The organism is Endozoicomonas sp. SCSIO W0465 (assembly GCF_023716865.1).
GTDB lineage: Bacteria > Pseudomonadota > Gammaproteobacteria > Pseudomonadales > Endozoicomonadaceae > Endozoicomonas.
This window is the reverse complement of the sequence record NZ_CP092417.1, coordinates 7,063,762-7,121,151: the sequence shown is the minus strand read 5'-3', so window position 1 is coordinate 7,121,151 and position 57,390 is coordinate 7,063,762. Positions and strand designations below refer to the sequence as shown.

53 protein-coding genes and 7 pseudogenes (2 of these 60 cut by a window edge) are annotated in these 57,390 nt (G+C 48.0%); 35 read left to right on the top strand and 25 right to left on the bottom strand.

What is annotated here, in order from left to right; genetic code table 11:
* On the top strand, positions 1–405 hold the 3' end of the coding sequence (locus MJO57_RS32195) for a transposase (RefSeq protein ID WP_252021755.1). The gene continues 1,254 nt to the left of window position 1, outside the view; 405 of the gene's 1,659 nt are visible here — the last part of the coding sequence; its start codon lies off the left edge, out of view; the stop codon is at positions 403–405.
* Positions 406–584: 179 nt separating this feature from the next.
* On the opposite strand, the gene MJO57_RS32190 is transcribed toward MJO57_RS32195, so the two are convergent.
* From MJO57_RS32190 to MJO57_RS32175, 4 genes are all read right to left on the bottom strand, one after another.
* On the bottom strand, positions 585–1,946 hold the full coding sequence (locus tag MJO57_RS32190) for an ISNCY family transposase (protein WP_252017318.1): 1,362 nt from the start codon (positions 1,944–1,946) through the stop codon (positions 585–587).
* Between the two features lie 80 nt (positions 1,947–2,026).
* A complete protein-coding gene (locus tag MJO57_RS32185) occupies positions 2,027–2,257 on the bottom strand; it encodes a restriction endonuclease subunit S (RefSeq protein WP_252021754.1) in 231 nt (76 codons plus the stop codon).
* Positions 2,258–2,405: 148 nt separating this feature from the next.
* Positions 2,406–3,743, bottom strand: coding sequence for a transposase (locus MJO57_RS32180; RefSeq protein WP_252017304.1), 1,338 nt, complete (start codon positions 3,741–3,743; stop codon positions 2,406–2,408).
* A gap of 47 nt (positions 3,744–3,790) precedes the next feature.
* The gene (locus tag MJO57_RS32175) at positions 3,791–5,533 is read right to left on the bottom strand and encodes a class I SAM-dependent DNA methyltransferase (protein ID WP_252021753.1); all 1,743 of its coding nucleotides are present in this window, start codon (positions 5,531–5,533) and stop codon (positions 3,791–3,793) included.
* Between the two features lie 468 nt (positions 5,534–6,001).
* Between MJO57_RS32175 and MJO57_RS32170 the strand changes: the two genes are divergently transcribed.
* Positions 6,002–6,790 (top strand): YafY family protein, encoded by a 789-nt coding sequence (locus MJO57_RS32170; RefSeq protein ID WP_252021751.1) that lies wholly within the window; start codon positions 6,002–6,004, stop codon positions 6,788–6,790.
* 298 nt (positions 6,791–7,088) lie between these two features.
* Here MJO57_RS32170 and MJO57_RS32165 read toward each other — a convergent pair.
* Positions 7,089–7,682 (bottom strand): annotated as a pseudogene (locus MJO57_RS32165) (ISNCY family transposase); the annotation flags it as partial.
* A 234-nt stretch (positions 7,683–7,916) separates the two neighbouring features.
* Here MJO57_RS32165 and MJO57_RS32160 point away from each other — a divergent pair.
* Complete coding sequence (locus tag MJO57_RS32160; protein WP_252021749.1) at positions 7,917–8,285, top strand: hypothetical protein; 369 nt, start codon at positions 7,917–7,919, stop codon at positions 8,283–8,285.
* Here MJO57_RS32160 and MJO57_RS32155 read toward each other — a convergent pair whose 3' ends face one another.
* Complete coding sequence (locus MJO57_RS32155; RefSeq protein ID WP_252021748.1) at positions 8,286–8,993, bottom strand: IS4 family transposase; 708 nt, start codon at positions 8,991–8,993, stop codon at positions 8,286–8,288.
* Between the two features lie 79 nt (positions 8,994–9,072).
* On the opposite strand from MJO57_RS32155, the gene MJO57_RS32150 reads away from it, so the two are divergent.
* Positions 9,073–10,113, top strand: coding sequence for an IS1595 family transposase (locus MJO57_RS32150; RefSeq protein WP_252017335.1), 1,041 nt, complete (start codon positions 9,073–9,075; stop codon positions 10,111–10,113).
* Here the strand turns inward: MJO57_RS32150 and MJO57_RS32145 are convergent.
* Positions 10,073–10,831, bottom strand: coding sequence for an IS4 family transposase (locus MJO57_RS32145; protein ID WP_252021746.1), 759 nt, complete (start codon positions 10,829–10,831; stop codon positions 10,073–10,075). The two genes, MJO57_RS32150 and MJO57_RS32145, sit on opposite strands and share 41 nt — an antisense overlap.
* 91 nt (positions 10,832–10,922) lie before the next feature.
* On the opposite strand from MJO57_RS32145, the gene MJO57_RS32140 reads away from it, so the two are divergent.
* From MJO57_RS32140 to MJO57_RS32130, 3 genes are read left to right on the top strand one after another with little or no spacing between them, the layout of a single operon-like run.
* A complete protein-coding gene (locus MJO57_RS32140; RefSeq protein WP_252021744.1) occupies positions 10,923–11,495 on the top strand; it encodes a hypothetical protein in 573 nt (190 codons plus the stop codon).
* Positions 11,492–11,707, top strand: coding sequence for a hypothetical protein (locus MJO57_RS32135; RefSeq protein ID WP_252021742.1), 216 nt, complete (start codon positions 11,492–11,494; stop codon positions 11,705–11,707). Before MJO57_RS32140 ends, MJO57_RS32135 begins: the two co-directional genes overlap by 4 nt.
* Positions 11,704–11,901 (top strand): transposase, encoded by a 198-nt coding sequence (locus MJO57_RS32130; protein WP_252021740.1) that lies wholly within the window; start codon positions 11,704–11,706, stop codon positions 11,899–11,901. Before MJO57_RS32135 ends, MJO57_RS32130 begins: the two co-directional genes overlap by 4 nt.
* A gap of 455 nt (positions 11,902–12,356) precedes the next feature.
* On the opposite strand, the gene MJO57_RS32125 is transcribed toward MJO57_RS32130, so the two are convergent.
* Positions 12,357–12,881, bottom strand: a complete 525-nt coding sequence (locus tag MJO57_RS32125) for a hypothetical protein (protein WP_252021729.1) — start codon at positions 12,879–12,881, stop codon at positions 12,357–12,359.
* A gap of 188 nt (positions 12,882–13,069) precedes the next feature.
* On the opposite strand from MJO57_RS32125, the gene MJO57_RS32120 reads away from it, so the two are divergent.
* The 4 genes from MJO57_RS32120 (at position 13,070) to MJO57_RS32105 (ending at position 15,047) form a co-directional block, all read left to right on the top strand.
* Positions 13,070–13,378, top strand: a complete 309-nt coding sequence (locus tag MJO57_RS32120) for a hypothetical protein (RefSeq protein ID WP_252021727.1) — start codon at positions 13,070–13,072, stop codon at positions 13,376–13,378.
* Positions 13,375–14,046, top strand: a complete 672-nt coding sequence (locus MJO57_RS32115; RefSeq protein ID WP_252021725.1) for a hypothetical protein — start codon at positions 13,375–13,377, stop codon at positions 14,044–14,046. Before MJO57_RS32120 ends, MJO57_RS32115 begins: the two co-directional genes overlap by 4 nt.
* A gap of 178 nt (positions 14,047–14,224) precedes the next feature.
* Positions 14,225–14,410, top strand: coding sequence for a hypothetical protein (locus tag MJO57_RS32110; RefSeq protein ID WP_252021723.1), 186 nt, complete (start codon positions 14,225–14,227; stop codon positions 14,408–14,410).
* Positions 14,411–14,504: 94 nt separating this feature from the next.
* On the top strand, positions 14,505–15,047 hold the full coding sequence (locus tag MJO57_RS32105) for a hypothetical protein (protein ID WP_252021721.1): 543 nt from the start codon (positions 14,505–14,507) through the stop codon (positions 15,045–15,047).
* A gap of 62 nt (positions 15,048–15,109) precedes the next feature.
* Here the strand turns inward: MJO57_RS32105 and MJO57_RS32100 are convergent, their stop codons facing one another.
* Together MJO57_RS32100 and MJO57_RS32095 are read right to left on the bottom strand one after the other, a co-directional pair.
* On the bottom strand, positions 15,110–15,433 hold the full coding sequence (locus MJO57_RS32100; RefSeq protein ID WP_252021719.1) for a hypothetical protein: 324 nt from the start codon (positions 15,431–15,433) through the stop codon (positions 15,110–15,112).
* Between the two features lie 541 nt (positions 15,434–15,974).
* Positions 15,975–17,492: an IS1182 family transposase gene (locus MJO57_RS32095; protein WP_252017502.1), complete on the bottom strand. Its 1,518-nt coding sequence runs from the start codon at positions 17,490–17,492 to the stop codon at positions 15,975–15,977.
* Positions 17,493–18,231: 739 nt separating this feature from the next.
* Here MJO57_RS32095 and MJO57_RS32090 point away from each other — a divergent pair.
* Positions 18,232–20,574, top strand: coding sequence for a Tex family protein (locus MJO57_RS32090; protein WP_252021717.1), 2,343 nt, complete (start codon positions 18,232–18,234; stop codon positions 20,572–20,574).
* A gap of 364 nt (positions 20,575–20,938) precedes the next feature.
* Positions 20,939–22,516 carry a glutamate--cysteine ligase gene (gshA, locus tag MJO57_RS32085; RefSeq protein WP_252021715.1) on the top strand — a complete coding sequence of 526 codons (1,578 nt, stop codon included), beginning with the start codon at positions 20,939–20,941 and terminating at the stop codon, positions 22,514–22,516.
* A 102-nt stretch (positions 22,517–22,618) separates the two neighbouring features.
* On the opposite strand, the pseudogene MJO57_RS32080 reads toward gshA, so the two are convergent.
* From MJO57_RS32080 to MJO57_RS32070, 3 genes and pseudogenes are all read right to left on the bottom strand, one after another.
* Positions 22,619–23,494 (bottom strand): annotated as a pseudogene (locus MJO57_RS32080) (IS66 family transposase); the annotation flags it as partial.
* 134 nt (positions 23,495–23,628) lie between these two features.
* On the bottom strand, positions 23,629–24,966 hold the full coding sequence (locus tag MJO57_RS32075) for a transposase (protein WP_252017304.1): 1,338 nt from the start codon (positions 24,964–24,966) through the stop codon (positions 23,629–23,631).
* A 36-nt stretch (positions 24,967–25,002) separates the two neighbouring features.
* Positions 25,003–25,668, bottom strand: a complete 666-nt coding sequence (locus MJO57_RS32070) for a DUF6444 domain-containing protein (protein WP_252021713.1) — start codon at positions 25,666–25,668, stop codon at positions 25,003–25,005.
* Positions 25,669–26,129: 461 nt separating this feature from the next.
* On the opposite strand from MJO57_RS32070, the gene rsd reads away from it, so the two are divergent.
* Entirely contained in the window at positions 26,130–26,600 is a 471-nt protein-coding gene (gene rsd, locus MJO57_RS32065; RefSeq protein ID WP_252021711.1) for a sigma D regulator, read from the top strand.
* A 72-nt stretch (positions 26,601–26,672) separates the two neighbouring features.
* On the opposite strand, the gene MJO57_RS32060 is transcribed toward rsd, so the two are convergent.
* A complete protein-coding gene (locus tag MJO57_RS32060; protein WP_252021709.1) occupies positions 26,673–27,356 on the bottom strand; it encodes an FKBP-type peptidyl-prolyl cis-trans isomerase in 684 nt (227 codons plus the stop codon).
* Positions 27,357–27,728: 372 nt separating this feature from the next.
* On the opposite strand from MJO57_RS32060, the gene MJO57_RS32055 reads away from it, so the two are divergent.
* Complete coding sequence (locus MJO57_RS32055) at positions 27,729–28,253, top strand: hypothetical protein (protein ID WP_252021707.1); 525 nt, start codon at positions 27,729–27,731, stop codon at positions 28,251–28,253.
* Between the two features lie 1,230 nt (positions 28,254–29,483).
* Here MJO57_RS32055 and MJO57_RS32050 read toward each other — a convergent pair.
* Positions 29,484–29,621 (bottom strand): hypothetical protein, encoded by a 138-nt coding sequence (locus MJO57_RS32050; protein WP_252021705.1) that lies wholly within the window; start codon positions 29,619–29,621, stop codon positions 29,484–29,486.
* Positions 29,622–29,760: 139 nt separating this feature from the next.
* Positions 29,761–30,794: pseudogene (locus tag MJO57_RS32045) on the bottom strand (transposase).
* A 77-nt stretch (positions 30,795–30,871) separates the two neighbouring features.
* Here MJO57_RS32045 and MJO57_RS32040 point away from each other — a divergent pair.
* Together MJO57_RS32040 and MJO57_RS32035 are read left to right on the top strand one after the other, a co-directional pair.
* Complete coding sequence (locus tag MJO57_RS32040) at positions 30,872–32,053, top strand: dynamin family protein (protein ID WP_252021703.1); 1,182 nt, start codon at positions 30,872–30,874, stop codon at positions 32,051–32,053.
* A 69-nt stretch (positions 32,054–32,122) separates the two neighbouring features.
* Positions 32,123–32,734: a hypothetical protein gene (locus MJO57_RS32035; protein ID WP_252021701.1), complete on the top strand. Its 612-nt coding sequence runs from the start codon at positions 32,123–32,125 to the stop codon at positions 32,732–32,734.
* Here MJO57_RS32035 and MJO57_RS32030 read toward each other — a convergent pair.
* On the bottom strand, positions 32,701–34,359 hold the full coding sequence (locus tag MJO57_RS32030) for a transposase (RefSeq protein ID WP_252017470.1): 1,659 nt from the start codon (positions 34,357–34,359) through the stop codon (positions 32,701–32,703). The genes MJO57_RS32035 and MJO57_RS32030 overlap by 34 nt on opposite strands.
* A 68-nt stretch (positions 34,360–34,427) precedes the next feature.
* Between MJO57_RS32030 and MJO57_RS32025 the strand changes: the two genes are divergently transcribed.
* From MJO57_RS32025 to MJO57_RS31990, 8 genes and pseudogenes are all read left to right on the top strand, one after another.
* On the top strand, positions 34,428–34,679 hold the full coding sequence (locus MJO57_RS32025) for a hypothetical protein (protein WP_252021699.1): 252 nt from the start codon (positions 34,428–34,430) through the stop codon (positions 34,677–34,679).
* 47 nt (positions 34,680–34,726) lie between these two features.
* Positions 34,727–36,064 (top strand): transposase, encoded by a 1,338-nt coding sequence (locus tag MJO57_RS32020; RefSeq protein ID WP_252017304.1) that lies wholly within the window; start codon positions 34,727–34,729, stop codon positions 36,062–36,064.
* 39 nt (positions 36,065–36,103) lie between these two features.
* A complete protein-coding gene (locus MJO57_RS32015; RefSeq protein ID WP_252021697.1) occupies positions 36,104–36,376 on the top strand; it encodes a hypothetical protein in 273 nt (90 codons plus the stop codon).
* 150 nt (positions 36,377–36,526) lie between these two features.
* Positions 36,527–37,204 (top strand): hypothetical protein, encoded by a 678-nt coding sequence (locus MJO57_RS32010; RefSeq protein WP_252021694.1) that lies wholly within the window; start codon positions 36,527–36,529, stop codon positions 37,202–37,204.
* A 153-nt stretch (positions 37,205–37,357) separates the two neighbouring features.
* On the top strand, positions 37,358–39,142 hold the full coding sequence (locus MJO57_RS32005) for an ankyrin repeat domain-containing protein (RefSeq protein ID WP_252021692.1): 1,785 nt from the start codon (positions 37,358–37,360) through the stop codon (positions 39,140–39,142).
* Between the two features lie 463 nt (positions 39,143–39,605).
* Positions 39,606–39,830 (top strand): hypothetical protein, encoded by a 225-nt coding sequence (locus tag MJO57_RS32000; protein WP_252021690.1) that lies wholly within the window; start codon positions 39,606–39,608, stop codon positions 39,828–39,830.
* Between the two features lie 14 nt (positions 39,831–39,844).
* Positions 39,845–40,762, top strand: a pseudogene (locus MJO57_RS33555) (ankyrin repeat domain-containing protein); the annotation flags it as partial.
* Positions 40,763–40,858: 96 nt separating this feature from the next.
* A complete protein-coding gene (locus tag MJO57_RS31990) occupies positions 40,859–42,322 on the top strand; it encodes an ankyrin repeat domain-containing protein (RefSeq protein ID WP_252021685.1) in 1,464 nt (487 codons plus the stop codon).
* 50 nt (positions 42,323–42,372) lie between these two features.
* On the opposite strand, the gene MJO57_RS31985 is transcribed toward MJO57_RS31990, so the two are convergent.
* Positions 42,373–42,606: a hypothetical protein gene (locus MJO57_RS31985; protein WP_252021683.1), complete on the bottom strand. Its 234-nt coding sequence runs from the start codon at positions 42,604–42,606 to the stop codon at positions 42,373–42,375.
* Here MJO57_RS31985 and MJO57_RS31980 point away from each other — a divergent pair.
* On the top strand, positions 42,580–43,074 hold the full coding sequence (locus MJO57_RS31980; protein ID WP_252021681.1) for a hypothetical protein: 495 nt from the start codon (positions 42,580–42,582) through the stop codon (positions 43,072–43,074). The two genes, MJO57_RS31985 and MJO57_RS31980, sit on opposite strands and share 27 nt — an antisense overlap.
* A gap of 99 nt (positions 43,075–43,173) precedes the next feature.
* Here MJO57_RS31980 and MJO57_RS31975 read toward each other — a convergent pair whose 3' ends face one another.
* A complete protein-coding gene (locus MJO57_RS31975) occupies positions 43,174–43,419 on the bottom strand; it encodes a hypothetical protein (protein WP_252021679.1) in 246 nt (81 codons plus the stop codon).
* Between the two features lie 54 nt (positions 43,420–43,473).
* Between MJO57_RS31975 and MJO57_RS31970 the strand changes: the two genes are divergently transcribed.
* Positions 43,474–45,453 carry an ATP-binding cassette domain-containing protein gene (locus MJO57_RS31970; protein WP_252021677.1) on the top strand — a complete coding sequence of 660 codons (1,980 nt, stop codon included), beginning with the start codon at positions 43,474–43,476 and terminating at the stop codon, positions 45,451–45,453.
* A gap of 80 nt (positions 45,454–45,533) precedes the next feature.
* On the opposite strand, the gene MJO57_RS31965 is transcribed toward MJO57_RS31970, so the two are convergent.
* Positions 45,534–45,767: a cell division protein ZapB gene (locus MJO57_RS31965; RefSeq protein WP_252021675.1), complete on the bottom strand. Its 234-nt coding sequence runs from the start codon at positions 45,765–45,767 to the stop codon at positions 45,534–45,536.
* A 307-nt stretch (positions 45,768–46,074) separates the two neighbouring features.
* On the opposite strand from MJO57_RS31965, the gene MJO57_RS31960 reads away from it, so the two are divergent.
* Positions 46,075–46,299 carry a hypothetical protein gene (locus MJO57_RS31960; protein WP_066015520.1) on the top strand — a complete coding sequence of 75 codons (225 nt, stop codon included), beginning with the start codon at positions 46,075–46,077 and terminating at the stop codon, positions 46,297–46,299.
* 259 nt (positions 46,300–46,558) lie between these two features.
* Positions 46,559–47,224, top strand: a pseudogene (locus MJO57_RS31955) (homoserine O-acetyltransferase); the annotation flags it as partial.
* 12 nt (positions 47,225–47,236) lie between these two features.
* Here MJO57_RS31955 and MJO57_RS31945 read toward each other — a convergent pair.
* Positions 47,237–48,664: pseudogene (locus tag MJO57_RS31945) on the bottom strand (IS4 family transposase).
* A 61-nt stretch (positions 48,665–48,725) separates the two neighbouring features.
* Between MJO57_RS31945 and metX the strand changes: the two are divergent.
* The 5 genes and pseudogenes from metX to hemW all read left to right on the top strand — a co-directional run.
* Positions 48,726–49,211: pseudogene (metX, locus tag MJO57_RS31940) on the top strand (homoserine O-acetyltransferase); the annotation flags it as partial.
* On the top strand, positions 49,208–49,819 hold the full coding sequence (metW, locus tag MJO57_RS31935) for a methionine biosynthesis protein MetW (protein WP_252021670.1): 612 nt from the start codon (positions 49,208–49,210) through the stop codon (positions 49,817–49,819). The pseudogene metX and the gene metW, both read left to right, overlap by 4 nt.
* A 41-nt stretch (positions 49,820–49,860) precedes the next feature.
* Positions 49,861–50,328, top strand: coding sequence for a DUF4426 domain-containing protein (locus MJO57_RS31930; RefSeq protein WP_252021668.1), 468 nt, complete (start codon positions 49,861–49,863; stop codon positions 50,326–50,328).
* A gap of 87 nt (positions 50,329–50,415) precedes the next feature.
* Positions 50,416–51,039: an RdgB/HAM1 family non-canonical purine NTP pyrophosphatase gene (rdgB, locus tag MJO57_RS31925; protein ID WP_252021666.1), complete on the top strand. Its 624-nt coding sequence runs from the start codon at positions 50,416–50,418 to the stop codon at positions 51,037–51,039.
* Positions 51,040–51,069: 30 nt separating this feature from the next.
* Positions 51,070–52,227: a radical SAM family heme chaperone HemW gene (hemW, locus tag MJO57_RS31920; RefSeq protein ID WP_252021664.1), complete on the top strand. Its 1,158-nt coding sequence runs from the start codon at positions 51,070–51,072 to the stop codon at positions 52,225–52,227.
* A 5-nt stretch (positions 52,228–52,232) separates the two neighbouring features.
* Here the strand turns inward: hemW and trmB are convergent, their stop codons facing one another.
* Positions 52,233–52,964 carry a tRNA (guanosine(46)-N7)-methyltransferase TrmB gene (gene trmB, locus MJO57_RS31915; protein WP_252021661.1) on the bottom strand — a complete coding sequence of 244 codons (732 nt, stop codon included), beginning with the start codon at positions 52,962–52,964 and terminating at the stop codon, positions 52,233–52,235.
* Between the two features lie 306 nt (positions 52,965–53,270).
* On the opposite strand from trmB, the gene MJO57_RS31910 reads away from it, so the two are divergent.
* Positions 53,271–54,521, top strand: coding sequence for an OmpP1/FadL family transporter (locus tag MJO57_RS31910; protein ID WP_252021659.1), 1,251 nt, complete (start codon positions 53,271–53,273; stop codon positions 54,519–54,521).
* 62 nt (positions 54,522–54,583) lie between these two features.
* Here MJO57_RS31910 and MJO57_RS31905 read toward each other — a convergent pair whose 3' ends face one another.
* The 3 genes in view from MJO57_RS31905 to MJO57_RS31895 are tightly spaced (each overlapping or abutting the next) and all read right to left on the bottom strand, a layout consistent with a single transcriptional unit that may run on beyond the window.
* Positions 54,584–54,958 carry a DUF423 domain-containing protein gene (locus MJO57_RS31905; protein ID WP_252021656.1) on the bottom strand — a complete coding sequence of 125 codons (375 nt, stop codon included), beginning with the start codon at positions 54,956–54,958 and terminating at the stop codon, positions 54,584–54,586.
* The gene (locus MJO57_RS31900; RefSeq protein WP_252021654.1) at positions 54,955–56,193 is read right to left on the bottom strand and encodes a heme biosynthesis protein HemY; all 1,239 of its coding nucleotides are present in this window, start codon (positions 56,191–56,193) and stop codon (positions 54,955–54,957) included. The genes MJO57_RS31905 and MJO57_RS31900 overlap by 4 nt, the downstream gene beginning before the upstream one ends.
* Positions 56,190–57,390, bottom strand: the 3' portion of a protein-coding gene (locus MJO57_RS31895) for a uroporphyrinogen-III C-methyltransferase (protein WP_252021652.1). It continues 185 nt past the right edge of the window; the window shows 1,201 of its 1,386 coding nt (coding positions 186–1,386); its start codon lies beyond the right edge, outside the window — the gene reads right to left on this strand; its stop codon occupies positions 56,190–56,192. The genes MJO57_RS31900 and MJO57_RS31895 overlap by 4 nt, the downstream gene beginning before the upstream one ends.

The window sequence follows — 57,390 nt, the reverse complement described above, 5'->3', positions numbered from 1 at the left end:
ACTGAAAAAAAGGCAATAAAAGTACGACAGGGGTTCCAGGCGCTGATCCAAACCCAAACGTGCAGTGGGCTTCTTCAGGATGCTCTGTCAGGGTTGGCTGTAATCAAGGAAGAGCTATTACTGGTTCTGGATGACCCGAGCTTACCGCTGCACAACAACCTGAGCGAGAGTCAGATACGAGAATATGTTAAACGACGAAAGATCAGTAGTGGGACGCGAAGCGATTTGGGGCGGCAATGTCGCGACACCTTTGCCAGCCTGAAAAAAACGTGTCGCCTGTATGGTCTCTCTTTTTGGGATTATCTGAAAAGCCGACTAATGGGCGATGGGTTATTTCCGAGATTGAGTAACCTGATTGAGGAGGCTTCACGTCATCTTCCGTGTGGTGCTGCCAGCAGTTTTTGAGAAATTACAATTAGATTGTACGTGCGTTTTGATATTTCCTGAAATTCCAGAGAGCCGCAAAAACTCTTCCCTTTTTTTCTCTAATCTGGGACGGATATTGGAGAAAAACGCGAAAAGCAGGCAGAAAACATCCTCCCACCATGCTGGAAAGGTACTTTCATGTAGCGTGGAGGTGGCTATCAGGATGGTGCCGGGTGTCTGGCCAGAATCACCAGGTTGTAACAGACCACCGATAACCAGCAATGAGAATCAAAACGCTCAGAACCCTTGCAGTGGCAACGTGATAGCCCAAAACATCTCTTTAGCCACGAAATTCCCGCTTCAATACCTGCCCGGAAGCGAAAGAGCGTTTTATACACATACTGACTTTTAGTCATCTCTTCGACTTCAAGTCCGCGCTTCTTATTAAAAGCTACATCGCTGATTCCCATGGCCTTGGCTTTTTCCAAATTAGCGCGACACGCGTATCCGCCGTCACCGCTTGTCTGGCGAGGTACACGACCATAAATTTCTTTTTGTCTTTCCATCATCGGAATGAATTGGTCCGAATCCGCTGGGTTACCTTCCTCAATAACCAGGTCCAGGATCAATCGACTTTTTCCCTGAACCAGGTTCAGTTTATGGCCATACTGTACTTGCCGCCTGTCTTTTACGATGATATCCGTATGGGGTTCATACAGGCTAACCACTTTTTCCTGGGCTGGCACCTTTTCACCCTTAAAGACCCTGCGCTCTGTCTGGGAGACTATTGCATCCACCAGGGGTAACAGGTGATCCACATCGGCCTGCCACTTGTCGGCATCATCAGCCAGGAGACACTGCCCCTGCTGACGGGCGTTTGCTAGCGTGACAGTAGCTTCGATAAGTACCTTCCGGGATTTTCGGGTCAACTGCAGCAGTTTTTTATAATGCTGATGCCGCTCTTCTTTGCCAGCGTAGATGCATTTTCTGGCCGCATCTTTTACGGCTCGGTTGTGATGGGTATATTCATAAAGCGGTGTCGCTGTCAGTGTTTGTCCCCGTTCCAGCAGCCGACAAATTTCTTTAACGGAACTGGCTAAAAGATCACTGTCGCAAGGAGGTTTGATATCCGATTCGGTGACTGTGCTGTCAATAGCCACAGTGCGCCCTTTTTCAATACCCTGATCTTTAGCGGTCATTAGCTGACAGTTATTAATCCGTTCCCATGTAGATGCAGTAAGAAGGCTGATGAGCCCATGCAAACTGGAGCGACTGGGGCGCTGGTTTGGTTCGAGGCGACAAAAGTCTCGAAAGAGCATGGAGTCCATCAAAACAAACGACAAGTAGTCATAATCACAATTCAAATACTGTTTCAGGAGTGCCGCACGAAGAACGGATTCTGCTGATAGTCCGTTCCGCCCAGTGTTCTGTTTATCACCAGAACTTAAGTCCTCATAAATCCAGTCATTGAACTGTGGATGGGCGTCAAGCCATTGCGAGATACCGGAAAGCTGGGAGCAGATTTCATGAGGTACGTAATGGAGTTCCATACTACACTGCGGGTTGCGTTTTTTGCGCATTTGGAGTCCTCTGTTTTTGGCAATCCCTTATGTTTCTTGCTCTTGGGAAGTTTAGTCGCCAGATAGCAGTAGGGCTCCACTTAATTTTTCAGGATAAAATCTACAGTTTTCAATTGGTTGTGTTTTTGGACGAGAACTAGATAAGTGCCATCAAAAATATAGTCATCAATGTGGTCAACAATCCCGGAAGCACCATAATATGGATACTCACCCTGTCTTTTAGCTCGATCAAGGCTTTTTAATGGAATTCTTTTCGAATTGAGAAACTCAGCCACATCAGAAAGCTTTTTTACAGGCCAATCAGCACACATAACCTAACCCCTGCAAGTTCTTTTTCTCGACTTTAGAGTCTGTATAAAACGATAATTCGGTCAGCTTTTTATAGTGAAGCAAGCCGAAATCAGTGAACTGTTTTTCCAAGTTCGTTATTACTTCCGTTTTTTGCCTAAAAGCCTTTAGTTATGCTGCTTCTGAATTATCCGGTATTAACTGGTCGATCAGATCGCGAAAATTGAACTCATATTTTTGCTTATATCTGTTCCAGCCCTTGCGAATAGAGAACCTCGGAATAATTCCTGAAAGAGCAATTTTCATCATGCCTGCAGTGGTTGTATCCGGGCTTCTCCAGGGTATCCGAGAAATATTCAGACATGCCTGATTTTTACAAACGGTTAATAACTGCAATAATGCATAGCCTGCCATTTTCAAATGCATCCATCGAAGCAGTGTTCGCAATTTCTGCTGCCATAAATGGCAACAGCCAAAAGCATGTTTGAGTTGGTGAAACATTGGCTCTACCGGCCATCTCCGGGAATAGGCACGAAGCACCTCCAGTCCCTCAAGTTCCGGATTGGTCGAGATGAATATTCTGCTTTCGGTCAGACCTTTGTCATTTTCAAAGCGACTCCAGACGACGCGTACTTCACGACCTTTAAGGAATCTGGCGCGACAGATCAGGGTACGATAACGTATTTTGCGAAATTTGCCGTACATCCATACTGTTGCTTTTTCTTCCGGCAGTTTCTTAACCTGTTCTGTCGTCATCTTGATGCCGTACTTTTTTGGGCGCCCTCGCTTCTTTACGGTGGGTGCTGGCGGCAAAGCATAGAGGGCCCGATTTGAAGGTATCTGACCAACAACTTCTATGTTCATTTCCAGAGCTGGCTTTATCAGTGTCCAGTTCATATACCAGCAATCGGTTAGCAGGCGTAGCACTCGATCCTTCACTTCATTGCGTACCACCCTGAGCATGGCCACGGCAATTTTCAGTTTGCTGGTGTTACCTGAAGCTGGTGTCGGAAATGAGATCACCGGTATGGCGGTAAATACTTCATCTGCAGCCCGCTCAAATATGATGGCCAGGGAAACCCAACACTGCCCCCAGATGTACGTCGGCCGATTGCGTTTCTTGCTGTGTTGATGATGTGTACGACAAGCAGGGGCTTTGTCGGAAAACCGTTCGATTACCCAGTCATCAAGCCCCAGGACCACAGGTTGATTCTCAGGAGCTTTGGAGCAGACCAGACGGATCAAGTGGCGTGCCAAGTTCTTCCATTGCCACTTGCCCTGAGATAGCCAGTGGTGGTAGCTGCTCCACACACAATGAAAATCAATTGTTAACAACGCCTGTGTAACAAAGCCGTCGGCTGAAAGCATGCAACCGAACAGCAGTTCGCAGAACGTTGGTACTGCAGTTGATGATAGCGCTCCAGCAAGAAAGGTTGTATATGAAGCGAGCTCCCTGAGGATTACTTGATGATCTGAAGTGAGCATGGCAACCATCTCGAATTTCGTCATTGGGGATGGTTGCTTTTAGCAGATTATGCGCCGGAACTATTGTGCTCTTAAAACTCTAAAGTCGAGTTCTTTTTAATCTCCTCTTCTAATCGATCACTTTCTGAAAACTGCTCTTGAAGCAATCCAGTTAAACGAATCATCTTTTCAGCTAAGGGTTCACCGTCATCATCCTGCTCAGCAGCGCCGACATAACGCCCCGGCGTCAGAACAAAGTCGTGCTTCTGAATATCTTCAAGAGATGCGGCAAAACAAAAACCAGGCTTATCTTCGTAATCCTTACCTTCTTGCCAAGCGTGGAACATGTCAGCAATCGAGGCAATATCTTCCCGGGTGAAATCCCGCAATACCCGATCTTTCATAAAGCCCATATTACGGGCATCAATAAACAGCGTTTCGCCCCGACGATCCACTTGGCCGGAAATTGCTCCTGCATTTTCGGCACTTCCGCCATCCTTGGCGGTCGCATTTTTACCCTGCTTGTTCTTGGTCAGAAACCAGATGCAGGCAGGAATCTGCGTATTGGTAAACAACTGTCCCGGCAGTGCCACCATGCATTCCACCAGATCGGCCTCAATCAGCTTACGGCGAATCACCCCTTCATTATTGGTATTGGAACTCATGGAACCATTGGCCAGCAGCAGCGCCATCGAACCGTTGTCGTTCAAATGGTGGAGCATATGCTGCATCCAGCCAAAGTTGGCGTTGCCTTTGGGCGGTGTGCCGTATTGCCAGCGCACATCCTCTTCCAGCCGGGCATGCCACCAATCCTTGATATTGAACGGCGGGTTGGCCATCACAAAATCGGCGCGCAGGTCCGGATGCTGGTCATCCAGAAACGTGTCGGCGTTCTTTTTGCCAAAGTTAAAGTCGATGCCCCGAATCGCCATATTCATGGCCGCCAGCTTCCAGGTGGTGGGGTTGCTCTCCTGACCGTACACGGAGATATGCTTTTTCTGTTCGCTGGCATCGTAATGCCGCTCTTTGGCGTGCTCCTCAATAAACTTCTCACTGGAGACAAAGAAACCACCGGAGCCCATGGCCGGGTCATACACCCGCCCCTGAAAGGGTTGCAGCATTTCCACAATCAGGGTGACGATGCTTTTCGGCGTGTAGTACTGGCCACCCTGTTTGCCTTCCGCCAGGGCGAACTGGCCGAGGAAGTATTCATAAACGTGGCCAAGGATATCCTTGCTGTGCAGTTCCAGCTTTTCGCCCTGGTATTCCGGGTTGCGAAAGCTGGTGTCTGAAAAGCTGTTAATCAGGCCGATCAGCTTTTCGTTATCCAGCTGATAGTTGCTGATGCGGTTGAGAATGCCTTTCAGTTTGCTGTTGGCTTTTTCGATTTCATCCAGGGCATTGTCGATCAGCCAGGAGATGGAGCGCAGCTTAACGTCTTCCCCCTGTTCGTTCTGCCAGATCACCGAACCGATGGCCAGGGTGGCGGTGTCTTTCAGTGTGCTCCAGCGGGCATGCTTCGGCACCCAGAAGATGTTTTTCTCCTGGTAGTAGTCGAGAATTTCCAGCTCATCGGCAATGGCTTGCTGGTAATCTTCGTCGGAATCGAAATCGTCCCGGGGCAGGTAGTAGATATTGTCATCGTCGTTTTTCTGAAAGAGAGCTTTCAGTTCTTCCTGACGCTCTTCAAAAGCGTCCGACACATATTTCAGAAAGATCAAACCCAACACAATGTGCTTGTAGTTGGCGGCATCAAGATTACTGCGCAGTTTGTCCGCAGCTTTCCATAGCTTATCGTCCAGTGCCTTAAGGAACTGCTGTTCAGTGGTGTTCATAGATTGGCCGTAGGTAGGTTCAGAAAGGAAGCAGGTGAAAGATCAGAAGATGCTGAACGCCAAGATGACTGCTGAGGCTTGGCTCAATTTTTCAGAATTTATCGCTGAAATTTCATATTTTTTTAGCAATAAATTACACCTAAACAATAAATAAAGGCGATTTACTGCCTCCCCCACGCTACCGCCCGTGGATTTACCGTTACCTGAAATTGAGGCCGGGGAGCATGGGACCAGATAGCTCGAAGGGGAGTTTTTGGGAAGGTCGTCATTGTACGCCTGTAAGGTGATAGGTGGTAGTCGTGTATTTGCGAAGTACTGTTTAGAAAAAAAATTCAATTTTTGGTTTGCATGCGACACAACTCGTCGCAGGGGTGTTTTATGATGGGTTTCTGAGCTGAGAAAGCGATGCGGAAGAGCATTGAGGTGTGCTTTCTATCGTACATCCATTTTATGGAGCCTGACAATAAGATGAATAAGCGGCAAACCTCCCTGGAAACCACCATTCTCATTATTGAGCTGCTGAAGCGAATCCCCAAAAGCTGGTGGATCACTGCCCTGGAGCTGAAGCAGCAGTTGGCTGAGATCGGGTTGGATCGGGATATCCACACTATTCAGCGGCATATGAAGTCTTTGGTAGAGAGCAGTCATTTCCCGATTGATATGGATGATCGCAGTAAGCCTTACGGTTACCGGTGGAGCCAGCAGGCGGTAGGTTTTACGGTGAACTCCCTGAGTATTCAGGAGTCGCTGATCCTGCAAATGGCGCACAAGACGTTGAAGAACCTGTTGCCAAGTAGCCTGATGGATTCCATGTCTGGCTTTTTTGAAGAGGCCAACCGGAATATAAGCCATACCCAGGATCCAACGAAGGAGGTTCAGTGGTTATCCAAAGTGGTTGTGGCACCTGAGACACAGCCATTATTGCCGCCAGAGCTTCATCCAGAAGTGTTTAACCAGGTCAGTTGTGCTCTCTATAACAACTGCTGGCTGGAACTTACCTACAGGAATGCGGGTGGTGATGTAAAAGAGAAATCGATCATGCCACTTGGGTTGGCTCAGCAAGGGCCACGGTTGTATTTGGTCTGCCGTTTCAAGGGGTATGAGGATGATCGAATTCTCGCTTTGCACAGGATGATCTCAGCCCGTTCTACATCGCTGTCGTTTGAGCGACCCGTTGACTTCGATCTGAAGGCTTACAGTGATGAAGCTCGATTCACCTTTGGAGAGGGAGTAAAATCAGGCTGTCTTTCAGGGTGAACAAGAAGGCAGGGCTTCATATTGTTAATTGAATGAAGTTGCTGCTTTGTTGGCTGCAATTACTCACTGGAACGCCGGCCCGGTTACTTAGTGCCTGTCAGAAAACCCTCGTTAGCACCAAGATTGAAGGGTTGGTAAATCAGTCCATGTTCACCAGAGTCTTCTGATTCAGGGCAAGAATAGCCTTCTCTCTGTTTTTTGCTTAAAAAATGTTCAAACACAGCATTTTTCAGATGTGCAAATCCCTTGCGCAGCCACAATTATTCTTCAGGTTTGGTTAATCCTTATTGAGAGGAATCTATCGCTCTCTATCCAGCAGGATTTTCCCCAACCGCTTCAGGTTAGTAGCGAGAACGGCCAGAGAAACATACCGCTTGAACGAGTCAATGCCTTTGTCAGGACACTTATCCAGTCCGGTCGACTCAAGTGCGTTTATGTCTGACTCTACTGCAGAATGTCTTCTTCGTGCCTTCTCAAATTCAGGATGGGATTCACGCTTTTTATCATCTGCTGAGAGCTTACCTTTTTTCGGTAAAATCGGTTTATCCAGGAAGAGCTCCAATTTAGCCAGGTTATCCGGGCTCCAGAAGCCTTTGTCATAGCTGACTTGGCTCAACATAGGGAATCGCTGCTTTGCGCCTTCAGCTATGGCTACTGTCACTTGATCATCCGTCTGCTTTTGCATCACCAGGTGGTGCAGGGTAAAACCGAACTGGTCTTGTAGTACGCATACCCGTAGACCCAGTTCCACCGGAGTTCCGGCTTTGCCTTTACTAATCCACTCAGTGTGAGGTTCAAAGATTGAGAACACTTTTTCATGATGAGGGATTTGTTGGTGCTCAATCACCCGTCGATAGATCAGGTCGATCTGGTGGTGACTATGAGCTATATGGTATTTAAGGTTCTCCAGTTTGGGAGCATCGGGGTGGTTTTTCTTCACAAGAGCAAAGGTGTGCTCTGCCTTACTCAGAAGGTTCAGGCTATAGCTAGTTCTCGTCCAAAAACACAACCAATTGAAAACTGTAGATTTTATCCTGAAAAATTAAGTGGAGCCCTACTGCTATCTGGCGACTAAACTTCCCAAGAGCAAGAAACATAAGGGATTGCCAAAAACAGAGGACTCCAAATGCGCAAAAAACGCAACCCGCAGTGTAGTATGGAACTCCATTACGTACCTCATGAAATCTGCTCCCAGCTTTCCGGTATCTCGCAATGGCTTGACGCCCATCCACAGTTCAATGACTGGATTTATGAGGACTTAAGTTCTGGTGATAAACAGAACACTGGGCGGAACGGACTATCAGCAGAATCCGTTCTTCGTGCGGCACTCCTGAAACAGTATTTGAATTGTGATTATGACTACTTGTCGTTTGTTTTGATGGACTCCATGCTCTTTCGAGACTTTTGTCGCCTCGAACCAAACCAGCGCCCCAGTCGCTCCAGTTTGCATGGGCTCATCAGCCTTCTTACTGCATCTGCATGGGCTGACTCTTGATCACATCTCTCCAGCGCTGAACTGCCGGGCTATCTGCCAGGTTTTTACCCGATCCTGCAATTTCGCCCAGCCTTCCCATACCACTAACCAGCCGGGCTGCCCTGTATGCTTTGAATCACCCCAACCACCAAGCCGAGCAATCGTTTGAAGCAGCCAAGTGACTGTTGGCGGCTTATCGGGCAACGCTTTTTTTTCATAGGTTAGCCAGAGAACCTGCCATTCATCATCACTGACCACCTCATTCGCGAGTGTTTTTTCACTCCAAAGCTTTCTGTCTTTGTGCTGCCTGTCATTCGGTAACATTAATGCTTCACGGATTTGCATTAGTCTGACAGCGACAAACATTAATATGACCGCAAGTCGTTCAATGTTATCCGGAGATTGCAGACGAAGCCTTTCTACTCCTGCTCCCGATTTCCAAGCCTTATGGAACTCTTCTATTCGCCATCGGAGCTCGTAAAATCGAATGATAGAGCGACAGTCTTCGAATGTTTCAATATCTTCAGTTGTCAATAGTACCCAGTGCAAACGGTCTTCGGAGTCATTGCCAATCTCTTCAGCCGACACAATATTCATAGTTACCGGTTCCGGCCTGCCGCCTGGCCTTTGCGGCGCCTGTATTGTCATCTTCTTTCTTTTGACCTGCAGCGTTGCCTTTCGCTTCTTTCTACCTCCTTTTTGAGGAACCACTATCGTATATTTCCCCAACACTTCAGCCTGAGGCTAAGTTACCGTTAATGGTTGAATCAGCTAAACTCCCATAAAATCTACGTTGTAGGGGAGTGATATGCAATCTGAACTCTTCCAGAATTTTATTGATTCCATTTCAACATTAACCAGTGAACAGCGAGACATTCTTAACAACTCGCTCCTTAGTACTCAAATAGAGGTTACCGAGGTAGTAGAAACCACTGACTCTGAACCTGTTTACAGTGAATCTATACCCAATAACGATAATGCAACACCTGACGTAGAAAAGAGCATACTTGCCCAATTTGCCGAAAACCCCAGGTGCCCCAAATGCAAAAGCCATAGCGTTGGTCGCTGGGGCATACGAAATGGCCGACAGCGCTACCACTGCAAGACTTGCGACTCAACGTTTAACGCCTTTAGTGGAACGCCTTTGGCAAGGCTCAGGCACCCTGAAAAATGGAACAAGTACCTCGCAGGTATGACTCACTCTATGGTCTTGCGACCAGCTGCTGCTGAGAATGCCATTGACTTGAAAACTGCGTTCCGCTGGCGTCACCGCTTTCTTGAAGTGATTAATAATGATCAAGCAGAAGAGCTTTGTGGCATTACTGAGCTTGATGAAACATTTTTCCGTGAATCCTTCAAAGGGCAAAGAGAAGGCCTTCCACGGCCAACCCGAAAGCGGGGTAATGATCCCAACAAAGCCCGAAAAGTCCCGGTAATGGTGGCTCGGGACCGTAATCGAAATACCGTTGACGGTGTATTAGAAAACGAAAGTGCTAATGAATTGTGCAGGCATTTAAATGGCCGCATATCGATACAGGCCACGGTCTGTGCGGATGCACACCTCGCTCACGAAAAACTTGCTGACAAGCTTGGATTTGTCTTCAAGGAGCTGGTGACATCAGCAGGTCAACATGTTGTTGAAGGCATCTACCACATCCAGACTGTAAATTCTTATCACAGTCATTTAAAACGCTGGATTGGCGGCGTATTCCAAGGGGTTGCAACTCGTTACCTTCCCCATTATCTGGCCTGGAGGCGAGAACTGACGGCAGCAAAAAAATTAACTGTTGGCCGGTTGATCAGCAGAATTACTGAACATTGGTGCTTCCAACCATTAACGGTAACTTAGCCTCAGCCTGAGCTAAGGAATCAAATAATAAGAGTTCGCCATCCACCAGGATTCTGTTTTGTGTAGCTCTTACAACAAACCGCTGTCGGTTATCCAGTTTGTAGTGCATATATTCGTATATATCCGCCTCCCGGTCGCAAACACTGATGATGTCAGGCATTTTACCCCCCATCCTTTGTTCTGTGTTTTCAGAGGCTCTTTGCCACTTAAAGCTTTCCTTTCCCTCGTAAGGTAGCTGACGACGTTGGTTCTTTTTCCCCCGCTGAACGTCCTCTCTAACCCATCGTTCTTGATCAATAAGCCCAATGCTTCGCTCTGTATCCGCATCAACCAAGAAGACAGAGTGGACGTGGAATCCTCTGGTTTTAGAGCCTTCAGGACCTCCAAGATCACCAAGCTCGGATCTGACAGCATGTTTATAACCCAGGGTTGTTGTATCTTCGAGAGCCAGAAGTAGGCGAGACTGTCTCGCTATTTTGGCAGTTGCCTGAAAGCCTGCCTCAGCTATTGCTTCAGGCTTTACGGCCTCATTCTCAATCAGCCGGTAAGCTCCAGTTACCAGTGCGGTATAACCTTCGCATGAAGATGACAAAGAATTACCGGTATGAGCTGAAAGCTCGGCAGCAACTTTGACAAGTCGTTTTGTACGTCGAGTATCGCCCAAATCAGCACATCCAAAAGTTAGTTCTGACCATGGTTTAGGAGAAAGTGGAAGCATGACCTGTTTTATCAGTGAGAAATGATAGAACAAGGTAGCTATTTGTGATCAAGAGACAGCTGCATGGGAACGGATTAATAACTGTCAGCTAATGACCGCTAAAGATCAGGGTATTGAAAAAGGGCGCACTGTGGCTATTGACAGCACAGTCACCGAATCGGATATCAAACCTCCTTGCGACAGTGATCTTTTAGCCAGTTCCGTTAAAAAAATTTGTCGGCTGCTGGAACGGGGACAAACACTGACAGCGACACCGCTTTATGAATATACCCATCACAACCGAGCCGTAAAAGATGCGGCCAGAAAATGCATCTACGCTGGCAAAGAAGAGCGGCATCAGCATTATAAAAAACTGCTGCAGTTGACCCGAAAATCCCGGAAGGTACTTATCGAAGCTACTGTCACGCTAGCAAACGCCCGTCAGCAGGGGCAGTGTCTCCTGGCTGATGATGCCGACAAGTGGCAGGCCGATGTGGATCACCTGTTACCCCTGGTGGATGCAATAGTCTCCCAGACAGAGCGCAGGGTCTTTAAGGGTGAAAAGGTGCCAGCCCAGGAAAAAGTGGTTAGCCTGTATGAACCCCATACGGATATCATCGTAAAAGACAGGCGGCAAGTACAGTATGGCCATAAACTGAACCTGGTTCAGGGAAAAGTCGATTGATCCTGGACCTGGTTATTGAGGAAGGTAACCCAGCGGATTCGGACCAATTCATTCCGATGATGGAAAGACAAAAAGAAATTTATGGTCGTGTACCTCGCCAGACAAGCGGTGACGGCGGATACGCGTGTCGCGCTAATTTGGAAAAAGCCAAGGCCATGGGAATCAGCGATGTAGCTTTTAATAGAAGCGCGGACTTGAAGTCGAAGAGATGACTAAAAGTCAGTATGTGTATAAAACGCTCTTTCGCTTCCGGGCAGGTATTGAAGCGGGAATTTCGTGGCTAAAGAGATGTTTTGGGCTATCACGTTGCCACTGCAAGGGTTCTGAGCGTTTTGATTCTCATTGCTGGTTATCGGTGGTCTGTTACAACCTGGTGATTCTGGCCAGACACCCGGCACCATCCTGATAGCCACCTCCACGCTACATGAAAGTACCTTTCCAGCATGGTGGGAGGATGTTTTCTGCCTGCTTTTCGCGTTTTTCTCCAATATCCGTCCCAGATTAGAGAAAAAAAGGGAAGAGTTTTTGCGGCTCTCTGGAATTTCAGGAAATATCAAAACGCACGTACAATCTAATTATGATTGCCTGATGCGTTTTTGGACGAGAACTAGCTAATGTACTCAAGATGTGCGATCTCAATATCATGCTGACGAAGTTGCTGTTTAGACTCACACTCTGAGTTTGAATGCTTCAGGTTACGTGCTGTGTGATAGAGTTTTCGATGCTGTTTTTTCAGGAACTCCCGTTGCCGCCATCCAGGAAGCTGATATTGGTCTGCCAGTGCTGATGCAAACTCAATCACCTTTCGACAGGCGTCGCTTAACAAACTGATATCAGTAGGAAAATGAACATCCGTTTTAACTACAAACGAATCGGCACGGCCGTGTAGCGGTTCATCTTTTTTTTAACCAGCTGGTGACCGGCTTCCACCACGATCTGGTTTATCTCATCCAGTATCTCAGGCGTGAACAGGCTGATATTATCCTGCAATGTCTGTATATGATAAGCGTGTGTACAGTATGGTCCATGGCCGAGCATCTTTCGTAAAGTACCGTGTTCGTTGGCCAGTTCCTGAAGGCGGTCATAGTCACAATTCGTTACAAGGCGCAGAGAGCCGAAGACCAGGATTTTCCAGAGCTCCATGCCGGGACGACCATTGTTGCGATCGGCAGGAATCATCCCTTCAAGTGCCTGAAATACTCTTGCCCTCAGATCAGGTGTTACCCAGATATGCTGTAGGCTCCGGAGCAGTCGGGGAATGTCATCTCGGGATTTGCAATTGAATGAAAGGGCGGAGATATCAACTTCTCCCAACTGCATTTGTAGGTTGATGGTCTGACGCATAAAAACCGTTAGAGTAGCCTGTTTGGAATAATCTTCGTGCAATATATTTGGCTACAGGGCTTTCATTTCAAGGGCTGAAGGGTTTTCTGACAGGCACTACTTAGTTAATCTAAGGTCCCGGGGCTTCGCTCTTATATCGCTGCGTAGCAACTTGAGATCCTTTGGGTTTATCAATTCCCTCGATTTGATCGGACCGCTGTACAAGCAGACAATTATTAAAGAGAAACCCTATGTCTATCCAGACCGAAACCGCCACGACCATTGGCAAAGCCGTTATCCTTGGATTGCATCACCGCAATGAGAACGAGTGTGAAGATGATGCCCAGTACATTCCCATGCTGAAAACGGTGATTAATGGTGTCGTTTCTACAATGGCAGACCCGTTGAGTCAGCGGCAAGTTCAGCAGGCACTGTATGAGTACGCCCGCGAGCTGTATATGCAGGCCTGGATAGCCAGTGGCGATGAGGATGATCCCGCTATTGATGAGGGGCTGGAAACCTTTGACAGCATTTATGAACAGGAAATGATGCCTGAGTGATCTCCAGTAGCGGTCAGCTACCAGCGCTCCTTGTGAATCACCGTCTGAAAGTTTATATGTTTATCTTTCCGGAAACTGAAAAAAAGCTGAAAGCGAGAATTTCCAGCTATCGAACGGCACTCAATAAAGAGAAAAAAACGCATCACTTTATCAATGATGGCAGCGGTAAGTGGTACGTGCTGTTCAGCCTGTATTTTCTCCTGAACGATTTGAAGAAGTCTGAGAGCTATTTTACCTGGTACCAGGAAGAATTCCCTGATGATGCGGGCGAACCGATCCAGCAACTGTGCTGGTCTCTTTCCTTGCTGAGAATGAACAAGCCAGTGGAAGCGCGCTACAGGCTGGCGAAGCTGATGCTGGATAACCTTTATCTGATTCCTTACGTCATGGGCCAGCCCCTGGACCAGGAATACGATATCTGGCATGCATCCAACTTCCAGAATCTGGATTATATTGATGACTTGCCAGAAGCGGTCAGTCACGCCATCACGGATGACGAGCGGGAGTGGATGGCTGAGGCGTATGGCTCACTGGAGTTTCGCCGTATCAGAAAACGGTACCTCGAAATTTCCCATGAGTTGTTAACCACGAAAGACGTTGCTGAGCGAAGATTATTACTCAACGAGTCTCGTGGGTTATTGCAACCATTGATGGAAAAAACAGATTAAGAGGTTCTAACTTAAGAGGTTCTAACTAATGGGACACTTCTGCAGGGTGTGTGCCTGTAGCAAGCCAAATGAGCAGTTTTCTGGCAAAGGGCATAAGCACCATATCTGCAAAGCGTGCTCGCGGAAACCCGAAGAAGAGCGATGTGCAATCGACCAGGAAAATGAAATCGTTGGTTTTATGAGTCAGTCAAACATTTCCGGGAAGAATATAGCGCGTCTGCATAAACTGAAGCTCTCGACGAACCTTCGTGTCGCCGGACTGGCTGACATTGCTTTAGCGGTTGCACGGGTTAAACCGCACAAAAAAACGCAGGTTGAAGGTGTTGGCCAAAGAGCACAGGGCGCTGTTTATGAAAGTCAGTGAATCTGGCCTGATTCACGCCCACCACGACTGATCATCCGGCAAGTACCTGGGAGTCTGGCCGAGAATACCGCAGAGGGCATTTACATTGACATCAATGACGCGCAAGCAGCGCCGTGAGCAGGAACGTCAGCGGAAAAAATTGTACAAAAAACTGAACAGGGTATCCAGCCGCGCGATCGATAATATACAGAATAATGGCGTTGTCGATACTTCGGAAAACCTCGGCCTTTCCAAAATTTCGGATCATATTTCCGATTTTGCCGATCCCCTTTACAATTCCAGCTGGGATCAGGACGGTGTTGATGATATTCACGAACTGGTCTGTTGTTGCTGGAACATAGGCACCTGTGATGATGAGTGGGAGGATTTCTTATGGGACTTTTTGATCGAGCGAAAACTGGACGAGTGTTTTGATGACCCAGATGGGATCCTCGCCAACAAGCTCTCGGGCATCATTGAGCAACGGCGCACGAAGTTTGCCGAAGACCGTCGGTTTATCATGGACTTTCGCCTGGAGTTTACACAAGACAATGTCATGAATCTGCGTATAGTCAGCACGCCGATGAGGCAAAAAGATTTTCTGGCTATACAGGCAGCCAGGATGATGGCTATGGAGGCCGGAACGCTCGAGGCATAAGCGCCCGGGGAGCGGGCTTTAGCGGTAGCCGTCATTATTTCCGGCTGCTTTTTGCAGTGCTTTTACAGCGGGTGGATATGGTTCACCAGGGCCTGAGTCGCTTCACTGAATCGCTCGAACTCTTCATCAGTCATCAGCTTGTTATTTTTCCACGCCAGTACCATCAGGGTGGCCTTGCTTCGGGTCAGGCCATCGAAAAGATCCCTCATTGCCTTATTCCGGTTATGCACCAGGTCATAAAGTGGTTGATAGGCATCATGGTAGTCACAGTCATCTTCTTCGGTTAGTGCATGAACCTCTTGAAAAACCTGCTGGCAGTAACGCTGCAATAGAACCGGGTGCAGTTGTTTGACGACTTTCCAGTCACGTTCAGGGATCGAGTGCATATTGGTGAGCTTATCGCCGTGAGTGGACAGTATGGTAGCGTATTATACACCCTGTGGTTTCAGCCCATCGATCCAGTGACTGCCCCTGGCGTGCTCAGCCGTTGTGACCCGTTGGCCGGGCGGGGAAAAACACGGAGATAAAGCCCGTGCACCGTGATAAGGTAAAACCTCGATCGATGACCCAAGCGGAAAAGTGGGGCTAATAACAACCGCAGTCAGAGCCGGGAGCGGTTCCTTGGGAATGTCTGATGATCCATGCCTATGAGATGGATAGGTCGATGTTGGGTTGCCGGATATGGCCATAAAATGACCCGGTGATCTGGCCGACTGGCCTGCGTTACAGGCTTTTGAATCAGGGAAGATAAAATGAAGAGAAATAAATCCAGAGATTCGTAGCAGAGAAATTGCTGACCTAGGAGGCTGTCCGAGAACTAGCTATTGAAAAAACGAAAGCTTCAGCATTTTCTTGGCTGATCAAATATTGACCTAAATTTAGCCTGTTTTGGGGTAAAAATTGCGTTTTTTACCCTTTTGCTTGCCTTTATGCTGCCATTTTAAGCCTTTTTGCTTCTTCAAGACGGATTGATCCCGTTGAAACCGATTTGACAATTTTTTTGAAATTATAAGCACTGCAGACCAGTGAAAATTCTCCAGCCACTTTTTCCTTACCCCGGACACTGAACCCTCTGAATCCTGAGTTCTTGATTTGGCCAAAAGGCGGTTCCGCAATCACCTTGCGACGCTCATAAACCGCTTTGGCCTCTTTGGTTTCCATTTTGCGGTTCATCGCCTGGCGTATGGCTTCGTGGCGGTCTGTGCGAATCACTTTCCCCGGGTCTTTGTTGTCACCACTGCACCTTTTACGTAACGGGCAATCCCGGCAGATATCTTTACTGACGCGGTAGCTTTTGTGTTTTGCTTTGCTAGCCGTGTTATAAATCAGCTTCTCACCGGCAGGGCAGGTAAAGCTGTCGTCTGCTTCATGGTAAATAAAATCCGCTTTGACAAACTTTCTGTCAGAGTCTTCCAGTCCCTCTGTTGCAGGCTTCTCCTGTCGATCCGTAGCCATGTAAGCGTCAATGTTCGCATCATCAAACGCTTGCAGGTTGGGCCCTGAGTAATAGCCATTATCCTCACTCATTTTGCCAATGGACGCGTTATCTGTTGCTTCTGCAATGGCTTCAAGTGCAGGCTTTACTTCCTGCTTGTCATTGGCATGCTGGCTGATGTGCTGGCCAACAATGATACCATTATCGCTGTCGACGCTGATCTGGGCGTTATAACTGTACTGATAGCCACTGCCTTTTTTACCCATGATCCTGGCATCATGATCAGCAAAGCTGATTTGCTTTTTGTCGTCTATCGGCTTATCGGGATTCAGGGCCTGTTCCCGTTCTTCAAGCGCTTTTTTGGCCTCCTGGATTTTCTCTAACCGTTCCTGCTTGAATTGCAAGTCTTCAGGAATGCTGTAGCCAGTCTCCTGCTGATAAGCATCGTCCTCTTCACTGTCACTGGTTTCGGCTTTTTTAATCAGGGCCTCAACTTCAGCCATTAATTCAGCTTCTTTGGCCTTAAGTCGTGCGTAGCTCATGGCCTTATGCTTTGATGAGTCGGCTTTGAATTTGGAACCATCAAGAGCGATGTGGCCCAGCGAGGCCATCTGTAGTTCCCGGGCGAGCAGCACGCTCTGTTTGAAACTGCTTTTAAAAAAGGTGGCCTGGTTTTTACGAAAGTCACTGAGCACCCGGAAATTTGGGCAGTGCTGTTTGGCGATATACATGAAAGCCAAGTCCTGATTGCAGCGCCGTTCAATCTCCCTGGAGCTGAACACACCATGGCTATAGGCATAGATCAGGATCGATATAATCAGTCGTGGGTGGTAGGCATTCTGGCCAAGATGGTGATACTGCTTTTCCACTTCAGAGGTGTCGATATGCTTGAAGATATCTTCAAAAACGAAGCAATCATGATCTGGTGGCAGCAGGTCGAAGATGTTCGATGGGAACATCAGGTGCTGGTCAAAATCAGCAGGGTTATCTTTGAATTTGATTGATGACATCCGTTTCGGCAACAACAAAGTGGGCAGAAGATGCCTGATTATACTTAATCAGGCTATTCTCGGACAGCCTCCTAGCCTAAAGGCAAACTACACCGTTTGACCTGAAATAACACCCAGGCCTTGGCTGGATAATCAGAGCCAATAAAAACCATCGCTACCTGCTAATGATGAGAATGGTGTCAGGATGAAAGATCGTGTCACGGCCATCAAGATCATGGTAAAGCGATGCGGTGACATACCCACTCCAAGTCACTGGCTGGCAATTCGTCCATCAAGAATGAAATCTTCAGTCCTGAAGTGATAGCCAGTGAGTACTACTAGGCAGAAAAGTAAGCTGGTGAACAATCCCGATTCTATTGGTTGTGGGTGTTGCTTGAGGGGCGTTTGCCGTTGAGTAAATAAGCCTGAAAGCGTGTTAATATATGACCGCAGATAATGCTGTTCTTTCGCTTTAAGAAGTTGAGCGACGTGAATTGTTGTAAAAAAGTGTTGTAATATTTTTGTAAATCAGAAAAAGACTTAAAAAAACATCGGTTTTACAGCAAGTTAAAGCAGTGCTGACTATCGAAATATAATTTCGTTATAATTCCCGGTTTTCTCTGGTCATTAGTGTGTCTTTATGGCTTGAGTTTGCAGGTCAGGATAGACATAAATGCCGACTGGATGCAGAAGCGGTGCTGTTTCTGAACATTGTCTGGAAACTGTCCTATTGTTTTGATTCCCTTGATGAGTGTGTTTTATGCAGAGTATCTCCCAGCGAATAGCTGAAGAGTTGGGTGCCAGGCCCGAGCAGGTCACCAGTGCTGTTCAGCTGCTTGATGATGGATCCACGGTTCCTTTCATTGCCCGTTATCGAAAAGAGGTCACCGGAGGTCTGGACGATACTCAGCTGAGAACGTTGGAAGAACGTCTCCGTTACCTGCGAGAGCTGGAAGATCGCCGTGAAGCCATTCTGAAGAGCATTTCGGAGCAGGATAAACTGACGCCTGAACTGGAAAAAGATATCCGCTCTGCCGATACCAAAACCCGCCTGGAAGACCTCTACCTTCCCTATAAGCCCAAGCGCCGCACCAAGGCCCAGATTGCCCGTGAGGCGGGTCTGGAGCCTCTGGCAGACACGCTCTTCACTATGCCAGAAAAAGATCCTGACGTTGAAGCCGCCGCTTTTGTGGATGCCGATAAGGGCGTAGAGGATACCAAGGCTGCTCTGGAAGGTGCCCGTTATATCCTGATGGAACGTTTTAGCGAGGATGCTGAGCTACTGGGTCAGCTGCGTGAGCTGCTCTGGAATGACGGTATCCTGAGCAGTCGTGGCGTTGAAGGCAAAGAAGAGGAAGGCGCCAAGTTCCGCGATTACTTTGAGCATGATGAGCCACTGAAAAGTGTTCCTTCCCATCGGGCGCTGGCCATCTTCCGTGGACGAAATGAAGGGGTATTGCAGGCTAATATCCGCCTTGCCAATGAGCCGGAAGACCGTCGTGAAACCCATCCCTGTGAGAAGCTGGTTGCTGATTTCTGGAAGGTTGAGCAGAAAGGTCGGGCGGCAGATGACTGGTTGAAAGATGTCGTTCGCTGGACCTGGCGGGTTAAGCTGCTTTCTCAATTGGAAACCGAGCTGATGACCCGCATTCGCGAAAACTCTGAAGAGGAAGCCATCAAGGTCTTTGCTAAAAACCTGAAAGATTTGTTGCTGGCTGCGCCAGCAGGCCTCAGGCCAACACTTGGTCTGGATCCGGGTTTGAGAACCGGGGTGAAGGTTGCTGTGGTTGATGGCACAGGCAAGCTGGTGGAGCATACGACCATCTATCCACATGCTCCCCAGAAAAAGTGGAAGGAAGCACTTGGTACTTTGGCTACCCTCTGCCTGACCCATCAGGTTGAGCTGGTCAGTATCGGTAACGGAACGGCATCCCGTGAAACCGATCGACTGGCTGCCGAATTGATGCGCAGTTACCCAAAACTCGGCCTGACAAAAATTGTTGTCAGCGAAGCGGGAGCATCTGTGTACTCGGCATCCGAGCTGGCCGCCCGGGAGTTTCCGGATCTGGATGTTTCTATCCGTGGGGCAGTATCCATCGCCCGACGTTTGCAGGACCCTCTGGCAGAACTGGTCAAGATTGAGCCAAAGTCCATTGGTGTTGGTCAGTATCAGCACGATGTCAGCCAGATCAATCTGTCTCGCTCTCTGGAAGCAGTGGTTGAGGACTGTGTAAACGCGGTCGGTGTTGATCTTAATACAGCTTCCAGTGCTCTGCTGGCACGGGTATCAGGTCTTAACCGCACCCTGGCAGACAACATCGTTGCCTACCGCAATGAAAATGGTGCATTCAGAAGTCGTCAGGATCTGCAGAAGGTTGCCAGGTTTGGTGCTAAAACTTTCGAGCAGGCCGCAGGCTTCCTGAGAGTGATGAATGGTGATAACCCTCTGGACAGTTCCGCCGTCCATCCTGAGGCGTATCCTGTGGTTGAGAAGATTGCCAATCAGTCCAGCCGGGATGTGCGGGCTCTGATCGGGGACTCTGCCTTCCTGAAGGGGCTGAATGCGGCAGACTTTACCGATGAAACCTTTGGTCTGCCAACCGTTACTGACATTATCAGTGAGCTTGATAAACCTGGTCGTGACCCACGCCCGGACTTCAAAGCAGCAGAGTTCAAGGAGGGGATTGAAGATATCCGCGATCTGAAACTCAATATGGAGTTGGAAGGTGTGGTCACCAACGTTACCAACTTTGGTGCGTTTGTCGATGTTGGTGTCCATCAGGACGGATTGGTGCACATCTCTGCCTTATCGGAAAACTTTGTCAAAGATCCCCGTGAAGTTGTCAAAGCCGGCGATATTGTCAAGGTCAAAGTCATGGAAGTGGACGTGGCACGCAAACGCGTCGGGCTTTCCATGCGGATGTCGGATAAGGCTGAAGAGCGAGCAGAAGCTCGCCAGCAACCACGGCAAGCCAGAACTGAAAAACCTGCCGGTCATAGCAAGCCACAGAAAGCCAGTCAGTCAGGTAATCGTGGCAAGAAGCAGGACTCAGGTGGCACTTTTGCCGACTTGTTTGCCAATGCGAAACAACTTCGCAAGTAAAAGCCTCAGCGAAAAATCGCTTTTGATAGTGTCAGCAAAGACCTTGTTGATGGTGATGGTGATGGTGATGGTGATGGTGATGGTGATGGTTGCTTGAGAACGAAAGAGCCAGGCAAGTCTTTGTCTGGCTTTTTTAGGGGATTTAGAAAATTCAGGCTGGTATCATAGGGATCGCAGGACGTGATCAGCTGCTAAGCTGATTGTTGTTTTATCATGCTCACTCAGGTTTTTTGCTCGGTTTGAAACTGAGTACTTATTGGGGATTCGTTCATGTTGTCGTGGTTACGGGTGTCCGCGTTGCCAATAAGAATCATCTCTTTGAACGAATATTAGACCTATACCTAATTATTATTGGATCTGTACCTTGGCTACTGAGTATCAGGATCTTCTGGAGCTTTTCCAGCCCCGTGCTAACCATTCAGTCCTTCATGGCATCTGCCATGGTATTGAGCGTGAAAGTCTCAGGGTTACCTCAGATGCCCGTCTTTCCCAAAAACGTCATCCTGAAAAACTGGGGCGTGCATTAACTCACCCGTACATCACGACCGACTATTCTGAGGCATTGCTTGAATTCATAACGCCGGTACATTGCCGAATTGATGATACGCTCTCTTTCCTTGAACAGCTTCATCAGTACGCTAATCAGCATATTGATGGAGAACTGCTCTGGTCGGGTAGTATGCCACCTCTGCTTGAAGGGGATGACAGTATTCCTATTGCTCATTACGGAAGTTCTAATATTGGCGTGATGAAAAGCATTTATCGTGAAGGGCTCTGGCATCGTTATGGCAAGCCAATGCAAACGATCGCCGGTATTCACTATAACTTTTCCCTGCCAGAAGCGTTCTGGGCGCTGTTACGGCAGTACTCTGGACAAGAAGAAATTAACGTTCAGGATTTCAGGTCGGCGGGTTATTTTTCCCTGATCCGGAATTTTCTGCGTTACTCGTGGCTGCTGATGTACCTGTTTGGAGCCTCTCCGGCCGTGAGCCGAAGTTTTTTTGCCGATGGCGGCGCTCAGTCAGGCCTTCAGTCGCTCGATAAGGACTCTCTTTATCTTCCTTATGCGACGTCGTTACGTATGAGTGATATGGGGTACAGCAATCACGCCCAATCATCCCTGAATATTTGCTACAACACACTGGAGGACTACGTGGACAGCCTTTCCAGTGCCATTCGTACACCATACCCGCCCTATGAGGCCATTGGTCTGAAAAAAAACGGTCAATACCTGCAACTGAATACCAATCTTCTGCAAATAGAGAATGAGTATTACAGCACTATCCGCCCTAAGCGAATTGCCCGCTCAGGAGAAAAACCCGTGACTGCCCTGCGCAACGAAGGCGTTGAGTATGTTGAGGTACGCTGCCTTGATATCAACCCGTTTGAACCACTGGGGCTGAACGAGCTGGATGCCCATTTCCTGGATATTTTTCTGGTTTATTGTTCGTTGCAGGGCAGCGACCCTATCGATGCCGATGAGTGTGCTGAAGCCAGCAATAATTTTAAAACAGTGGTTATGGAAGGTCGCCGGCCGGGTGTCGCGCTGAAACAGAAAGGTCAATCAGTCGTACTCCAAGACCGGGGGCTTCAGCTGCTGGACGATATGTCACCCATTGCTGAGATGCTTGATCAGGCGAATGAATCGTCAACGTTTGTCAAGAGCTTACATGCACAACGGGAAAAGCTGAACGATGCCTCTTTAACACCGTCTGCTCAGCTGCTCAATACTCTTGAAACAGAGGGCTTCAGTTATATTGAGTTGATGATGTCTCTATCAGAAAAACACGCCAAAAGCTTCTCTGGACATGGTCTGAGTGATGAACGGCTAGCCTACTTTGAACAGGTTGCTCAACGCTCTATTGCCGACCAGTTGGCAAGAGAAAACAATGATAGAACTGACTTTGACGCTTTTCTGCAGGCGTATATGGCCGCAGAATAATTGTCTGTACTATTGTGCTTAGTCTGCAGCTGGGAGAAAGGACTCTCTGAGGAGACTGTCTGGGAAAAGAGCATCATGGTAAGGATGGTAGAAATAAAGTAACTATTCAGCACTGAGCAAAGGCATATTACAGTAATTCCGAACAGCTCTATGAAGTGATTGATATATGTCCATTCCCTGTTTTCTGGCAGACGACAAATAGCTGCGAATCCGTGCAAACATAGAACCACCGTCTGCACTCCTGAAGCAGCCTGAGATTTTCTGCTTTAACTTGGCCATTCGAACATCCCGCTCACTGCCATTGTTATCGAAGGGAATGGTAAAATCTGACATGAAGCGCAGTGTCTCAGCCTTGAACTCAGTGAGTCGTTTGAAGAGATTGTAAGCTTTAGTATTCTTGACTTTCTTGCGCTTAAGCTCCTCTCGTTGCTTCTCCATATAGACGACTTCTTTCATTAGAGCCCGCTGAAGCAACCGGTCATAAATCTTCTCGATTCGTTCACAGACAACACTTGGCATCTGTAGCATACCTATGGTCTTAAAGCCCTTGCAGTAATGCCAGGAAAGCCTCAGTAGCTTCATCAATCGCAACGCCAGTTGATTGCTGTCCCTATCAACAACACCCAAAAGCTCCCTCAGGTGATGGGCATTGCAAAGTACGTGAGTTGCCGCATATGCAAAATAGGATTTCCAATGATCATGAACCAGAACGCCTGCAAATGTTAGCAGTATGCCCATCGTGTCCATGGCCTCACGACCTCGCTTTTCAGACAAGTAGTAGAGCGTCCATTGTTCATCCCGCATAACGTGTAGCCAGTGCAAAGAGCCCTCGGCCCGCATACCCGTTTCATCGGCTCCGGCAACAGACGATTCCCGCAAGGCGTCACGAATAACCTCTTCAGTAGAAGCCAGATTTTCATAGGTTCTGGCCACAAAATTGGCGACAGTGCCTGCACTTACACTCATTTTATAGAGAGTATTAAAATACTCTCGACTTTAGAGTCTGTATAAAACGATAATTCGGTCAGCTTTTTATAGTGAAGCAAGCCGAAATCAGTGAACTGTTTTTCCAAGTTCGTTATTACTTCCGTTTTTTGCCTAAAAGCCTTTAGTTATGCTGCTTCTGAATTATCCGGTATTAACTGGTCGATCAGATCGCGAAAATTGAACTCATATTTTTGCTTATATCTGTTCCAGCCCTTGCGAATAGAGAACCTCGGAATAATTCCTGAAAGAGCAATTTTCATCATGCCTGCAGTGGTTGTATCCGGGCTTCTCCAGGGTATCCGAGAAATATTCAGACATGCCTGATTTTTACAAACGGTTAATAACTGCAATAATGCATAGCCTGCCATTTTCAAATGCATCCATCGAAGCAGTGTTCGCAATTTCTGCTGCCATAAATGGCAACAGCCAAAAGCATGTTTGAGTTGGTGAAACATTGGCTCTACCGGCCATCTCCGGGAATAGGCACGAAGCACCTCCAGTCCCTCAAGTTCCGGATTGGTCGAGATGAATATTCTGCTTTCGGTCAGACCTTTGTCATTTTCAAAGCGACTCCAGACGACGCGTACTTCACGACCTTTAAGGAATCTGGCGCGACAGATCAGGGTACGATAACGTATTTTGCGAAATTTGCCGTACATCCATACTGTTGCTTTTTCTTCCGGCAGTTTCTTAACCTGTTCTGTCGTCATCTTGATGCCGTACTTTTTTGGGCGCCCTCGCTTCTTTACGGTGGGTGCTGGCGGCAAAGCATAGAGGGCCCGATTTGAAGGTATCTGACCAACAACTTCTATGTTCATTTCCAGAGCTGGCTTTATCAGTGTCCAGTTCATATACCAGCAATCGGTTAGCAGGCGTAGCACTCGATCCTTCACTTCATTGCGTACCACCCTGAGCATGGCCACGGCAATTTTCAGTTTGCTGGTGTTACCTGAAGCTGGTGTCGGAAATGAGATCACCGGTATGGCGGTAAATACTTCATCTGCAGCCCGCTCAAATATGATGGCCAGGGAAACCCAACACTGCCCCCAGATGTACGTCGGCCGATTGCGTTTCTTGCTGTGTTGATGATGTGTACGACAAGCAGGGGCTTTGTCGGAAAACCGTTCGATTACCCAGTCATCAAGCCCCAGGACCACAGGTTGATTCTCAGGAGCTTTGGAGCAGACCAGACGGATCAAGTGGCGTGCCAAGTTCTTCCATTGCCACTTGCCCTGAGATAGCCAGTGGTGGTAGCTGCTCCACACACAATGAAAATCAATTGTTAACAACGCCTGTGTAACAAAGCCGTCGGCTGAAAGCATGCAACCGAACAGCAGTTCGCAGAACGTTGGTACTGCAGTTGATGATAGCGCTCCAGCAAGAAAGGTTGTATATGAAGCGAGCTCCCTGAGGATTACTTGATGATCTGAAGTGAGCATGGCAACCATCTCGAATTTCGTCATTGGGGATGGTTGCTTTTAGCAGATTATGCGCCGGAACTATTGTGCTCTTAAAACTCTAAAGTCGAGAAAATACTCTGACACGCGCTTAAAAGGCAGGAAATGGTATTGGTTAAGATAGACGGCCATAGCCTGTGTGGCTGAGCCATATTGTGCGGCAGCGGTAACACCTTCCGGGAATTCAGCCTGATTCCGACAACCACAAGTGCAGATTTTTACTTCAGCTCTATGGGCCGTTACTTCAAATTCACCCGGTCTCCCTGGTTCAAACACCTGTCGTTCAATATATTTGACCGGCTCACTATCAAGAAGAGACGCCTGACATTTATTGCATTCTTTAACCGGAAGGTACTCAATATAGTCAGGGATATCGACCTGTTTAAGACAAGTGCCCTGATGCCCTTTCTTTCCACCGGCTTTATTACCAGAAGACTGTCTCAGACTTTTAGGATTGGGTTTTTCATCCGATGGATCGGTACCTTTATCTGCGGAAAGGTCGTCAGAATGATCTGGAGAATTACTGTTTTTACAAGGTTTTTGATAACCATCAGACGATGGCGGCTTGCTGCTGTTTTGACTGTTCTTGCCAACCTTTTCTTCCAATTCTCGACATCGCTCTTCCAGACAGGCAACTCTCATCCGCAGCTCTGCATTCTCTTTCAAGAGAATCTCAGCCGACATAGTTGCGGGTAGTTCTGGAATCATGCTGGCGAATATTGTGGAAAAATGGTGCTTAAGAGGATGGTATAAAAATCAGAAAATTCCAGATTTATGTGGGGGTGCTGAACAGTTACGAAATAAATAGATAGTATGTGGTGAGTGGTGGTTCTATTTCCAGCCTGAGATAAGGTCTTGGGAGCGGTTTTTGGATGACGACATCAGGATTTCGCAGTATCGAAACCCGTCGATTAAAATAATTTTTTTTAATTAAACAAAAGTTTGTTAGCTGAAAAAGCTTTTGAGTTATCAGGAAAACACCCTGAAACCATTGAATTTATGATGTTCTTTGAAAACTTGCATTTTAAATTGCGTTGTGTTTTGGAAAAATAAACGCTTGCTGCAAAAAATTCACTGTCATAACCTAGCATCTGAGCCGCCTGACACAGGTGCTTACGAGGTCCCATTCACGCAGAAGAGATCTAATTGTTAGAGAGGAACTGTCTATCATGCTGGAGGGTTGCCAAACGGCCAAAGAACGTTGGGGAGGTGTATCAGAAATTATTGATCGCTGGCTCAACGAGCGTCAGGAGCTGATCGTGCTTTACTGCTCTATCAATGGAATGGATCAATTTGATGATGACAATCGTCCGGTGGCCAGTAAATTGAAGGAGTTGTGCCAGATTTTAGTGGATTATGCTTCCGCTGGTCATTTTGAAGTTTATGAGCATTTGATTCAGGAAGCCCACGAGCATAATGATGGGGGAATCGAACTGGCTCATACGATGCTGCCAAAGCTTGAACAAAATACGTCAAGATGTTTGAAATTTAATGACAGTTGTGAATCAATCAGCTCTCTGCAGAAACTCCAGGGTGCTGTATCGGAATTGGGTGAAACTCTGGAAGAGCGTTTCAGTCTTGAAGATAGAATGATTGAAACTCTGCATGAATCTCACCGGGAAAAGCTGGCTAACTCATGATTTTCGGATCAGGTGAGGATAAACTCTGAACTGTATTCAGGCCATTCAGTAGTTTTTGTCCTCATGTCAGTATCAACTGCTTTTGTTTACATCCCTGAGTTCTATCTTGAAAATTATTGCTTCATTGGGTCCAATAATTCCGGGAATACCACTGGAGCCGTATGCCAGAGTGGAGGGAATAAACAACTCCCAGGTTGATCCTTCAGGCATTTTCTGAATGCCTTCTGTCCAGCCCGCGATAACCCTGTTTAACTGGAAAGTAGCGGGCTGGTTTCGAGTGTATGAGCTCTCGAAAAGAGTTCCATCGATCCGGCGGCCTTCATAGTGAACAGTTATATGATCGGTAATAGATGGCTTGATGCCACTGCCTTTCGTGAGTACCCGGTACTGGAGACCGCTCTCCAGCACAACAATTCCAGGTTTTTTGCTGTTTTTGGCCAGAAAAAGCCGACTTTTTTCCAGGCTCTCCTGTGCTTCTTTCTGATACTTGACCTGCTTAAGTTTTTGCTTTTGAGTCTGCGCTAAATCAACAAAATAGGTGACTTCATCCTGCGATAGCTGTAAAACCTGGTTGCCAAGATTATCCTCTATCCCCTGGATAATGGCATTAATATTGATCCCATCAAATGGTTTAAGTTGCTCTGCCATGGATACTCCAAGGCTATAGCTTAATTTATCGCTTTCTGTTTCCAGAGTAGCAAATGAACACAGGGAGTAAGAGAGCAGGGTAACGCCGGTAAGCGCCTTGAACATCATATACACACTCTTTCTGATAATTTCCTATCTTGCTTTTCGGCACAGTCTTTTCAGAACAGGGTACTTCGATCCCTATCATTTAGTAAATTGGTTTTTTTGGCAACCCCAGTTTAACGCTGTGTAATGAAAAAGTGCCTAAATTAAAGTGCTTTTTACTGTAATGAGTATAAAAAATAAACGACCTATTCTTTCTATCTGTTCAAGTAAAATGCAATTTTATTACCAAAAAAATAGAGAGAAAGCTAAAAAAAAATTTGCAGATGACGAATAAGCACTCTATGTTGGAATTAAAACTGGGTATAAATTATTCGGTTTTTATTACGATGTACTAACTACTAGTAGATTGGTTAATTTAAAACGAGGGATGACCCAATGCCTGCAACACGGAAGACTGCAGCCAAAAAAAGTACGACCAGGAAGGCTCCTGCTAAAAAAGCGACTGCCAAGAAGACTGTTAAAAAGGTCGATATGGTGACAAAGTGGGAAAAAGAAATTGATGCGCTAGAGAAAAAGCTTAAAAAGGCTAAAGATGCGCTGAAAAAGGCAAAGGCCAGTGCAAAGAAAGCTTCTGCCAAAAAGAGCCCGGCTAAGAAAACCACGGCCAAGAAGAAGGTAGCTACGAAAAAGAAAACTGCTGCCAAGAAAACCACCGTCAAAAAGGCAGTAGCTAAGAAAAAGACAGTAGCCAAGAAAAAAGTAGCGGTTAAGAAGACGCCAGCAGCCAAGAAGCCAGCAGCCAAGAAGCCAGCAGTCAGAAAGAAAGCAGCAGCCAAGAACAAACCGGCAGCCAAAAATGTAGCTGCTGAACAAAAGGCTCCTGCTGAAAAGATTGCACCTGAGAAGAAAGTCACATCCAGAAAAACCGCTGCAAAAAGGTCGCCTGCTAAAAAGAAGTAAGTAGTTGGTAACTCCAAGCTTTTACAGGGGGAATTATATTCCCCCTCATTATTTTTGAATCTTCACCACTTTCTCTTCTAAAGTTATTCGATTTCATCGGGCTTGCTACTTATAATGCCCGCCATGATCACGCTAACATAAATAGTATAATTATTTTCTATCTGCTTGAAATTTAATAGATTAATCCACTTTAAATCTCTATTTGACGAGCCGTAGAGCTTGTTTTAAGCCAGAATAATAGATGATTCGTAAAAAGAGCTGGCTTCTAATCGAGCGAGTATAACCATCTATAACATCGCTTCTATATGTTTTGCCGGTCGATTGGAATACTCAGCCTTTGGATCGCAGTAGGAAGCGGGTGCAGGGGCACCTCCTGAACCCTTTGGGGGTTACCCCAAAGTGTTGAAAGAACTCCTTGATAGTCTCTCCTGGCATGAGCCCAGCAGAACGCCAGAACAATCAGCGGATGGTCTTTGGCCAATTTTTGTAGGTTGAATACCGGTCGCAGACAAGTGTTCCCTTACCTTCTCCAATGATCGATTCAGGCACAGCGGAAGGCTTTAGAGCCTTCATGGTGATCGGATGCTGAAGAATGGTGAAGAAGCGATACCCATTGCCCAGGGAGATGGCACCTACAGCATGCTCATACAGCCACCTTGATGCAGAAACACTGACTAAGATTGGCCGAGACCTTCGCTATCCACTGAATGGCATTAATCACCCAAAAGCAGATTTGGGCGTCAGCTTCAAATTAGAAAAGTCTATTGATAAAGAACCCACCCCTTTACCGGGTAGTATGATGGCCATGCCACTGAGCATCCTGGAATTTGCTCCAACGTTATCCTCACAGCGGAGAGCCAAGCCCGTATTTGCACAGCAACAACGATAAAAAACAGTAAATTACTGGCAAGATCAGTGAAGATAACTATAAATTGCATTCGGACTTAAAGGTTGTTTAATCAATTGCTAAACGACAATTCAAGTTAGTATGTACGACCAAACAAATCATTGATGTATTGTCTTATTTTTGGACCAGGTAATCATCAGGTTCATTATTTGGGTATCTGCTTCGCTAATAAAAACGGAGTGATTAAATGAAGGCTATCAGTGACACATCCATACCAAACCGGCCATGCAACATCTGCACAGAAATAGAATCGAGTCAATTTGGCGGACGTTCGTTGGTCAAAACATCGTGTAGTAAATCTCACCAGCTTCATTTGGGATGTATTATCGAGCGGTTGTTAGAGCAATCAGTTCCTCTGGATCAACGACGCTGTTGCGATTCTGATCAACCCGCTCTGCCACTGCTACGTGATTGCCAACCCTTGGTTCAGAACGCCTGCCAAAAGGGAGACCTGGAAGCACTGGAGTTAGTGGGGCAGATGCTTGAGCTGAATGACATTACCCAGATTGATAGCATGAACGCTAACGCTGATATTGCACTGGATTTTCTAATTGCAAAAGCGTATCTGCTTATGAGGAACTTTCAGGATAATGTTAGGACTTACGCATTGATGACACCGATAAATTTTGGTAGGAGGTGATCCTTCCCCTTTGCAAAACTCTCAATGAAAGCGCCTATTGTCTCTTTAAACAGCCCCCGTTGGTGCTGATAAATATTCGTAAACTCCTGCTCTATCTGCATTTTCTGGAGATAAACAAAAGCTAAAATTGCAGCAAATATATGGTTTCTGACGGGTCGTTCGCTGCGAACCTGAAAGTGCTCAATATGGCAAACCTGCTTGATCGCCCTGTGAAACTGTTCGATCTGCCAGTGCTGGTCATGGATCTGCTTGAAGTCATTGCGTTCAAAAGGGACTTCCTCTGGCAAGTAAACCACGTAGTGGCGACGCTGGTCTTTTAGCATCGTCCTGAACAACCGGATCTTACCGAAGTCTTTGAGCCATACATCCAGACCATTGTCGGGGATGTCGAGGTGTTGAACCTGCTGCCATTTACCTTTTTCCAGTGATACTGTCCTGTTTTCTCAACGGCAAACATAAACCCAGTCTGATGGTTTTTAATCGTCTTCAGGTTAGTCGTGCAGCTGTACCAGGAGTCACCGGTAACGAACGCTGGCTTCAGCCCCCATACCAGCACTTCAATCAACATTTCACGGAAGTAGTCGTTTTTTGTCTTGTCTTCCGATTTGTCGTATATCCTGTAATTCACCGGCATATGGCGCCCGGATACGTCGGTGTAATAAAGGGTGATGAGGTTAACTCCCTTAACCACTCGGTGATGTTTACCCGACCAAAAGTGGCCAACCAGTGCCACGGAGTAGCTATAAGGTTTGTCGAGCACGCTGTCATCAACGCTCAGGGTGCCGCCAATAGGGTTTAAACTTTTGACTGCTTCATCGTACATATCTTTGGGCTGATAGTTTTCACGCTTAAGAAAGCGGTTTGCGCTATCGTGAGAAAAGTCGGTAACCTCGGCCAGTCTTGTGCATGTTGATGATTTTGGCTCACTAATCAAAAAGCCAATGTATTTTGCAAGAGTGCATCGTGCAGTGGTCGGTCGAGTGGTAGTTCTCACTTTCATCCCTGAAGACATCTGTTTTTTGGCATTATCAAATTTTAGAGCCTGTTGTCAATGCGTAAGTCCTAAATGTGTTGAAGGCAATTAAAAACTGTCTACCTCAAAATAGCGACAGTGGACAAGACAGCGATGCCTTGCGCAAGATGAGCGAAGCCACCAGAAGAGCTTCCACCGTGATTGAATCTGAACTAAAAAAACTGGCAGAAATGGATATGGTGATTGTGGTAGGTGGTATGGTCAATGCTGGCAAATCAACCACCATTAACGCAATTGTTGGTTTCGAATTATTACCGGAGAAAAACATCCCGATGACGCTTCTCCCTACACTGATTCGCCATAAGCCCAGGCAATCGGAGCCGGAGCTCAGTATTCACGATCCACAGCGCATTAATGAACTGCTTGAGCGATTAAGGATACTGGGTTCAGATGAGCAAGCGAGTTTACGTTCTTGTGGGGAGCCACTGCAGCGCTTAATCCTCGACGGCAGAATTAACAGGAGTTACCAGGGCCAGGAGAACGTTTCCAGAACGCTAACCAGCTTAAACGACTTATTCTCACTTTCCAGCCAACTTGGTGTGGCAACCCCTTATGAACACTATTGTCGGATTGATCATATGCCTACCATCTCAGTGGAATATTCCATCCTTCGTGATCAGGATAACTCAGGGATGAGAGGTCAACTGGTCTTGATGGATACCCCTGGGTATAACGAACAACGTCGGGGGAGTCTGAGTGGCATAGTCCGTGAAGAAGTCTACAAACAACTGGACCAGGCATCAGGGATAATAGGTTTGATGGACTACACACAGTCCGATCCTCAACAAGAAGATACATTTTGCGAAGCACTTAGCCGGATTTCCAGACAAAGTCGCTGCAACATCTCTGCCTGGGTCAATAAGTGGGATCAGAAGAACCAAAATAGTGAAGATGAAAATCAAGTAAAAAGTCGCCTGGCTGGAAAGTTGGATGGTGTTCTAACCCGTGACAATGTGTACCCTGTTTCCGCTCGCAATGCTTTTCTGGCGAACACTGCCCTCAGAGAATTAGAACAAAACACACGCTTGCCTGATGGGGATGCCAACCCTTGGGTTAAAGATTTTTACAAGGCAACTTATGGTGATTCATGGCAACGAAGAATAAAAGGGTTGACTGCAGAGGATATTCAAGAGGATGCAGAAGACCTTCTGAATAACAGTTGTTTCCAGCAGCCGATAAAAAATATGGCTCTATTTGATTTCCGAACTGCTCTGCAGTGAAAATTGGATGTGGACCACGCAATGTAAGGCTTGAGGGCAAATTGCCGAGCAAAGCTCTGAGAGCCTTTAATGATAAGTGCTTCAGCCAGGTTCAATCTGGGAACAGTCTGTAATCCAATAAGAGCCAAAAATATTATTAAACATGCCAATACTGAGGTGGCTATTTTGGCTATCCAGTCTGCCAGCAGTAAGCTAAAGAACCAAACGGACACGGTAGAGGATTCGGCCTCTCTCTCTTTAGAATTACTTGATAATGAGATTAAAAAACTGGAAGAAGAAAATGTTGAGTTGAAAAGTAAAAGAAAGGGGATTGATAAAAAATTGCAGGAACTTGATCAGGCAGCTCAAAATTTCAAATCCTCGCTAGACAAAGCTAATTTCCTGGGTGGTTTTAAAAAAATATTTGATGAACTTGATAACAAGATCACCGACATAGTAACTAAAGAATGTGAGAATTCCAAAGGGGAATTTAAAAAGAAGTTAAAGGAGATAAATGAAAAAAATTCTGCAACTATAAATTCAGTGACCGCTATAACTAGTTCTGTGTCTGCAGTAATTGCCGGCACACTTACTAAAGTTAATACCCAGGCCGGTGCCTTCGTAGCAGGCACTGGCGCAGCCATTGCAGGCACTCTAAAGGTAATTTCTCAAAAACTGCTGGCAGCACCACACGGAAGATGACGTGAAGCCTCCTCAATCAGGTTACTCAATCTCGGAAATAACCCATCGCCCATTAGTCGGCTTTTCAGATAATCCCAAAAAGAGAGACCATACAGGCGACACGTTTTTTTCAGGCTGGCAAAGGTGTCGCGACATTGCCGCCCCAAATCGCTTCGCGTCCCACTACTGATCTTTCGTCGTTTAACATATTCTCGTATCTGACTCTCGCTCAGGTTGTTGTGCAGCGGTAAGCTCGGGTCATCCAGAACCAGTAATAGCTCTTCCTTGATTACAGCCAACCCTGACAGAGCATCCTGAAGAAGCCCACTGCACGTTTGGGTTTGGATCAGCGCCTGGAACCCCTGTCGTACTTTTATTGCCTTTTTTTCAGTTGGCTCTGTCTTGAAGTCTTTAAGGTCATCGTAAATGGCCCAGAACCATGTCCGAAGCCATTTCTGAGCCATGGCCTGCTGATCATTGACCGGATGAACTTTTGCCAGCCCTCGCTCTGCATGTATCCAGCACTGGCTGTGTTTGAAAACGTCGAACTGCCTTGCCCCATCACTGAAGGTGGTAAGATGTCCTGCTCCATGCTGTATCAGGCTGCCATAAATCATGGCTTCACTGGCCTGCTGGCGCCGTCTACCAGTTAGTCTCAGGTCTTTCATACATTCTTCCCAGGCTTCATGGCTCAGGAAGGTGACGCCTCTGTATGGATTAAGAACGCGTAGCCACTTTTTGGGGTAATCCAGTTTTTCCAGATAGATCAAGGCATCGTCGGTGAACGTGTAAGTTGACCATGGGCGGTGCAGTAGGCTTACGAAATTTTCCCGGCTTTTGCTGTCTGTGCTCTCGAACCAGGCAAAGGACTCGTTATTGATGATGGTGCAGTAACCGTTCTTCCCCTTATGCCTTGTTCCCGTGTCGTCTGTCTGGATATAACTTGAACAGCGAATACCTGTAGTCAACAGCTCATCTTTCTCAGCATGGAACTGCTCGTGTCCTTTCGTCAGAAGCTGGCTGAGTTCCCCGCTGGAAATAGAGATTCCAATGTCCCATAGCCAGTCCAGCAGTTCTGGCTGGGTAACGGAGCAACCATGATACTGGTGCAGAACGTAGGCCTGCAGCATTGGCCCGTAATGATGTCCATGAAGGCTGGCTGGCGGTTTGGCCGTAATGGTTTGTCCATCGGGTGTCACCCATTGCTCTAAAAGATATTCAATACTGGATGTTTGTATTGTCAGTTCCTGAACATGAAAAGGGGTGGTTCCATTCCTGATTGATCCCTCCGGAACATCAGTGGCAGCAATGGGTATGGATTTTTCCGCCGATGGCTTTCGGGGCTGTTTACGCTGCTTTCTGGTTTTCTCGTTGGGCTTCTTAACCTTCTGCTTTGACGAGGTGTCTGGGCTGGCTCCATCGTTACCCTCAGGAGCGGATGGATCTCCATCAGGGCTGCCGGTGTCATCATCGGGAGGTTTGGTGTTTGGTTTGATGTCAGGCTTTGCGGGCAGTTTTTTTAGACGACGAATCTCTGCTTCAAGCAATTCTATCTGCTCTTTGAGCTGAATGATCTGCTCTTGCTGCTGAGTGATGAATCTCAGTAGATCTTCAGGTTGTAACTGCTGGTGTTCTAGAAAAGCCATGGTGAGAGGATAGACGACTGACCGAAATTATCCTGCTTCCAGCACTTTTTGAGAAATTACCTCTAAAGTTGTATGAAAATAGCTATAACCAAAAACCTCCTGAAAGTATGGATTGCACTAATTTAGTTCCATTTGATGACGTTGGTGAATATGACAAATTTTCAAATGGTCTAAAAACAAAGGTAGAGAAAGAAATAAAGGAAGCTTATGGTGAAATTGACCGCGCCATGGAAGAATTGAAAACAAAGGTAATCAAGGACTGCAAGTTAATTGAATCAAATCTCAGTAACATAAATAATAACTCGACTTTAGAGTTTTAAGAGCACAATAGTTCCGGCGCATAATCTGCTAAAAGCAACCATCCCCAATGACGAAATTCGAGATGGTTGCCATGCTCACTTCAGATCATCAAGTAATCCTCAGGGAGCTCGCTTCATATACAACCTTTCTTGCTGGAGCGCTATCATCAACTGCAGTACCAACGTTCTGCGAACTGCTGTTCGGTTGCATGCTTTCAGCCGACGGCTTTGTTACACAGGCGTTGTTAACAATTGATTTTCATTGTGTGTGGAGCAGCTACCACCACTGGCTATCTCAGGGCAAGTGGCAATGGAAGAACTTGGCACGCCACTTGATCCGTCTGGTCTGCTCCAAAGCTCCTGAGAATCAACCTGTGGTCCTGGGGCTTGATGACTGGGTAATCGAACGGTTTTCCGACAAAGCCCCTGCTTGTCGTACACATCATCAACACAGCAAGAAACGCAATCGGCCGACGTACATCTGGGGGCAGTGTTGGGTTTCCCTGGCCATCATATTTGAGCGGGCTGCAGATGAAGTATTTACCGCCATACCGGTGATCTCATTTCCGACACCAGCTTCAGGTAACACCAGCAAACTGAAAATTGCCGTGGCCATGCTCAGGGTGGTACGCAATGAAGTGAAGGATCGAGTGCTACGCCTGCTAACCGATTGCTGGTATATGAACTGGACACTGATAAAGCCAGCTCTGGAAATGAACATAGAAGTTGTTGGTCAGATACCTTCAAATCGGGCCCTCTATGCTTTGCCGCCAGCACCCACCGTAAAGAAGCGAGGGCGCCCAAAAAAGTACGGCATCAAGATGACGACAGAACAGGTTAAGAAACTGCCGGAAGAAAAAGCAACAGTATGGATGTACGGCAAATTTCGCAAAATACGTTATCGTACCCTGATCTGTCGCGCCAGATTCCTTAAAGGTCGTGAAGTACGCGTCGTCTGGAGTCGCTTTGAAAATGACAAAGGTCTGACCGAAAGCAGAATATTCATCTCGACCAATCCGGAACTTGAGGGACTGGAGGTGCTTCGTGCCTATTCCCGGAGATGGCCGGTAGAGCCAATGTTTCACCAACTCAAACATGCTTTTGGCTGTTGCCATTTATGGCAGCAGAAATTGCGAACACTGCTTCGATGGATGCATTTGAAAATGGCAGGCTATGCATTATTGCAGTTATTAACCGTTTGTAAAAATCAGGCATGTCTGAATATTTCTCGGATACCCTGGAGAAGCCCGGATACAACCACTGCAGGCATGATGAAAATTGCTCTTTCAGGAATTATTCCGAGGTTCTCTATTCGCAAGGGCTGGAACAGATATAAGCAAAAATATGAGTTCAATTTTCGCGATCTGATCGACCAGTTAATACCGGATAATTCAGAAGCAGCATAACTAAAGGCTTTTAGGCAAAAAACGGAAGTAATAACGAACTTGGAAAAACAGTTCACTGATTTCGGCTTGCTTCACTATAAAAAGCTGACCGAATTATCGTTTTATACAGACTCTAAAGTCGAGGATAATAATATAAATGCAATTATTAACTTGAGCAATTCTTACCTGCCGATTACGTTTGCCCCACAGGTTATAAATTTGGCTCTTGTAGGATTTCAGACTGCTACTGGGTTGAACATTGCTGAAGCCCTTTATCTACAAAGGTTGTCAGCATATTGTCCGGTAATGTTGCCCAATCCTTGTTTTTCGTGACCTACAGTCAGTTTTCACTGTAGAGCAGTTCGTAATCAAAATAGAGCCATAAATTTTTATATAGAAAGACTTTCTATAGAAAAAATAATTACTCATATTACCAACCCTTTAATAATACGACAAGATGGGATTTGGGGCAGATTCTGTAGTGTGGCGAATAGTGAGGAGTGGGGTAAGGTAACAGTGTCTTGTATTGATCAGCCAAAACTGATTAAAGAAGCTAAAAAAATAATTGTAGAGGCTCGTGATAAAATTTTTAACAATATTCGTCAAAATATTGTAGATCCGGTTCATAATGGAATTGATACCTGCATAGAACAGTTAAAAATAGGTAAAAAATCCATTGGTGAAGATTTACAAAATCTCCTTAGAGAAAATGAGGCAGAAAAAAACAAAAAAACAGCGCAAAAGAATGCCCTCGAATCCATAAGAGAAAAGTTAAAACAGAGTGATGTTGATGCACTGTATACAGCCACTAACAAATTTATACCGCAGCAACCTGGGCCTTCATCTTCACCACCGCCACCTGGGCCTTCATCTTCACCACCACCTTCACCACCGCCACCTTCTCTCCCTCCAGTTCGAGCACCCATGGAATTGTCCGGAAATCAGCAATCCGGAAGGGGCATCTCGAATGAATATCAGCAAACGGAGCCTTCACCTTCAGTAGTTGCAACGCTCTCACCACCTTCACCACCACCGCCGCCTCCCCTCCCTCCAGTTCGAACACGATTTCAGCTAATAATGTACCAACGTCGTTTAGCAATCAACGGCGAGCCTGATCAATCAGAATCTCCCGATAATTCTAACAGGGAATGGGAACCCTGATGAGCAGCGTCACTGTTTTGCCTGTCTATCCGACTTATCAGGATTTCTTAACCGCAAGTAATACTGTGCTATTTAACCAGCACTGTACAGTGAATTGCCGGTTCCCGTTAACCTCTTTTAACCACTCAGAGACACCACCCTGTCAGAGTTTCTATGAATAACGTATTTGGCAACACCCCCGCCTTAAATTCTCCGGCCTGTGCTATTTGCCAGCGTACCGATCATGATCCGGGTGGCCACTCCATGGTCAGGACACTCTGCCAGCCGGAGCCCCACTTTTTCCACCCGGACTGTATTCCTCGATGGTGGGGCGATTCCACTGCAGATGCTTTACGGGAGCGCCGTTGTTATGTGTGCCATGAACCGACACTGCGGTTAGTGAGTGAACCCGGCGGGAGAGCATTCACAGCCTGGCCTGCTGACGTAAATCGTCCCGGCGATCAGGCCATGCCTCCTATCCAGGGGACCGCTGCCAATAGTGTGCAGCAGGATTGCTCCTGGCCAGATTCCAGAATTATGCTGTTATTCGATGCTGCTGAAAAGGGCGATCATAAGCGCCTGCAAACGCTGATCGAACGGGGCATCAATGTCAATGCCACGGGCAGGGAGGGTGTCACGCCGCTGCACATTGCCACCCGCAACGGTCACGTCGCCTGTCTGCAAACGCTCATCGGCAAGGGGGCCGATCGCCTGCCGGCCCTGATAACGGCAGCTGATTATGCGGTCTCCGTCATCTATACCGCTGTCAGGGAAGGTAAAATCGCAACCATGATCGAGCTGTTCCGCCGGGGGGAGGAACTGTATAGTACGTTGCGTGATGTGATCTTCACTGGCGCTGATGTCAATGCGGCCCGAACAACCGATGGTGAAACGCCGCTGCACATCGCCACCCGAAGCGGTAACGTTGAGTGTTTGAAAATCCTGATGGCCAACGGTGGGGATGTCAATGCGCCCCTGACAACCAATGGCGAAACGCCCCTGCACATCGCCGCCAGCATAGGCGACGTCGACTGTTTGCGAACCCTTGTGGGTTATGGGCCCGATACCAAAGCCAACTTACAGACCCTTTATGATCAGACCACTGCCGTCATGCAAAGGGCCAGGGAGAGCAAAATGGTGGCCTTGCAAGCCCTGCTTGAACGGGGGCAGTCACTCTACTCAGCCCTTAAAGACCTGATCTGCCAAGGAGCCAATATCGAAGCGGTCCGGGCCGATGGCGCCACACCTCTGCACCTGGCTGCCCAACACGGCCATCTGGAGTGCCTGCAATTGCTGGTTATTATGGGAGCGGATGTCAACGCCCGCGACTACTATGGACTGGACACGCCACTGGATCTCGCCTCTATGAAAAACCATACCGACTGTGTGCGGGCTCTCCGGCAAGTCCTGAAAACCGGAACTGGTGATCATGCGGCCGCTACCTCCGTGGCAACCGGTGGAAGGGCAACGTGGGGTTGGAATCAAAACCTTCGGGATAAGCCACCAGAGCAAGACTTTCAGCAAGAGCTGTTGCTCCGCTTACAGGAACTGGTCCAACAACGACCAATAGGCAGTGATATGGGATCAATAAACACAACGTTGGCACCGCCTGTAGATCGTCAATCCGGCCAGTTGATGGAGGAAAGAAATAGGCGATCATCCGCTGGAAGTGGTGGTCAATTCATGGCAAAGACAAGTAAAGCACGTGCCAATCAGCAACGTCCTGAGATACCACCAAAACCACGCATGCTGAAAAAACCACCGATTGCACCCAAGCCCAAAATAGCTAAAAAACCACCGATAGCGCCTAAAGTGAAACCGCCTGATGTGAAAGGGCTATCCAATCAGGAAGTACGTTCCCAGCCCATCAACGCTGTTCGGGCAAGTGGGTCGTTACTTGATGAACTCAGGGAAAGGCTGAGTCAACGGTCTGCCAACAAACAGGGGTTTGATCAATAGTCTGCCTGAGACAGCGCTTACTTTTTGCTCTGTTTACACGGTTGTTTCAAAATAACACAGCTCCGGTGCAATATTCTTTACCTCTCCAATGACTACCAGATGTTTGTGGTCATCACTTGAATTCCGGTGAACAAGCGTTCCTTGGCCGGTGCAAGTCGGCTAGATTCGTGCCTGACTGTAGGATTTAACGACAATCGCCTTGTTAAAATTTTTGTTTATGTTTTTGGCTCTTGTAGGATTTCAGACTGCTACTGGGTTGAACATTGCTGAAGCCCTTTATCTACAAAGGTTGTCAGCATATTGTCCGGTAATGTTGCTCAATCCTTGTTTTTCGTGACCTACAGTCAGTTTTCACTGTAGAGCAGTTCGTAATCAAAATAGAGCCATGTTTTTTTATGGAATTTATTCTGCTGATTTTTGTCTTACCCACAGTTTTGAGCCGTAAAGTAGGCAAAAGCGATGAATGTCAGCGGCAACGCGGCAGATTTATTCTTTAGTTGCTCTATCTGTATGGGTGACGACGGATATCTTGGACAATTTGGTGGGCGTTCACTGGTCAAAAGCTCTTGCCCGTCATCCGACGTTTTCCACCTGGAATGCATTACCAAATGGCTTGACAGCGCACAGCAGTTGGCAAGAAGCCTTGATCAACGGGAATGTGTGTGCTGCCAACCGGCACTGCCCTTGATCCGTCTGAACGGTATGAAAGCAATTGACGACGAATCACGTTATTGTGAAACCCTGATGTTTAATGCCTGCCGTACCGGGAATCTGGAAACACTGAAAATGCTGTTGCGCGAAGACGAGACTTTGGCCAATCGGACTTACCATTCAGTGACCGCCGGTCATCCTGAACACCTGTTAGCTGTCGCCATAAAGAAAGAACATACTTATGTAGTCCGGCTCCTGATCGACTACGGTGCCGATGTCAATGCCGTCGAGCACAATGGTGAGTCCCCCTTGTACATTGCTGCCCAGAAGCGCCGCACCAAGGATCTCAATATGCTGATCAAGGCTGGGGCGGATATCAATAACGTACTGCGAACGGCTGTCCGGGAAGGCGATGCTCCATTGCTTAGATACCTGATCAGCACAGAACCCAGCCAACTTGCCCTTAATAACGCCCTGTGCGAAGCCGCCGAGCGGGGGCAAACGCAATGTCTTGAAATCCTGATCAGAGCGGAAGCGAACAACCTTAACGATGCCCTGTGTGCTGCTGCCGAGCGGTGGCAAACCCAATGCCTTACCCCCCTGATCAAGGCGGGAGCGAACGCCCTTAATCGTGCTTTGTACATCGCTGTTCTGTCGGAAAACATCAAGGGCCGACGTGTTCTGGAACAACATGGTGCAAATATTATTACCGTAATGCACACTGCTGCCAGAGAAGGTTCTTTGGAATTTTTCAATCTCCCGCTCGACCCGAGACACATCAATGAAACCGATAAGGAAGGTCAAACGCCGCTGCATATCACTGCGGCCAAAGGTCATAGCGGGTGCCTGGAAAGATTGCTTGAAATCAGCAGAGAGAAGGTCAATGCCAGCAATAACAGTGGCGAAACAGCCCTGCATCTGGCCGTTTACAATGGCCGCGTCGGATGCCTGAGACCGTTGATTGAAAATGGGGCGAATTTGAATGCCATCAATAAGAACGGCGAAACAGCCCTGCATATAGCCACCAAAATCAGCCTTAATGAAGGCCATCAACAATGGACTGACATGGGCAGAGATATCAATGAAACCTTGGCAAACGGTAGGACGCCCAAACACTATACCAACAACAAACAAGAAAGCGGTGACGAGTGCCTGAGAGAGCTTGTTGATAACAGAGGAGTGAATATTAATGTCACTGATAACGACGGCATCACGCCTTTGCTAATAGCTGCCTTTTGGGGCAAATTTGATCGCCTGACATTGCTGATCGACGCAGGAGCGGATATCAATGCCGTTGCTAACTGCGGTACAACGGCAATAAGTGCAGCCGCTTGCTGGGGGCGAACCGATTGCCTGAGAAAGCTGCGTGACATGAAAGCGGATATCAATGTCAAAAGACGTATAGATGGTGCTATGCCCCTGCATAAGGCCGCTACTCAAGGCCACACAGAGTGTGTGAAAGAGCTGCTGGCCGATAGCCGAATCCAGGTAAATGAAACGATGAACAATGGCATTACGGCTCTCCACTTGGCTGCCATACAGGGCCACACAGAGTCCGTCAAGGCATTGCTGGCCGATAGCCGAATCCAGGTAAATGAAAGGATGAACAATGGCATTACGGCTCTCCACTTGGCTGCCATGAAGGACCACACAGAGTCCGTCAAGGCATTGCTGGCCATTCCCGTAATCCAAGTCAATGATAAGATGAACGACGGCTGGACGGCTCTCCACTTGGCTGCCAAGTATGGCCACACAGAGTCCGTCAAGGCATTGCTGGCCATTCCCGGAATCCAAGTCAATGATAAGACTAACGACGGCTGGACGGCTCTCCACTTTGCTGCCGTTGAGGGCCACACAGAGTCCGTCAAGGCATTGCTGGCCATTCCCGGAATCCAAGTCAATGATAAGATGAACGACGGCTGGACGGCTCTCCACTTGGCTGCCAAGTATGGCCACACAGAGTCCGTCAAGGCATTGCTGGCCATTCCCGGAATCCAAGTCAATGATAAGATGAACGACGGCTGGACGGCTCTCCACTTGGCTGCCAAGTATGGCCACACAAAGTCCGTCAAGGCATTGCTGGCCATTCCCGGAATCCAAGTCAATGATAAGATGAACGACGGCTGGACGGCTCTCCACTTGGCTGCCAAGTATGGCCACACAAAGTCCGTCAAGGCATTGCTGGCCATTCCCGGAATCCAGGTCAATGATAAGATGAACGACGGCTGGACGGCTCTCCACTTGGCTGCCAAGTATGGCCACACAAAGTCCGTCAAGGCATTGCTGGCCATTCCCGGAATCCAGGTCAATGATAAGATGAACGACGGCTGGACGGCTCTCCACTTGGCTGCCAAGTATGGCCACACAGAGTCCGTCAAGGCATTGCTGGCCATTCCCGGAATCCAAGTCAATGATAAGATGAACGACTGCTGGACGGCTCTTGACTTAGCTATCAAGAACGGCAACACCCTGTGCCAGGAACTCCTTACTGAAAATGGGGCCCACCCATCGGCCTGTCTTCTAATGTGAGCAATAAAATGGCTTGGGGAAACGACGTCAGGCCTTGAATCTTGATTGTTTCAAACCTCCACCTCGTACAGCGCCAAGCTCGGCGCAGTACCCTTGATCTCACCATCCTGAATAAACACTTTCTCTCCAGCGCTCACTGACTCTCCCTTAGCGGTAATCATCGATCCATCCCGAAGCTCTGCCTGGCTGGTGCCGTTGCCATTATTGGCGGTAATGGTGGCGACAACCCGCACACCTTCAGGAATCAGTGCTCTGAATTGCTGCCAGATATTGGTGGTGGCCATGGTCTATTATCTCCTTATCTAATTGGTGAGGAATGCACAATGGAATTTACTGAAGAGTATGAAGATGTCCTTCAAAATCTTGAGTATCCGATTATGAATTACTATTACCAGAACCCTGTTTTGGAGGATTGGGATGTCAAACGGGCACTGGAGGCCACCATTGAGCATTACCGGGCCGAATTCGCCAACCGGCCGCCCAGGACGAAGAACCTGTCACTATTTGAGCAGCAGCTGAGCGGTCAGCTGATTACAATCTGCGAATGGCGCCTTGGCAGGGTCAGCCTGGATGAGGTGACAGCGATGACTGAGAAGTATGCCTACCAGTTTAAGGAAGATGACTTTATAAAAACGTCTGAAGAACTTCAAAAGTGCCTGAAGCGGATCATCAAGTCTGTCGAGCGATGGAACCGAGTGAACGGTAAGCAGGGCTATTTGAATTTCACTGCACAATTTTTTCCTGTCCCTTAGTAGTGGCGCTCTAAATCAACTGATTGGATAACAGCTCCCACGCCACTTGCACTGATACTCGTGGCCAGGCACAGTCCCTGCCAATCGCCGGTTATATCCTCAGCCTGGCACCCAAAAAAAGGGCTTGGTTTCCCGATTCTCAGAATCCTCGTTTTGATCTCTCTTGGCAGTGGTGCATTGCTTGATTTTGCTGCGGCTGCCTTCGAAGGGAAAGAAACCGGGGAACAAGCTTTGCTCAGGAAATTTTTTGCTTTCTCTGAGCTGGCGGTTTATACCGTCACCCAGTCTTTGCTGCTTCGATGATATTCTCTGGTAGGAGTAGCAGTATGTTTTTTCCGGCGTCATGATAGCCATCCTTTATTATTTTTTTGATCGGACGTCCATAATTATACTATGTCAATGATCACATTGAATTCCATCAGCCTTTTAAGGTCTGGCAAGCTCCTGCTGGAGAATGCATCAACAACAATCCATTCAGGTCAGCACGTCGGCCTTGTGGGTGCTAATGGGTGTGGCAAATCAAGCCTGCTTGCGTTGCTTACCGGGGATTTGCAACCTGATAAAGGTGAGCTTACGTTTGATAAGGGGCGTGGGTTGGCCCATATGGCTCAGGAAATTGATGTCCTGGATCGTAATGCTGTGGACTATGTATTGGATGGTGACGTTGAGCTTCGCCGAATAGAGCAGGCGATTGTTGATGCAGAAACCGCAGGAAAGCATGAGAAACTGGCAGATTTGCATGAGCAACTCCTGAGTGCAGATGGCTATACAGCACGTTCTCGAGCAGAGCAGTTATTGCATGGATTGGGTTTTAATCACGACGTGCTGAAAAAAAGTGTTCGTGACTTTTCCGGCGGATGGCGAATGCGGCTGAACCTGGCAAAGACCTTGATGTGCCCGTCTGACATCATGTTACTTGATGAACCAACCAATCATCTGGATCTGGATGCCATTGTCTGGCTTGAAAACTTTCTCAAGCGATACCCCGGAACATTGCTGGTTATTTCCCATGACCGGGATTTTCTTGATGCCGTTACTGATCACACACTCCATATAGAACATCAGACACTGTTCCAGTACCGTGGAAATTATTCGGCTTTTGAGCACCTCAGGGCTCAGAGACTTCAACAGCAGCAGGCTGCTTTTGAGAAACAGCAAAAGCTGCGGGCCCATATGGAAAAATTTGTTGAGCGCTTCAGAGCCAAGGCGACCAAGGCCAAGCAGGCTCAAAGCCGTTTGAAGGCTCTGGCAAGGCTTGAAGACATATCAGCGGCCCATGTAGATTCACCATTCTCATTTACTTTTCCAGAAGCTGATAAGATGTCTGCACCGCTACTGGTACTGGATACGGCTGAACTGGGATATGCTGATAAGCCGTTATTAAAACTGGGCATCAACATTCAACCGGGCAGCCGTATTGGGCTGCTTGGCGCAAATGGTGCCGGTAAATCGACCCTGATCAGAACGCTTGCCGGGGAATTGCCTCTGATTTCAGGCAAGGTTCATCCGGGAGAGCACTTAAGTATTGGCTACTTTGCACAACACCAGTTGGAGAGCCTGGATTTCAATGCCAGCCCTTTGCTTCACTTGCAAAGGCTTTCACCGGAAGCCAGAGAGCAGGAGTTGAGAAACTATCTTGGCGGTTTTGGTTTTCACGGAGATAAGGCTCTGGAATCGATTCAAGGGTTTTCCGGCGGTGAGAAAGCGAGACTGGCTCTGGCAATTATTGGCTGGCAGAAGCCAAACCTGTTGCTGCTTGATGAGCCAACCAACCATCTTGATCTTGATATGCGTCTGGCCCTGACGATGGCTTTACAGTCATTTGAGGGGGCCGTGATTCTGGTTTCACACGATCGTAACCTGATTCGAAGCACTACCGATGAGCTTTATTTGATTCATGATGGCCGCATGGAAGCATATTCCGGTGATCTCGATGACTACAGCCAATGGCTGGTTCAGCTTCGCTCCAGGGAACGCAATGAATCCCGTAGTGCCAGGAGCATGGAGAACGCTGAAGAAGTGGTTGGCGCAGCACAACAGAGTGTACAACAGAGCGCACAACAGAGCGCACAACAGAGCGCACAACAGAGCGCACAGCAGAAGAAAAACATACGACATCAGGAGGCTGAAAGGCGTAAGGCACTGCGGCCTTTGAGGCAAACTGCGGAAAAACTCGAACGCCAGCTGGAGGACCTGCAATCCTCACTTGCGCAGGTGGAAGAACTGCTCTCTGACCCGTTGATATACGAAGAAACAGCCAAAGAAAAACTGAAAGAGCTGCTGACCCGGCAAACAGCACTTAAACAGCAGACGGCAGAAATAGAAGAAGCATGGATGGAAGCTCTGGAAGCCATCGAAAACGCCGAAGCCAGCTTGTAGATCAATTTATAAACTGGCTTATAAACTGAGTTATATAAAGAGCGGGGCAAGGATGCCCCACAAGCTTATCTAACCAGGGTCTATGCGACAGCTTCATGCTCGCTGGCTTCTTCCTCTGTTACGATATCCAGTTTACCCAATAGAGTGGTCACACGTTCACCCCATGCGCTGAGCTCCTGCTTAAGCTGGATATTCTCTTCTTCAAGGCGGGTATTAGCAGACCGCAGGTCTTCTACTTCCATTCTTGATAATTCCAGTTTATCAATCAGGTTCTGGAGTCTTGATTCAAGTTGGCCTAGGGATTCGATAGACATAACGACATTTGCACCAAGAGGTCTGGTAAAAGTATTTAATAGTTTGCACTATTGCGGCAAGTTACGATAGCACGTTTTTGTCAGTTTTGATCACAAGAGATTGCTGTCATTAAGAATACTTCAGTAAAGCCTGACTATACTAGGCTTAATTCAAGATAAATTGTTGAATTTATGGGTTATCAGTACGATGCATTGTAAAGCAGAGCAATCGGTTACCTTGTGGGCTCATTCCGAATGAAGCTTCATTGCAGAAGAGTCCTTTATGGGAAGACAAGTACCCAGAAGCCTGTTGCTTCGGGAGTTCCAGATGAGCAAGACTTTTCAGCCCTGTGCCAGAATTATTTCAGCTTTGAACGTGGAAGATGAGGCGATTCGGGCTTTTTATATTTCCCTGATCAATAATCAAAGTGTTGATGAATACATTAATGAACGACACCTGCACTTTTGCTCACGACAGGTTGAAGGCTACTTTTTGAGTCATGTCCTGGCATTGACGGAGCTGGCTTTGGAGTTACCGGTCGTCAGGACGTAATTGCCTGCGGTTGGTCGGGCAATAGCCAGAGAATCAATCCCGGATAAGCTGACAAAATAAAATGAAGTAGATAAACTGCCTGCAATTTCCAGTGCTCTCATTGTTTCTGTGAGAGAACTTTTTAATTAACAATAACAACCCTGAAGAGCCATAGTAAACAGCCTTCAGTAAAGTGAAGGTAACTTTACCCCGGATCGGGAATGCCAGAAGGCATTTCCAGAGAAGTATGTTATGGCCAGGAAAGAGAAACAGGAAGTTTATGCCTGCAGTGATTCCTGCCGATTCGGTTGGGCTTGTAGAGCCCAAAGCGATACCGTTTGATCAGACTCTGTCGTTAAACTGTGGTGAGCGGCTGGATGGATTCCAGCTTATGGTGGAAACCTATGGTGAACTGAATCCGTCTCGCTCCAACGCGGTACTGATCTGTCATGCCCTCAGTGGGCACCATCATGCGGCAGGCTATCACACGCTGGAAGATCGTAAGCCCGGTTGGTGGGATAACTTTATTGGCCCGGGCAAGCCAATCGATACCTGTCGGTTCTTTGTTGTCTCCCTCAATAACCTGGGAGGATGCCATGGCAGTACTGGCCCAACCAGCATCAATCCCAGGACGGGTAAACCTTATGGGCCAGACTTTCCGGTAGTCACTGTTGCTGACTGGGTTAACAGCCAGGCAATGCTGGCGGACCATCTGGGAATTAAGCAATGGGCTGCGGTTATCGGGGGCAGCCTTGGCGGAATGCAGGCTCTGCAATGGAGCATTGCCTATCCAGAACGACTTCGCCATGCGGTCATCATTGCGTCAGCGGCCAGACTATCTGCGCAGAATATTGCCTTTAATGAAGTCGCCCGGCAGGCGATCATGTCGGATGAGCAGTTTCTGGGGGGGCGTTACCTGGAGAAGAGCAGCATCCCCCGCAAGGGTCCTGACTCTTGATCACATCTCTCCAGCGCTGAACTGCCGGGCTATCTGCCAGGTTTTTACCCGATCCTGCAATTTCGCCCAGCCTTCCCATACCACTAACCAGCCGGGCTGCCCTGTATGCTTTGAATCACCCCAACCACCAAGCCGAGCAATCGTTTGAAGCAGCCAAGTGACTGTTGGCGGCTTATCGGGCAACGCTTTTTTTTCATAGGTTAGCCAGAGAACCTGCCATTCATCATCACTGACCACCTCATTCGCGAGTGTTTTTTCACTCCAAAGCTTTCTGTCTTTGTGCTGCCTGTCATTCGGTAACATTAATGCTTCACGGATTTGCATTAGTCTGACAGCGACAAACATTAATATGACCGCAAGTCGTTCAATGTTATCCGGAGATTGCAGACGAAGCCTTTCTACTCCTGCTCCCGATTTCCAAGCCTTATGGAACTCTTCTATTCGTCATCGGAGCTCGTAAAATCGAATGATAGAGCGACAGTCTTCGAATGTTTCAATATCTTCAGTTGTCAATAGTACCCAGTGCAAACGGTCTTCGGAGTCATTGCCAATCTCTTCAGCCGACACAATATTCATAGTTACCGGTTCCGGCCTGCCGCCTGGCCTTTGCGGCGCCTGTATTGTCATCTTCTTTCTTTTGACCTGCAGCGTTGCCTTTCGCTTCTTTCTACCTCCTTTTTGAGGAACCACTATCGTATATTTCCCCAACACTTCAGTCTGAGCTAAGGAATCAAATAATAAGAGTTCGCCATCCACCAGGATTCTGTTTTGTGTAGCTCTTACAACAAACCGCTGTCGGTTATCCAGTTTGTAGTGCATATATTCGTATATATCCGCCTCCCGGTCGCAAACACTGATGATGTCAGGCATTTTACCCCCCATCCTTTGTTCTGTGTTTTCAGAGGCTCTTTGCCACTTAAAGCTTTCCTTTCCCTCGTAAGGTAGCTGACGACGTTGGTTCTTTTTCCCCCGCTGAACGTCCTCTCTAACCCATCGTTCTTGATCAATAAGCCCAATGCTTCGCTCTGTATCCGCATCAACCAAGAAGACAGAGTGGACGTGGAATCCTCTGGTTTTAGAGCCTTCAGGACCTCCAAGATCACCAAGCTCGGATCTGACAGCATGTTTATAACCCAGGGTTGTTGTATCTTCGAGAGCCAGAAGTAGGCGAGACTGTCTCGCTATTTTGGCAGTTGCCTGAAAGCCTGCCTCAGCTATTGCTTCAGGCTTTACGGCCTCATTCTCAATCAGCCGGTAAGCTCCAGTTACCAGTGCGGTATAACCTTCGCATGAAGATGACAAAGAATTACCGGTATGAGCTGAAAGCTCGGCAGCAACTTTGACAAGTCGTTTTGTACGTCGAGTATCGCCCAAATCAGCACATCCAAAAGTTAGTTCTGACCATGGTTTAGGAGAAAGTGGAAGCATGACCTGTTTTATCAGTGAGAAATGATAGAACAAGGTAGCTATTTGTGATCAAGAGACAGGCAAGGGTCTGGGACTTGCCCGCTTGGTGGGTCATATCACTTATCTGTCTGATGATGCCATGGGAGCCAAATTCGGTCGTGAGCTGAAGAATGATGGTTTCAATTACGATTACAATGTCGAGTTTCAGATAGAAAGTTATCTGCGCTATCAGGGCGAAAGCTTTTCCGGAAGCTTTGATGCCAACACTTATCTGTTAATGACCCGGGCACTGGATTACTTTGATCCGGCCAGTGATTATGCCAACAGCCTGCCTGATGCGTTAAGCAGAGCAACCGCCAGATTCTTTCTTGTTTCGTTCTCAACGGACTGGCGTTTCTCTCCGCAGCGCTCAAGGGAGATAGTTGACGCTCTGATGAGGATGGATAAGGATGTGACTTACCTGGAAGTGGATGCTCCCCAGGGGCACGATGCTTTTCTGATGAATATCCCCCGCTATGAGCGTGGTTTGTCGGCCTATTTGAATCGGGTGGCCAGGGAGTGCTTATGAGCCGGGGAGATGTTCAAATTATCAGTGACTGGGTTGCACCGGGCAGCCGAATTCTTGATCTGGCCTGTGGTGATGGGCAGCTACTGCATGAACTTCAGCGAGAGAAACAGGTCAGCGGTTATGGTCTGGAAATTAATGCCCGGAATATTGAAGCCTGCATTGAGCGCGGAGTGAACGTTATTGAGCAGAATCTGGATTGTGGTCTGGGGAACTTCAGGGATGGTAGTTTCGATACGGTTATTATGACCCAGGCACTTCAGGTGATGCACTTCCCACACCTGGTGCTGGAGGAGATGCTCAGGGTTGGACGGGCATGCATTGTCACTTTTCCTAACTTCGGCCACTGGCGTTGCCGTTTCTATCTTGCCGCCTACGGCCGCATGCCGGTTTCGAAGTTTATGCCTTACACCTGGTATGACACGCCCAATATCCACTTTTGTACCTTCAGCGACTTTGAGGCCCTGTGTCAGGAGAAACATTACCGGGTATTGAACCGAATGGTCGTGGATCAATCGTATAAAAGCGGACTGGCGGGCAGTGTCTGGCCAAATCTCATGGGAGAGGTGGCCATTTATCACTTAACAACCGTGAAAGGGGAGACGGCTTAATGGCGATGTTGCGTAGTATAACGTCAATGACTCAGCGTTTGATGGCATACTCAGTCTTGCTGGTGTCGGGCGTTATTGGGATGGTTAATCCCGTGATGGCTGAAAGCCAGATTCCAGAAGCCCGGGTGATGAACCAGAAACCCATTCAGATGGGCAATTATCAGGTTTATTTCAGTGCTTTCAATAGTACATTTGTACCGCCTGGTATTGCCGAGCAATATAATCTCCGTCGAGGTGGTCGTTACGGGATCGTCAATATCGCGATTCGTGATGTTTCATCGGATGAGCTGGGCACAGCAGTCACCGGTAAGGTCAGTGGCCATACGATGAACCTGTTGACTCAGAAAAGCAGTCTGAAATTTTCTGAGGTCAAAGAAGGCAGTGCGATTTACTATCTGGCCGACTTTACGTTTTCAGATGAAGAGCTGCTAAAATTTGCCATAGATGTTAAACCTCAGGGAAGCGCTCGAAGTGAAACGCTTCGCTTTGAGCAGACCTTTTACCATTAAAATGTCGCCTGTTAGTTCTGTTTGTGTTGCTGGTTTTGCGAAGCGACATTTTAATCAGGGGTAATGTGCTGAATTGAGAGAAACCGTATGAATGAGGGTACTCGCAGGGTTGTGCTGGCCAGTGGTAACCAGGGCAAACTGGCGGAGTTTCAGGAAATGTTTGGGCCTTTGGGTATTTTGATGCAGCCCCAGAGTGAATTTGGTATTGGTTCAACCTATCCGGAAGCTGAAGAAACAGGCCAGACCTTCATTGAAAATGCCATTATCAAGGCCCGTTATGCTGCCGGGATATCAGGTCTTCCCGTCATTGCTGATGACTCAGGCCTTGAGGTTGATTACCTCAAGGGAGAACCGGGCATCTATTCTGCCCGCTATGCGGGGCCGGAATCCTCCGCTGCAGACAATAATCAGAAGCTGTTGAATCGGCTACAGGGGATTAAGTCTGCCGAAAGAACGGCACGATTTCACTGCGTGCTGGTCTACCTTCGCCATGAACATGATCCTACTCCGATTATTGCCCATGGCCGGTGGGAAGGCTATATCATTGAAGAGGCGCTGGGTGATCACGGATTTGGCTATGATCCACTGTTTCTGGTGCCGGCAGAACATCTTACGGCAGCAGAGTTGCCCTCGGAGTTGAAGAACCAGCTCAGTCATCGTGCCCAGGCTATCCAGCAGCTGGTTACCCGCCTCAAGGAGATAAAATACTGAAGCCGGATTGCCTGCTTCAGTGCGGTCAACATGCTCAAACTTCCTCCTCTCAGTCTTTATATTCATGTGCCCTGGTGTGTGAAGAAGTGTCCTTATTGTGATTTCAACTCGCACAGAATCACGGGTGATGTACCTGAAGACGCTTACATCAAGGCACTGCTGCATGATTTTGAAAAGGAACTGCCAAACGTCCAGGGGCGATCAATACACTCAATTTTTATTGGCGGTGGTACACCCAGTTTGTTGACGGCAAACGCCTATCAGCAGTTGTTTAATGGTCTTCAGGCACAGATCATGTTCCCGGATGATATCGAGATCACCATGGAAGCCAACCCGGGTACTTATGAGCACGATCGCTTTCAAGCCTATCTGGATGCCGGGGTGAATCGCTTGTCATTGGGCGTACAAAGTTTTCAGGATGAGAAATTAGCAGCATTGGGTCGTATTCACTGTGCCGATGAAGCCCAACAAGCCATTGCTTCAATCACCAGTCATGGCTTCAGCAATATCAATATCGACCTGATGCACGGTTTACCGGGGCAATCTCCGGATGATGCGCTTTACGACCTGAAGCAGGCTATTGACCTGAAGCCAGCACACATCTCCTGGTATCAGCTGACCATCGAGCCCAATACGGTTTTCTACTCCAAAACACCGGTATTACCGGCCGATGACACACTTTGGGAGATTCAGGAAGCCGGACAGGCGCTGCTGGCATCAGCGGGCTTTCAACAGTATGAAATATCGGCCTACAGTCAGCCCGGGCAACGCTCAAAACATAATCTGAACTACTGGCAGTTTGGCGATTATATCGGTATTGGCGCCGGAGCCCATGGCAAACTGACCCATGCAACGACCGGGCAGATTTATCGTAACTGGAAAACCCGGATGCCAGCCGATTATCTGGCCGCTGATAGCTACATTTCCCATGCCTTTGAGGCGGGGCGACGAGTGCTTGAGGCCGAAGAGCTCCCCATTGAATTTATGATGAATGTGCTGCGGCTTCATGATGGCGTTGATGCACAGCTCTATGGTGAGAGAACGGGACAGGCATTGAGCCGTATCAACCGGAAACTGCAACTTGCCCAACAAAAAGGGTTGCTGGAGCCTTTGGCGTCAGTGAACCGGCTCAAGCCTACCCCGACAGGCAGGCTGTTTCTGAATGACTTACTGGAATTATTTGCCTGATCCGGTCAATGGATACGAGTAAACAGCAGATCCCAAACCCCATGCCCCAATTGATGACCCCGCTTTTCAAACTTGGTGAGTGGGCGAAAATCCGGTCTTGGTGAATAACCGTTGTCGGGGGCCATGTTGTCGAAGCCTTCTGCGGCAGTCATGACTTCCAGCATCTGTTCGGCATAATTTTCCCAGTCGGTGGCCAGATGGATCATGCCACCCATTTCCAGCTTGGGACGGATAGACTGAATAAAAGCGGGCTGAATCAGGCGGCGCTTATGGTGACGTTTCTTGTGCCATGGGTCCGGGAAGTAAATCTGTACCCGTGACAGGCTACCATCAGGCACGCACTGCTTCAGCACTTCAACTGCATCGTCGCAATAGGTCCTCAGGTTGTGGATACCCGCCAGACGAGCTTCATTAAGAAGACTGCCCACTCCCGGGCGGTGTACTTCAATACCAATAAAGTGCTTATCGCTTTCCTGTGTCGCCATGGTTACCAGGGAATGCCCCATGCCATAGCCAATTTCCAGAACCCGTGGCGCTTCATTAGCAAATGCATTCAGGAAACCCTCTGAGCCCAGTTCCAGCGTCAGTCCCCAGTCTTGCCAGCACTCATCCCAGCCGCGTTGCTGGCCCGTTGTCATCCGGCCGGCACGGAGCACAAAGCTCTTGATTTGACGCTTGTGGGGGGGCTCCTGTTGCAGGTTGTCAGCCTCGCCGACCGGTTTCACAGTATCGTTCATGGGTATCCGGGTTTGTAGAAAATAATCGGGGTAAGATACTGGCAGGAATATAAATTGCAAATTCAGTAGATGATAAAGCGCTGGAAAGGTAAATATTTACAACATTTTAGAAACAAAAGATAACAGAAAAGAATTTTCAAACTGAATAATATTCCCATTAGTTTATGCAGCTGCTTTCTGCGTGCTTCTTTCTTTCCGGTATCATCCATGGCAGTCAATTTCCGGCGGTGAATCGTCATAGTGCTGCTCAATAGAATTATATTGAGTTTCCTGTCTATGGTTTCGCGCCAAGGTCGTTTATTGGTTATGTCCTCTCTGGCTGTTGCCGTTTTCACCGGTAATGCTGTTGCCGGTGGCTTTGAAAAAGCGACCATGTGGGACGCGAAATATGCAGCTCTTGCTGGTGCTGCTGTATCTTCCGTCAATACGTCCAGTGCCGTTTTCTACAACCCGGCGGGTCTGGCTCGTATTGAGAGCAATGATATTGCCCTGAGTGTGTCGCCTACCTTTGTTCAGACCAATGGTCCTACTACAGGCGATGACACCTACATGAAAGGTGAGACGAACTTTGTGCCCAATGCTGGTTTGACGGGCGCTTATCGTTTAAATGACCGGTTGGTTATGGGTTATGGGTTCTATGGTGCCGGTGGTTCTTCTACCAGTTATGAAGGGGTTACTGTTGGTAGCGTTGTACCAGTCGTTGGTGATCTTCGGATGACTGGCGAGTATTCAACCGATATCAAGATAATGGAAGCCGGTCTGGCACTGGCCTATCAGATCAATGACAACTGGTCCATCGGTGGAACTTACCGTCTTACTTATGCCCAGGCTGATATTAATCTGGCTGCTGCGTCGGGTCCTGCTGGTGCGCTTGTGGGTTATAACGACCTTTCCGGCTTTAACACATTTGGTGTACGTCTCGGCGCGATGTATCGCTCCGATGATAACCGCTGGGGCTGGGGTCTGAATTACCGCTCAGATGTCAGTATAGAAGCAGACGGTAAAGCTAAGTTTGAATCACCTATCTCCAGCTATGCAGGCGTTGACGCTACTGCTGAAACCGCATTACCAACCCAGATTTCCACAGGTGTGGACTACAGCCTGAATGATGACTGGAAGCTGTTTGGTGAAGTCACCTGGACGCAATACAGCTCTATAGAGTCGATCAAATTTACCAGCAATGAACGAGATCTGGCTGTGGACGAGATTATTGCTAACTGGGATGACCAGTGGAACTTCCGCTTTGCTACTGAGTACACCGGCATCGAAAACTGGGCATTGAGAGCAGGTTATATCTACACCACAGCCGTAACGCCAGAAGAATACGCAGCACCCACCTTCTCCACACCGGCGGGTGCCCACTCCTTCACCATGGGTGCCGGTACTACCTTGATGGGTGGCAAATTGGGGCTTGATTTGGGTGCAGAATATAACTTTGCTGAAAACGATTCAGTAAAAGGTGGTGGCACCGTGACCAATACCGGTACCAAAGCCAGCTCTGGCAAGTACGACACCAACGCCTGGGCACTGCACGCTACCCTGCGCTACAAGTTCTAAGATCAATTGATCAGTGACATAAAATACCGGCATAAGTTATTTATGCCGGTATTTTTTTGCTGTTATCTCCGAAATTCACCAGCCGCAAAGATGGCTACTACCAACCAGCCCAGAATAAACGAAACGCCACCCAGTGGTGTCACCATCCCCAACCAGTGAATATCAGTCAAACTGAGTAAATAAAGGCTGCCTGAAAACAGGACAATGCCCGCAGTAAAGAGACCCACGCTCCACTTCAGTTTTTTTGAGGCAGGGTAATTGACGCCCAGCAAGGCAACGAACACCAGGGCCAGGCTGTGGTAGAACTGATAGTCTGCGGCGGTCTGGAAAATAGCCATTGCCCGCTCCGAGAGGACGCCCTTCAGTCCGTGAGCAGCAAAGGCACTCAGTGCCACGGCCGTCATCCCACCGATGGCACCAACAAACAGAGCATTCATGACTTCTGCATCCCTGGCAGATTGGTTGCACTGTCAGCCGCTAACAACAGGCCTTCCTGGAAATAGCGCGAGCTGGTTTCAAACTGATCAAGGTGTGCCAGCAGGTGGCCCAGCTCGTTATACACATCAACGCTTTTCCGCAGCCTGAGACTGGCTTCAAGATACTCCCGGGCTTTACCCCAGAGTTCATTGCGCAGTGCCAGGCGACCCAGCGCCAGTAACAGTTCAGGGTCATTGGTGCGCTGACTGAGCAGTGATTCGGCAAACAGCAGCTGCTTTTTCAGGTCTTTGCCCGGCGTTTTGCCGTAAAGGCGGATCAATGGTTCGCTGTAGCAGTGATTAAGATTGTCCCTGAGCAGCAGTTCGGTTTTTTCCTCAGCACCCAGTCGCACCAGACAGTCACAGTAACGATAGAGGATAACCGGAACCTTTCTCTGACTGTGGCTCAGGCCGGACCAGATATCATCAGCCGGTTTGGTTTTCTCTTCGATAGAGGAGCGGTTTCGGCCATAGTGATAAGCCTGTTCGAACAGGGCTTTAAATGCCTGTTGCTCCAGTTGATGGTATTCATCGTCACTGATCATTTTCTGCTTACGCAGTTTGGGGAGCAATTTCTCCAGCGATTGCCAGTCATTCAGGCGAATATAAACCTGCTTGAGCATTTTCAGAATGTAACCATGGCGGGGATATTTTTTGTGCAGATGCTTCAATGTGGCCAGAGCCTGTTCCAGGTGGTTACTGGCCAATTGCAGTTGCGCCTGCGTTATGCCAATCGCCATTTCGGCACCCGGTGCTTTGCTGTCAGCCTGTCTTAGCCAGTTAGCACTGGCTTCATAATTTCCCGCTTCATGGGCCGCTCTGGCAGCGGCCAGATAGTTGATCAGGGGTGACTCACCGCTTTTTGCCGCCTGACCCAGCAGTCGTTCCGCTTTACGCCAGTGTCCTTTGGTAAACTCAGCCAGACCACGGTCAAACAGTTTTCTGCCTTTTGCTTTTCGGGCAGCACTCGACAGTGGGTAGATAACACTGAAGGTGCCCAGCAGTAACCGACCAATAATAACGGCCAGCCAAGCCAGGCCAAGGGAAAGGAACAGCAGCAGCAGCAAACCCCAGAGACTGCTTTCAAAGGTCATCTCATCGTAAGCAATCAGAACATACCCATGGTCATTCACCATGATATTGGCCACTAGAAAACAGGCGGAAACAATAACCAGAAACAGTGCAAACCCTTTCATGAAATTTGTACTCCCTGCTCAGCAGGCTGTCCCGGCACGGGATCGGTCACTGGTTTACTGTTTTCTTCATTGTCCTTTTCTGGTGATAGCGGTTTTGTCTTATGGTTTTGAGGGTTGTCTTGAGGGTTGTCTTGAGGGTTTTCTTCAGGCCCGATCGTCGAGTCGTTATCCTGCGGTAATGTGGGAGCAATAGTGGTGCTGGACTGGTGGTCTTTCAGTGCCTCCAGAGAACGATGGATGTTGGGCATTTTGGGGGTGATAGCGAGCCCCTCCAGGTCAGCAAGTTCGGTGGCCAGCTGATTGCTGACTTCACCCCCGAGCATGAAATATCGATTCAGCCAGTCACTGGTTTGCTGGAGACTGTTCTGATAAATCGACTGCTGCCCGGTGATCAGCGCCAGTTTGCTCTGTTCGATCAGCATCAGCATCTTTTGACGGATTAACTGATCCTGTTCCGGTGTCAGTAATACTTCAATGGGTTGCTCTCGCTGGGTGTTGATACGGAAGAGGCTGGTGAAATGGTGCCAGGTGTCCAGCAATATTGCCTTGATGGTTTCCTGCCAGGTTCCGTCTGTTGCCGGGTTGGCTTGATCTGTGATCGCTGCTCCGGGGTTCAGTGCAGTGGCCACATCGGTAATGTGATTTTCATCCAGAATAACAAGGTCGGGGATCAGGTCTGCAATGGCCTGCAGCCGAAGCCAGGTGCCTTCCTGATTCAACAGGGCGGTCGCCTTCAGTACTGCCATGTCTTCTGCCAGGGCTTCTCTGACCGGAAAGAGCCCATAGTCATCCAGTTGCTCCAGTATCTGCTCTGCGCTGGCCATCAGTTCAAGGGCTCCGGTAACGTCATTGACCGTCAGCAGCCGCTGATTGGCGAGGCGCAGAAGGTATTCGACTTCGGCTATACGCCATTGGTTACGGGTAGAACCTTCAAGCTCTCTGACTTTAGTGGCAAGGGTGTCAATGCGGGATAAAAGCCTGGCTTCCCGTTGTTGCAGTGTGTGCAACTGCTCTTTTTGTTGCTCAATATCGGTTGAGGTGTTTTGTGCCAGCGTGGTCAGTCTGGCCTGTTGGCGGGCAATTTGTGTCTGCAGCTGGTCCATGCCCTCACGAAGAACCGGCTGACTCTGTTCCAGCGGCATGGCACGCCAGCCGATGTAGCCACCAAGACCCAGGGCACAGGCAGATATCAACAGG

What these genes read in the sequence shown, in the direction of transcription:
- MJO57_RS31985 (WP_252021683.1), bottom strand. Translation starts at nt 42,606, where the DNA reads ATGGCCACCACCAATATCTGGCAGCAATTCAGAGCACTGATTCCTGAA.
- MJO57_RS31910 (WP_252021659.1), top strand. Translation starts at nt 53,271, where the DNA reads ATGTCCTCTCTGGCTGTTGCCGTTTTCACCGGTAATGCTGTTGCCGGT.
- MJO57_RS31975 (WP_252021679.1), bottom strand. Translation starts at nt 43,419, where the DNA reads ATGACGCCGGAAAAAACATACTGCTACTCCTACCAGAGAATATCATCG.
- trmB (WP_252021661.1), bottom strand. Translation starts at nt 52,964, where the DNA reads ATGAACGATACTGTGAAACCGGTCGGCGAGGCTGACAACCTGCAACAG.
- MJO57_RS31930 (WP_252021668.1), top strand. Translation starts at nt 49,861, where the DNA reads ATGGCATACTCAGTCTTGCTGGTGTCGGGCGTTATTGGGATGGTTAAT.
- MJO57_RS32185 (WP_252021754.1), bottom strand. Translation starts at nt 2,257, where the DNA reads ATGTGTGCTGATTGGCCTGTAAAAAAGCTTTCTGATGTGGCTGAGTTT.
- MJO57_RS32005 (WP_252021692.1), top strand. Translation starts at nt 37,358, where the DNA reads ATGAATAACGTATTTGGCAACACCCCCGCCTTAAATTCTCCGGCCTGT.
- MJO57_RS32070 (WP_252021713.1), bottom strand. Translation starts at nt 25,668, where the DNA reads ATGATTCCAGAACTACCCGCAACTATGTCGGCTGAGATTCTCTTGAAA.
- MJO57_RS31965 (WP_252021675.1), bottom strand. Translation starts at nt 45,767, where the DNA reads ATGTCTATCGAATCCCTAGGCCAACTTGAATCAAGACTCCAGAACCTG.
- MJO57_RS32105 (WP_252021721.1), top strand. Translation starts at nt 14,505, where the DNA reads ATGACGCGCAAGCAGCGCCGTGAGCAGGAACGTCAGCGGAAAAAATTG.
- MJO57_RS32095 (WP_252017502.1), bottom strand. Translation starts at nt 17,492, where the DNA reads ATGTCATCAATCAAATTCAAAGATAACCCTGCTGATTTTGACCAGCAC.
- MJO57_RS32055 (WP_252021707.1), top strand. Translation starts at nt 27,729, where the DNA reads ATGCCTGCAACACGGAAGACTGCAGCCAAAAAAAGTACGACCAGGAAG.
- MJO57_RS32180 (WP_252017304.1), bottom strand. Translation starts at nt 3,743, where the DNA reads ATGACGAAATTCGAGATGGTTGCCATGCTCACTTCAGATCATCAAGTA.
- metW (WP_252021670.1), top strand. Translation starts at nt 49,208, where the DNA reads ATGAGCCGGGGAGATGTTCAAATTATCAGTGACTGGGTTGCACCGGGC.
- MJO57_RS32110 (WP_252021723.1), top strand. Translation starts at nt 14,225, where the DNA reads ATGAGTCAGTCAAACATTTCCGGGAAGAATATAGCGCGTCTGCATAAA.
- MJO57_RS31905 (WP_252021656.1), bottom strand. Translation starts at nt 54,958, where the DNA reads ATGAATGCTCTGTTTGTTGGTGCCATCGGTGGGATGACGGCCGTGGCA.
- MJO57_RS32175 (WP_252021753.1), bottom strand. Translation starts at nt 5,533, where the DNA reads ATGAACACCACTGAACAGCAGTTCCTTAAGGCACTGGACGATAAGCTA.
- MJO57_RS32170 (WP_252021751.1), top strand. Translation starts at nt 6,002, where the DNA reads ATGAATAAGCGGCAAACCTCCCTGGAAACCACCATTCTCATTATTGAG.
- MJO57_RS32140 (WP_252021744.1), top strand. Translation starts at nt 10,923, where the DNA reads ATGACCGCTAAAGATCAGGGTATTGAAAAAGGGCGCACTGTGGCTATT.
- hemW (WP_252021664.1), top strand. Translation starts at nt 51,070, where the DNA reads ATGCTCAAACTTCCTCCTCTCAGTCTTTATATTCATGTGCCCTGGTGT.
- MJO57_RS32075 (WP_252017304.1), bottom strand. Translation starts at nt 24,966, where the DNA reads ATGACGAAATTCGAGATGGTTGCCATGCTCACTTCAGATCATCAAGTA.
- rsd (WP_252021711.1), top strand. Translation starts at nt 26,130, where the DNA reads ATGCTGGAGGGTTGCCAAACGGCCAAAGAACGTTGGGGAGGTGTATCA.
- MJO57_RS32020 (WP_252017304.1), top strand. Translation starts at nt 34,727, where the DNA reads ATGACGAAATTCGAGATGGTTGCCATGCTCACTTCAGATCATCAAGTA.
- MJO57_RS32150 (WP_252017335.1), top strand. Translation starts at nt 9,073, where the DNA reads ATGCAATCTGAACTCTTCCAGAATTTTATTGATTCCATTTCAACATTA.
- MJO57_RS32190 (WP_252017318.1), bottom strand. Translation starts at nt 1,946, where the DNA reads ATGCGCAAAAAACGCAACCCGCAGTGTAGTATGGAACTCCATTACGTA.
- MJO57_RS32100 (WP_252021719.1), bottom strand. Translation starts at nt 15,433, where the DNA reads ATGCACTCGATCCCTGAACGTGACTGGAAAGTCGTCAAACAACTGCAC.
- MJO57_RS32145 (WP_252021746.1), bottom strand. Translation starts at nt 10,831, where the DNA reads ATGCTTCCACTTTCTCCTAAACCATGGTCAGAACTAACTTTTGGATGT.
- MJO57_RS32000 (WP_252021690.1), top strand. Translation starts at nt 39,606, where the DNA reads ATGTCAGCGGCAACGCGGCAGATTTATTCTTTAGTTGCTCTATCTGTA.
- MJO57_RS32060 (WP_252021709.1), bottom strand. Translation starts at nt 27,356, where the DNA reads ATGATGTTCAAGGCGCTTACCGGCGTTACCCTGCTCTCTTACTCCCTG.
- MJO57_RS32030 (WP_252017470.1), bottom strand. Translation starts at nt 34,359, where the DNA reads ATGGCTTTTCTAGAACACCAGCAGTTACAACCTGAAGATCTACTGAGA.
- MJO57_RS32090 (WP_252021717.1), top strand. Translation starts at nt 18,232, where the DNA reads ATGCAGAGTATCTCCCAGCGAATAGCTGAAGAGTTGGGTGCCAGGCCC.
- MJO57_RS31960 (WP_066015520.1), top strand. Translation starts at nt 46,075, where the DNA reads ATGAGCAAGACTTTTCAGCCCTGTGCCAGAATTATTTCAGCTTTGAAC.
- MJO57_RS31900 (WP_252021654.1), bottom strand. Translation starts at nt 56,193, where the DNA reads ATGAAAGGGTTTGCACTGTTTCTGGTTATTGTTTCCGCCTGTTTTCTA.
- MJO57_RS32120 (WP_252021727.1), top strand. Translation starts at nt 13,070, where the DNA reads ATGTCTATCCAGACCGAAACCGCCACGACCATTGGCAAAGCCGTTATC.
- MJO57_RS32035 (WP_252021701.1), top strand. Translation starts at nt 32,123, where the DNA reads ATGATAAGTGCTTCAGCCAGGTTCAATCTGGGAACAGTCTGTAATCCA.
- MJO57_RS31990 (WP_252021685.1), top strand. Translation starts at nt 40,859, where the DNA reads ATGGGCAGAGATATCAATGAAACCTTGGCAAACGGTAGGACGCCCAAA.
- MJO57_RS32130 (WP_252021740.1), top strand. Translation starts at nt 11,704, where the DNA reads ATGACTAAAAGTCAGTATGTGTATAAAACGCTCTTTCGCTTCCGGGCA.
- MJO57_RS32160 (WP_252021749.1), top strand. Translation starts at nt 7,917, where the DNA reads ATGCGCAAAAAACGCAACCCGCAGTGTAGTATGGAACTCCATTACGTA.
- rdgB (WP_252021666.1), top strand. Translation starts at nt 50,416, where the DNA reads ATGAATGAGGGTACTCGCAGGGTTGTGCTGGCCAGTGGTAACCAGGGC.
- MJO57_RS31970 (WP_252021677.1), top strand. Translation starts at nt 43,474, where the DNA reads ATGATCACATTGAATTCCATCAGCCTTTTAAGGTCTGGCAAGCTCCTG.